The organism is Chondromyces crocatus, assembly GCF_001189295.1.
Classification (GTDB): Bacteria; Myxococcota_A; Polyangia; order Polyangiales; family Polyangiaceae; genus Chondromyces; species Chondromyces crocatus.
Genome location: NZ_CP012159.1, coordinates 7,668,014 through 7,725,684 on the forward strand (window position 1 = coordinate 7,668,014; position 57,671 = coordinate 7,725,684).

At 69.0% G+C, this 57,671-nt stretch carries 42 protein-coding genes (1 of these 42 cut by a window edge); 20 read left to right on the forward strand and 22 right to left on the reverse strand.

Annotation, left to right across the window (positions count from 1 at the left end; all coding sequences use genetic code 11):
* Window positions 1–81: 81 nt before the first annotated feature.
* The 4 genes from CMC5_RS47885 to CMC5_RS27475 form a co-directional block, all read right to left on the reverse strand.
* Window positions 82–2,079: a sigma 54-interacting transcriptional regulator gene (locus CMC5_RS47885; RefSeq protein ID WP_245677778.1), complete on the reverse strand. Its 1,998-nt coding sequence runs from the start codon at window positions 2,077–2,079 to the stop codon at window positions 82–84.
* 356 nt (window positions 2,080–2,435) lie between these two features.
* Complete coding sequence (locus CMC5_RS27465) at window positions 2,436–4,010, reverse strand: FAD-dependent oxidoreductase (protein WP_082362846.1); 1,575 nt, start codon at window positions 4,008–4,010, stop codon at window positions 2,436–2,438.
* Entirely contained in the window at window positions 4,007–4,528 is a 522-nt protein-coding gene (locus CMC5_RS27470) for a gluconate 2-dehydrogenase subunit 3 family protein (RefSeq protein WP_050433185.1), read from the reverse strand. The genes CMC5_RS27465 and CMC5_RS27470 overlap by 4 nt, the downstream gene beginning before the upstream one ends.
* Window positions 4,525–5,280 carry a FadR/GntR family transcriptional regulator gene (locus CMC5_RS27475; protein WP_050433186.1) on the reverse strand — a complete coding sequence of 252 codons (756 nt, stop codon included), beginning with the start codon at window positions 5,278–5,280 and terminating at the stop codon, window positions 4,525–4,527. The genes CMC5_RS27470 and CMC5_RS27475 overlap by 4 nt, the downstream gene beginning before the upstream one ends.
* A 333-nt stretch (window positions 5,281–5,613) precedes the next feature.
* On the opposite strand from CMC5_RS27475, the gene CMC5_RS27480 reads away from it, so the two are divergent.
* A complete protein-coding gene (locus CMC5_RS27480; protein ID WP_156338896.1) occupies window positions 5,614–7,008 on the forward strand; it encodes a hypothetical protein in 1,395 nt (464 codons plus the stop codon).
* A 64-nt stretch (window positions 7,009–7,072) separates the two neighbouring features.
* Here CMC5_RS27480 and rimI read toward each other — a convergent pair whose 3' ends face one another.
* From rimI to CMC5_RS27510, 6 genes are all read right to left on the reverse strand, one after another.
* A complete protein-coding gene (gene rimI, locus CMC5_RS27485) occupies window positions 7,073–7,588 on the reverse strand; it encodes a ribosomal protein S18-alanine N-acetyltransferase (protein WP_050433188.1) in 516 nt (171 codons plus the stop codon).
* Complete coding sequence (locus tag CMC5_RS27490; RefSeq protein WP_050433189.1) at window positions 7,585–8,763, reverse strand: vWA domain-containing protein; 1,179 nt, start codon at window positions 8,761–8,763, stop codon at window positions 7,585–7,587. The genes rimI and CMC5_RS27490 overlap by 4 nt, the downstream gene beginning before the upstream one ends.
* Window positions 8,764–8,775: 12 nt before the next feature.
* Window positions 8,776–11,091: an ATP-dependent DNA helicase gene (locus tag CMC5_RS27495; RefSeq protein WP_063796358.1), complete on the reverse strand. Its 2,316-nt coding sequence runs from the start codon at window positions 11,089–11,091 to the stop codon at window positions 8,776–8,778.
* Between the two features lie 19 nt (window positions 11,092–11,110).
* On the reverse strand, window positions 11,111–11,536 hold the full coding sequence (locus CMC5_RS27500) for a hypothetical protein (protein ID WP_050436159.1): 426 nt from the start codon (window positions 11,534–11,536) through the stop codon (window positions 11,111–11,113).
* Window positions 11,537–11,588: 52 nt separating this feature from the next.
* On the reverse strand, window positions 11,589–11,987 hold the full coding sequence (locus tag CMC5_RS27505; RefSeq protein ID WP_050433190.1) for a PilZ domain-containing protein: 399 nt from the start codon (window positions 11,985–11,987) through the stop codon (window positions 11,589–11,591).
* A 172-nt stretch (window positions 11,988–12,159) separates the two neighbouring features.
* Window positions 12,160–12,669 (reverse strand): hypothetical protein, encoded by a 510-nt coding sequence (locus tag CMC5_RS27510; protein WP_050433191.1) that lies wholly within the window; start codon window positions 12,667–12,669, stop codon window positions 12,160–12,162.
* Window positions 12,670–12,742: 73 nt separating this feature from the next.
* On the opposite strand from CMC5_RS27510, the gene CMC5_RS27515 reads away from it, so the two are divergent.
* The 5 genes from CMC5_RS27515 (at window position 12,743) to CMC5_RS27535 (ending at window position 19,585) form a co-directional block, all read left to right on the forward strand.
* Window positions 12,743–14,548, forward strand: a complete 1,806-nt coding sequence (locus tag CMC5_RS27515) for a peptidylprolyl isomerase (protein WP_050433192.1) — start codon at window positions 12,743–12,745, stop codon at window positions 14,546–14,548.
* Window positions 14,549–14,618: 70 nt separating this feature from the next.
* Window positions 14,619–15,902: a M16 family metallopeptidase gene (locus CMC5_RS27520; RefSeq protein WP_050433193.1), complete on the forward strand. Its 1,284-nt coding sequence runs from the start codon at window positions 14,619–14,621 to the stop codon at window positions 15,900–15,902.
* A gap of 387 nt (window positions 15,903–16,289) precedes the next feature.
* Window positions 16,290–17,942 carry an AAA family ATPase gene (locus CMC5_RS27525; protein ID WP_050433194.1) on the forward strand — a complete coding sequence of 551 codons (1,653 nt, stop codon included), beginning with the start codon at window positions 16,290–16,292 and terminating at the stop codon, window positions 17,940–17,942.
* On the forward strand, window positions 17,942–18,898 hold the full coding sequence (locus tag CMC5_RS27530; protein ID WP_156338898.1) for a hypothetical protein: 957 nt from the start codon (window positions 17,942–17,944) through the stop codon (window positions 18,896–18,898). Before CMC5_RS27525 ends, CMC5_RS27530 begins: the two co-directional genes overlap by 1 nt.
* Window positions 18,899–19,000: 102 nt before the next feature.
* Window positions 19,001–19,585 (forward strand): Uma2 family endonuclease, encoded by a 585-nt coding sequence (locus CMC5_RS27535; protein ID WP_050433196.1) that lies wholly within the window; start codon window positions 19,001–19,003, stop codon window positions 19,583–19,585.
* 480 nt (window positions 19,586–20,065) lie between these two features.
* Here CMC5_RS27535 and CMC5_RS45035 read toward each other — a convergent pair whose 3' ends face one another.
* From CMC5_RS45035 to CMC5_RS27555, 4 genes are all read right to left on the reverse strand, one after another.
* Complete coding sequence (locus CMC5_RS45035) at window positions 20,066–20,272, reverse strand: hypothetical protein (RefSeq protein ID WP_156338899.1); 207 nt, start codon at window positions 20,270–20,272, stop codon at window positions 20,066–20,068.
* 21 nt (window positions 20,273–20,293) lie between these two features.
* Window positions 20,294–20,875, reverse strand: a complete 582-nt coding sequence (locus CMC5_RS27545; protein ID WP_050433198.1) for a hypothetical protein — start codon at window positions 20,873–20,875, stop codon at window positions 20,294–20,296.
* A gap of 107 nt (window positions 20,876–20,982) precedes the next feature.
* The gene (locus CMC5_RS27550) at window positions 20,983–21,318 is read right to left on the reverse strand and encodes a hypothetical protein (RefSeq protein ID WP_050433199.1); all 336 of its coding nucleotides are present in this window, start codon (window positions 21,316–21,318) and stop codon (window positions 20,983–20,985) included.
* 394 nt (window positions 21,319–21,712) lie between these two features.
* A complete protein-coding gene (locus CMC5_RS27555; protein ID WP_050436160.1) occupies window positions 21,713–22,453 on the reverse strand; it encodes an SDR family oxidoreductase in 741 nt (246 codons plus the stop codon).
* 123 nt (window positions 22,454–22,576) lie between these two features.
* Between CMC5_RS27555 and CMC5_RS27560 the strand changes: the two genes are divergently transcribed.
* The 6 genes from CMC5_RS27560 (at window position 22,577) to CMC5_RS27585 (ending at window position 32,327) form a co-directional block, all read left to right on the forward strand.
* Window positions 22,577–23,341 carry a helix-turn-helix domain-containing protein gene (locus CMC5_RS27560; RefSeq protein ID WP_050433200.1) on the forward strand — a complete coding sequence of 255 codons (765 nt, stop codon included), beginning with the start codon at window positions 22,577–22,579 and terminating at the stop codon, window positions 23,339–23,341.
* Window positions 23,342–23,899: 558 nt separating this feature from the next.
* Entirely contained in the window at window positions 23,900–24,970 is a 1,071-nt protein-coding gene (locus CMC5_RS27565; protein ID WP_050433201.1) for an ArsR/SmtB family transcription factor, read from the forward strand.
* Window positions 24,967–26,283: an adenosylhomocysteinase gene (ahcY, locus tag CMC5_RS27570; protein WP_050433202.1), complete on the forward strand. Its 1,317-nt coding sequence runs from the start codon at window positions 24,967–24,969 to the stop codon at window positions 26,281–26,283. The genes CMC5_RS27565 and ahcY overlap by 4 nt, the downstream gene beginning before the upstream one ends.
* 267 nt (window positions 26,284–26,550) lie before the next feature.
* Window positions 26,551–28,770, forward strand: a complete 2,220-nt coding sequence (locus CMC5_RS27575) for a pyridoxal-dependent decarboxylase (protein WP_169796679.1) — start codon at window positions 26,551–26,553, stop codon at window positions 28,768–28,770.
* A 144-nt stretch (window positions 28,771–28,914) separates the two neighbouring features.
* Complete coding sequence (locus tag CMC5_RS48670; protein WP_050433204.1) at window positions 28,915–31,185, forward strand: bifunctional aldolase/short-chain dehydrogenase; 2,271 nt, start codon at window positions 28,915–28,917, stop codon at window positions 31,183–31,185.
* A gap of 236 nt (window positions 31,186–31,421) precedes the next feature.
* The gene (locus tag CMC5_RS27585; RefSeq protein WP_169796680.1) at window positions 31,422–32,327 is read left to right on the forward strand and encodes a TRAP transporter TatT component family protein; all 906 of its coding nucleotides are present in this window, start codon (window positions 31,422–31,424) and stop codon (window positions 32,325–32,327) included.
* 209 nt (window positions 32,328–32,536) lie between these two features.
* Here CMC5_RS27585 and CMC5_RS27590 read toward each other — a convergent pair whose 3' ends face one another.
* Both CMC5_RS27590 and CMC5_RS27595 read right to left on the reverse strand, forming a co-directional pair.
* Complete coding sequence (locus tag CMC5_RS27590) at window positions 32,537–34,255, reverse strand: TRAP transporter large permease subunit (protein WP_050433206.1); 1,719 nt, start codon at window positions 34,253–34,255, stop codon at window positions 32,537–32,539.
* Window positions 34,255–35,706 (reverse strand): TRAP transporter small permease subunit, encoded by a 1,452-nt coding sequence (locus tag CMC5_RS27595; protein WP_050433207.1) that lies wholly within the window; start codon window positions 35,704–35,706, stop codon window positions 34,255–34,257. Before CMC5_RS27595 ends, CMC5_RS27590 begins: the two co-directional genes overlap by 1 nt.
* A gap of 317 nt (window positions 35,707–36,023) precedes the next feature.
* Here CMC5_RS27595 and CMC5_RS27600 point away from each other — a divergent pair, with 317 nt between their 5' ends.
* From CMC5_RS27600 to CMC5_RS27625, 6 genes are all read left to right on the forward strand, one after another.
* The gene (locus CMC5_RS27600) at window positions 36,024–37,775 is read left to right on the forward strand and encodes a serine/threonine protein kinase (RefSeq protein WP_050433208.1); all 1,752 of its coding nucleotides are present in this window, start codon (window positions 36,024–36,026) and stop codon (window positions 37,773–37,775) included.
* Window positions 37,772–38,836: a PEGA domain-containing protein gene (locus CMC5_RS27605; protein ID WP_050433209.1), complete on the forward strand. Its 1,065-nt coding sequence runs from the start codon at window positions 37,772–37,774 to the stop codon at window positions 38,834–38,836. The genes CMC5_RS27600 and CMC5_RS27605 overlap by 4 nt, the downstream gene beginning before the upstream one ends.
* A 230-nt stretch (window positions 38,837–39,066) precedes the next feature.
* On the forward strand, window positions 39,067–39,621 hold the full coding sequence (locus tag CMC5_RS27610) for a hypothetical protein (protein WP_156338900.1): 555 nt from the start codon (window positions 39,067–39,069) through the stop codon (window positions 39,619–39,621).
* Window positions 39,618–41,366, forward strand: coding sequence for a serine/threonine-protein kinase (locus CMC5_RS27615; protein ID WP_050433211.1), 1,749 nt, complete (start codon window positions 39,618–39,620; stop codon window positions 41,364–41,366). Before CMC5_RS27610 ends, CMC5_RS27615 begins: the two co-directional genes overlap by 4 nt.
* On the forward strand, window positions 41,356–42,381 hold the full coding sequence (locus CMC5_RS46105; protein ID WP_050433212.1) for a hypothetical protein: 1,026 nt from the start codon (window positions 41,356–41,358) through the stop codon (window positions 42,379–42,381). The genes CMC5_RS27615 and CMC5_RS46105 overlap by 11 nt, the downstream gene beginning before the upstream one ends.
* Window positions 42,382–42,460: 79 nt before the next feature.
* Window positions 42,461–45,058 (forward strand): ATP-binding protein, encoded by a 2,598-nt coding sequence (locus tag CMC5_RS27625; protein ID WP_050433213.1) that lies wholly within the window; start codon window positions 42,461–42,463, stop codon window positions 45,056–45,058.
* Window positions 45,059–45,083: 25 nt separating this feature from the next.
* On the opposite strand, the gene CMC5_RS27630 is transcribed toward CMC5_RS27625, so the two are convergent.
* The 5 genes from CMC5_RS27630 to CMC5_RS27650 form a co-directional block, all read right to left on the reverse strand.
* Complete coding sequence (locus CMC5_RS27630; RefSeq protein ID WP_050433214.1) at window positions 45,084–46,706, reverse strand: ABC transporter substrate-binding protein; 1,623 nt, start codon at window positions 46,704–46,706, stop codon at window positions 45,084–45,086.
* 14 nt (window positions 46,707–46,720) lie between these two features.
* Window positions 46,721–47,866: an SO2930 family diheme c-type cytochrome gene (locus tag CMC5_RS27635; protein WP_050433215.1), complete on the reverse strand. Its 1,146-nt coding sequence runs from the start codon at window positions 47,864–47,866 to the stop codon at window positions 46,721–46,723.
* A complete protein-coding gene (locus tag CMC5_RS27640; protein WP_050433216.1) occupies window positions 47,844–49,157 on the reverse strand; it encodes a parallel beta-helix domain-containing protein in 1,314 nt (437 codons plus the stop codon). Before CMC5_RS27640 ends, CMC5_RS27635 begins: the two co-directional genes overlap by 23 nt.
* A gap of 117 nt (window positions 49,158–49,274) precedes the next feature.
* The gene (locus tag CMC5_RS27645) at window positions 49,275–50,735 is read right to left on the reverse strand and encodes an MATE family efflux transporter (RefSeq protein WP_050433217.1); all 1,461 of its coding nucleotides are present in this window, start codon (window positions 50,733–50,735) and stop codon (window positions 49,275–49,277) included.
* A 94-nt stretch (window positions 50,736–50,829) separates the two neighbouring features.
* Entirely contained in the window at window positions 50,830–53,694 is a 2,865-nt protein-coding gene (locus CMC5_RS27650) for a serine/threonine-protein kinase (RefSeq protein ID WP_050433218.1), read from the reverse strand.
* Between the two features lie 129 nt (window positions 53,695–53,823).
* Here CMC5_RS27650 and CMC5_RS27655 point away from each other — a divergent pair, with 129 nt between their 5' ends.
* Together CMC5_RS27655 and CMC5_RS27660 are read left to right on the forward strand one after the other, a co-directional pair.
* Complete coding sequence (locus CMC5_RS27655; protein WP_050433219.1) at window positions 53,824–54,327, forward strand: hypothetical protein; 504 nt, start codon at window positions 53,824–53,826, stop codon at window positions 54,325–54,327.
* A 350-nt stretch (window positions 54,328–54,677) separates the two neighbouring features.
* Entirely contained in the window at window positions 54,678–56,723 is a 2,046-nt protein-coding gene (locus tag CMC5_RS27660; RefSeq protein WP_082362851.1) for a DsbA family protein, read from the forward strand.
* A 198-nt stretch (window positions 56,724–56,921) separates the two neighbouring features.
* Here CMC5_RS27660 and CMC5_RS27665 read toward each other — a convergent pair whose 3' ends face one another.
* Window positions 56,922–57,671, reverse strand: partial view of a GspE/PulE/PilB domain-containing protein gene (locus tag CMC5_RS27665; protein WP_050433220.1) — the 3' portion only. Its footprint extends 2,004 nt past the window's final position; 750 of the gene's 2,754 nt are visible here — the last part of the coding sequence; the start codon falls outside the window, past its right edge; the stop codon is at window positions 56,922–56,924.

Sequence of the window (57,671 nt, forward strand, 5' to 3'; positions counted from 1 at the left end):
CCGGAAAAGCCGCGGCGCACATGCCTCGGGAGCAACTGTGCCAGCGTCTCCCACCCCCGTGCCCCCCCTTTGCGAGACGGATCACGTCGCGTCGCGAGTTCCTCCTTCGTCACCCGCGTGCTCCTCGGTGCTGGCTTGGACCTCGTCGGCTCCCTCCTGCGGCTCGGTCTCGCCCGCCTCTTGCGGCTCGGCCGCTTCCGGCGCCCCTTGCGCCTCCTGTCCTCCAACGTGCTCACCGTAAGCCTGGAGCTTGGAGTAGAGGCCACGTCGGCTGATGCCGAGCACCCGCGCCGCGCGTTGCTTGTTGCCGCGAACCGCCTCCAGCGTCAGCAGGATGAGCTGCCGCTCGGCGTCCGCCAGCCGTGTCCCCACGGGCAACCGGAGCACCAGCGGATGCTCCCCTGCATCACCACTCTCTCGGGTAGGCTCGTGCTCCCGCACGCCGCCCTCCGCTGTCCGCGGCACCTGTCCGAGGGGAGGGGTCGCGACCACCGGCATGGGAGTCGCGATCCGCGGCTCACCGACGAGGGTCGACGACACCGTCGTCACCGGACCCGCCGACGACAGCGTCGCCGGTTCTGCCCCGGCATCCAGGTGGGTGACCAGGGTCCCCGGTGTCCTCTGCGGGTCGAAGGTAGGCGCAGCCCATCCCGAGATGGTCCCATCTGCCGAGAGCGGCGCCGTCCCCGCGTTGATCGACGGGGGCGTGCCCCCCTCTGGAGCGCGACCTTGCGGCCACGCGGCGTTCACGTTCCACGAGCCGGGGCCCGCCTCCGAGCGCGGCGGAGCCTGACCAGGCCAGCTCGCGGCCACCCCGGAAGGTACCCCTGCCGTACTCGACGGCACGGGCGCTCGGCCTTGCGCCTCCGAGCGCGGCCCGTGTGCGTGGCCAGCCCGCCGCTCGATGCGGCCCTGACCGATCTGGACATCGTCCGCGCCCACGATCTCGCCTGGCGCGAACAGCGCCGTCTGCTCCATGACGTTACGCAACTCGCGCACGTTGCCGGGCCAATCGTGCTCCCCCAGCCGCTGGATCGCCGCCTCGCTGAGCCGACGCGCCGGCGTGCCGTAGCGACGCGCGAACTTCACCAGGTAGCGCTCGCCGATCGGATGCACGTCCTCACGCCGCTCCCGGAGCGGCGGCAAGGTGATCGTGAAGACGTTGAGCCGGTAGTACAGATCTTCTCGGAAGACGTTCTCGTCCACCAGGTCGAGCAGATCCTTGTTCGTCGCTGCGACCACCCGCACGTCGGCCTCGATCTCTTTGCGCCCACCGACCCGGGTGAAGCGGTAGGTCTCGAGCACGCGCAGCAAGCTGACCTGGACCGCCGAGTCCATCGTCCCCACCTCGTCGAGGAAGATGGTCCCGCCCGCGGCCGCTTCGAATTTTCCTTCTGCGGCAGAGAACGCCCCGGTGAACGATCCCTTCTCGTGGCCGAAGAGTTCGCTGCCGATCAGCTCACGCGGGATCGCCCCCGTGTGCACCGGCACGAACGGCCCGTTGCGGCGGCGGCTCCGGTTGTGGATCGCGCGCGCCACCAGCTCCTTGCCCGTCCCGCTCTCGCCGACGATCAGCACCGGCGCCATGGTCGCGCCGACACGCTCGATGCGCGCGAAGACATCGCGCATCTTCTGCGAGCCACCGATCATGCCCTCGAAGACGAGCTGACCGTCCTCCTCATCGCCGAGTGCCACCGGCACACCGTCCGAGCGCAAGAGCTCCCGAACGAGCGAGACCAGGCGCGCCGGATCCAGCGGCTTCTGCAGGTAGTCGGCAGCACCGAGCTTCAGAGCATCCACCGCGCTGGCGATCGAGCCCGACCCGGTGACCATCACCACAGCCGGCGGAGGTACCTTAGGCTCGGGCGCCTCGGGGTCGCGCGTGTTCAGGCGCCGCATCAGATCCACACCGGTCATGCCGGGGAGGTTCAGGTCCGTGACCAGCACGTCGGCTGGCGTCCGCTGATGCACCTCGAGTGCTTGCTCCCCGCTCGATGCAACCACCACCTCCAGCCCTTCGTGGCGAAGCACCGCCTCGAGGATGGCGGCCTGATCGGGCTCGTCCTCCACGAGAAGCACACGACCGGCGCTGTTCCCACGATGCGTGGGCCGCGTGGGGCTACGAGGAGTCGCCAGGTAACCTTCGTTCGGACCCAACATCATCTCTCCCTGATCCTGCTGATCCTGAGCCTGCGAGGTGGACCCGAACGGCGATTCGGGCCCAAGAAACGTACCGCCTAACTTGTAGCCTCCGTCCGCTCCTCATCAACTCAGGAGTTACCTCCATCTAGGAGCAAGGGGGCCCTCAACCAGCCGTCCTGGGGCCACGCAAACGACCCCGGAGCGCACCCGCCATCGACCCGCTCCAGGATGAACCCTCGAACGGCGTGGAGCAACGCGGGCGCCTCGCTCTCGCCACGCGACCGCGTGGTCGCTCACCAGCGCACGGCGATTCCGCGCGCGATCCTGTCGGCGAGCGCCATGCACGTCAGCATCGGGTTCACCGCCGGACTACCGGGAAACACACTCGTGTCGGCGACGTACACATTTTCCGTCTCGTGACACCGCCCCCACTCGTCCACCACGCCATCACGCGCCTGATGGGACATGCGCGCCGTCCCGAAGGCGTGGTTCCCCGCGGTGATGGTGTGCCGTGCGGTGAGCTTCATCTGCCGCAGGACCTCCGCCTCTTCCCGCGACTTCAGCAGATCGGGGACGCCGAACAGCCCGGGCATGACCGCCTCCGCCCCCGCCGCCCAGCAGATGTCGGAGAGATACCCCAGCCCGCGCTGCAGCCGCTCCACATCCCGCTGATCCAGGTCGAACCGGATGTCCGGCTCCAGGGTCCCCCGTCGCAGGCGCACGGACCCACGCGACCGCTCCGCAGCGATGATCACATCGAAGGGAGCCATCCGGTCGTAGGCCTGGAAGTAGCGCTGCAGCTCGTGCCCCAGCCCAGGAAAGCGTGCCGCGAGCACCGCGGGCGGCGACCAGAGCACCTCCAGCTTCAGCCCTTCCTCCAGGAAGTGCAGCGAGTGGTACCCCTGCGTCGCCCCCGCCCACGGATCGATCCGCTCCGGGAACACCGCCATCACTGCCAGCCCCGGGTGGAGTTGCAGCTCCCGCCCCACATAGCCGCTCGAGTTCCCCACCCCGCTCCGGAGCAGCAAGAGCGGTGTCGCCATGCACCCGGCCGCGAGCACCACGGTGTCGGCATGGATCGTCGCCATGTGCGTCTCCCGCCCCGTGAACGGCTCCACCACCCGGCCCCGCATTCCCACCGCGCGCCGCCCCTCCATGATCAACCGCTCCGCACGCACGCTCGAGAACACCCGCGCCCCCGCCCGGATCGCCGCAGGCACGTACGACACGTCCATCGATCGCTTCGCCCCGTGCCGGCAGCCCGTGAAGCACTCCGCCGACCCCTTGCATCCACGCACGTTCCGGAACGTCGGCTCGCTCGATAGACCGAGCGCATCACACCCCTGCTTGAACAGGAGGTTGCGCCGCCCCATCACCTCCTGCGCGGTCGGCTCCACGCCGAGGAACGCCTCGACCCGCTCGTAGTGGGGATCCAGCGCCTCGCGCGTGATCGACGACGTGCCCGACACCTCTCCCCACTTGTCGAACACCCACGCTGGCGAGCGCGCGCAGATCGCCGAGTTCATCACCGACCCCCCCCCGAGCGCGATGGCCTGCATCGTCGGGATGAACGTCTGCCCGCGCGTCGTCCGCATCCCGCCTTCGCGCAGCATGCGGGACATCGACTCGCCCGCCTCCTGCCGGAAGTCCTTCAGCCCGAAGGGCGGCCCCTCCTCGAGCAGGATCACGTCCCTGCCCGCCTCGGCGAGCTCCTTCGCCACCACCGCGCCGCTCGGCCCCGAGCCGACGACCAGCACCTCGCACCGCGCCCGCAGCTCACCTCGGTAATCCGCGAACACCTTCACACCGGCGTGCGGATCCATCGAAGGCCGCTCCGGTGCGCGTGCCTCCAGAGGGAGCGTCCTCATGCCCGCGCCTCCCCGATCTCGATCCCCGGGATCCCGATCGCGCGCTGCACCCCCGCGTGCGCGAAGTACCCCATGGTGAGCATCATCCGCAGCGACACGAACGCCACCCGCCGGAAGTAAATCGGGCTCCCCGCCATCCTCGCCAGCGCCGCCCGCTGCTCCTCGGGGGAGAGCCGCGTGAACCTCGCGCGTCGCGGCCCCCAGATCCACGGCCCGTGCTCCACCAGCCGGAAGAGCAGCCGGATCAACGTGCGCGACCCCCTCGGGGCCCGCACCAGGTAACCGTCCATGTAAGAGACCAGGCCCGCCTCCGTCCCCGAGACCGGGATCGGCCCGGCCGGCGGGAACAGCGCATCCGCGCAGGCCGAGATGATCGCCTGCTCCTTCGCCGACAGCACCCGCGTCCTCAAGCGGCTGCGCGGGTAACCCAGCGCCACCCCCTGCACTGCCAGCCCCAGCCCCATCATCCCCATCACCGTGATCACGATCCACGGAAGGAACTCCAACGCTTCGCTCATGGCGTACCCCCTTTCCTCTTTGCATCGTCTTCACCCAGCGCCCGCGCCATCGCCCCCAGAATCTCTGCGTCCACCCGGGCGAGCCATGCCTCCAGGTGGAGCTCCGCCGCCTCGGCCTCACGCGCCTCGATCAGTTCCAGCAGACGCCCCATCGTCGGCTCGAAATCGCTCGGCGGCAGCCCGACGGCAGGCGCCAGCATCGCCTGCAGCTCACGCATCGGCGCCCAGAACGAGTTCGCCAGCCACACCGCCGGCCAGATCCCGCTCGAGCACACGATGGCGCGGAACAGATCCAGCTCCATCAGCGCATGCCGCGCCGGATCCTTCTCCGAGGGGGCGCCCGCCAGGATCGAGCGCGCCTCCGCCATCGCGCCAGACGGCGCGTACCGCGCGGCCAGCCGCACCGCCTCCCGCGCGAGCATGGCGCGCAGCCGCAGAAGCTCCAGCGCCAGCGTCTCCACGGGCCGATCGAACCGCCCCGCCAACACGTAGGGAGGCAGCAGTGCCGGCGTCCCATCTCGCCGGAAGTCCAGCACCAGCGCCCCCGATCCCCGGCGACTCCTCACCACACCGAGGGCCGTCAAGTTTCGCAGTGCCTCCCGGATCGTGCTCCTCCCGCAACCCAGCTCTCCCGCCAGATCGGCCTCGGAGGGCAGCTTCAGCCCACTTGGATAAGTGCCTCCGACGATCCGGGCGAGGATGGCGTCCGTGACCCGCTGCAACTCCCCTGAAGGCGCCTGAACGAAGGACACCCCGATAGATTAGTCTGACAGGTTCAGTGCGCAACCAGCTTCGCACCGCTGCGTAACACGGAAACCCTTGCGCAAACGCGAAGACACTGGGCTAGGTTCGACGCGGCACCAGTGAGCGCCACCTCTTCTACGCCCCCTCCCGATTCCGCCCTTTCTTCAAGTTCCCAAGAGAGCGCGCTGGCGCCTTCCACCTCGGACGAGCGCGGAAGCTCGGAAAGCCCAGACGCCCACGACGCTCCTCCGTGGCTCTCGCCAAGAGCGCAGCTCGTCCTCGGCCTGCTGCTCCCCGTCCTGCTCACGCTCCTCTGCGCCGCGCGCGTCTGGTCGTTCACCGTGGACGACGCGTACATCTCCTACCGCTACGCGGAGAACCTCGCCCGGGGTGAAGGCCTGGTCTACAACCCGGGCGAACGGGTCGAGGGCTACACCAACTTCCTCTGGACCGTTCTCCTCGCTGGCGCGGCCACGCTCGGCCTCTCCGTCGATACAGCCGCCAAGATCCTCGGCGTCACCAGTGCGTGCGCCGCCCTGTGGCCGACCTACCTGCTCTCCCGGCGACTCCGGCCGTTCACCAACGTCCCCTGTCTTGCCACCTGGCTGCTCGCCACCAGCTTTCTCGTCACGGGGTACGCCGTCTTCGGCCTGGAAACGCCGCTGTTTCTCCTGCTCGTCGTCGGCGGGACCGAGATCTTCCTGCGCGAAGAAGACGCCGCTGCCGCAAGCTCAGCGCGCCGCTTGCCGCTCTCCGGGCTCGTCTTCGCCCTCGCGGCGCTCACCCGGCCCGAGGCGCCCCTCTTCCTCGGCATGCTGGTCCTCTGGCATCGCGACGCCCTCTTCACCCGGCGCAACCTGCTCCGCCTCCTCGCGTTCGCCCTCCCCGTCGTCGCCCATCTCGCGTTCCGCAAGGCCTACTACGGCGCCTGGGTCCCCAACACCCTCGCCGCGAAGACGGGCGACATCACCCAGCAGCTCCGCAGCGGCAGCGACTACCTTCGCAACTACCTCTCCCACGCCGGCCCAGCGATCTGGCTCGGCATCGGTTCGATCGCTGGCGCCCTCGTCCGCGGGCGACGCGACGCTCTGGCCATCGCATCCATCGCCATCCTGTTCGGCACCTACGTCCTCCTCGTCGGCGGCGACTGGATGCCCTACTTCCGCTTCCTCGCCCCCGCCGAGCCGTTCCTGTTCCTCCTCGTGGATGACGCCGCGCGCGCCCTCGCAGACCGACGCGAGCGCACCGCGCGCGTCGCCGTCCTCGGCTTCCTCTTCGTGGTCGCCCTCTGGCGCGCCGGCACGCTCAGCGCAGCCCAGGCCGGCATCCTCCGCAACGACAAGGGATTCTGGGACGATGCCGCCGGTCGCACCGCCCAGTGGTTCGTCGACAACACCGAACCCGGCCCCATCGCCGTCGCCGACATCGGCTACATCGGCTACCGCACCGGCTATCCCATCGTCGACATGCTCGGCCTGCTCAACACCGACGTGTCTCACCTGCCGGGCGGCTACACCCGCAAGACGGGAGCCGGCTACACCGACATCGTCTTCGGCAAGAACCCGCGCTACTTCGTGATCATCGCCTCGGGCACCGACTGCAAGAACCCCACGGTCCCCTCGTCGCGCGTCTCCACGAGCGATCCTCGCTTCCGCAAGGACTACCGCCTGCGCCACCCCATGCAGCTCCGCGGCGGCGCGGCGTGGTGCATCTACGAGAAGACGAAGTGGCCTTGAGCTGCCCTCACCCAGACCCAGGTTCGCGCCGAGGGAGCCCTGCGCCCCACCGAGAGCCGCCCCATCAGCAAGGGAACGGCACCTCGTCCTTCCCGGGAAGCAGCTCCCCCGTCGTCTGATCCAGCACGGCGATCATCTCGATCGCGTCTTCGCCATTGTCTCCGTAGTACCCGACGCGCACCGACAGCGTGTGGAACCCCAGCCCCCGGTAGAGCCACAGCGCCGCCGCGTTCGAGCGCCTCACCTCCAGCAGCAAGAGCCTCGCCTGGTGCTCCCGCGCGTAGGCGAACACCTCCTGCATCAGCAGCCGCGCCAGCCCCTGACGACGCGCCGCGGGCAGCGTCGCCACGTTCAGCACGTGGATCTCGTCCGCCACGTGCCACGCGATCACGAACGCCACCGCGTCCCCGCCACGCCGTGCCACCCAGCTCCGCGACCACGGTCGCGACAGCTCCTCCCGCACGGAGAACTGCGGATGATCGAACGCCGAGAGCGCCACCCCATCGACCTCGTCGAGCCCCCCCGACTCGGACGACAGCCGCGTCACCGAGACCTCGCCCCCGGCGGGGCTCGACGTCACTTCGCGGCCTCGGTCGGGCAACCCGACACGATCTGCACCTCGCGCACCTGACCGAGCTTCAGCGCCTCACACGCGTCTCCCGTCAGCTCCACCACGGTCGGCGAGGTCCACCTCCACCCGTTCTCCTCGCCGTAAGGAAGCACCTTCCCGTCGAGGTACACGTTCGTCATCCCCTCCTCCGGAGGCTCCGATTGCAGATCGAACGCGCACGAGATCACCCCGCCCGCGATCTCTGCCAGCACGCCGCCCAGCGAGCCCAGATCATCCACCTTGTAGTAGAACGGGCTCACGAACTGCGGCGCACCCCCAGCGACCGCGAGCTGATCCAGCACCCCGCCGTACACCTCGCTCCCGGGGATGCCGATCACGTAGACGGTGATCCCGCGCGCCGCGAGCGCCGACACCGCGGCCACGGCGTTCGCCCGGTCCACGCACCCCGACGGTCCTGCGAGCCCCTGAGGGCTACAGCAAGTCGAGCCGCAGGCCCCCTCCACATACGGGATGCAGTCGCTCGCCGAGCACGACGCCTCGTAGTTGCAGTTCGGCCCCCCGTCGGTCGCGAGCACCACGATCGTCCGCCCTTCCAGCGCAGCGAGCCCTGGCGTCAGCGCCTCCAGCGTCGCTGCGAGCGGTGTCCCGCCCAGCGGACTCACCGACAGCGCCCCCTCGAGCGCCCGCGTCGTCGGCCCCTTCCCTTGCCCCTTCACGTACGGGTCTCCGGGCCGGACCGCCAGGACCTCCCCCCCGACCCCGCAACCGTCCTCGCCGCCGCCTCCGATCGGGAACACCGCGCCACCGACGTTGATCAGCGACCCCAGCTGACGCACCAGGTTCACCGCGGCGCCTTGCACCCGCTGGTACCGGGTCGTTCCCGAGCCGGCCGACGTCGACATGCTCCCCGACGCATCGATCAGGAAGTAAATGTTCGACACCTCGCGCACCGGCTGGTGGATCTGGTTCCCGCAGTACCCCTCGGAGTCCAGCGGAGGCGGGCTCGTCCCCTCCCCCAGATCGATCCCATCACCGTCGGGCGGCTTGATCACCGTGCCCGGACGTGGACCCCCCAGCTCCTCCTCGGAGCAGGCTCCCAACCCGATGGTCAGCGCGAGCGCGCCCAGCCCCCCCAGCACCGCCCCGGCGATCCCACGCCTCCCGATCTCGCCCAGCGCGCCCATTCCCGGAGCGTATCACCGCACCTTCGGCGCGGCCCCCGCGAAAGGCAGCACGCCCTGGCGCTCCGCCTCGTCGAGCACTCCCTCGTCGCCGCGTCGCCCGGTGCGCCGCGCGGTGCTCGGCGTCGACGGCCCAGCTTCCCCTCGCCACCCCGCGCTCCGCTCCCGCGATCCCTCTGCGTCCCGCTCCCGCGATCCCCCCGCGTCCCGCATGCGCGCATCTCCCACGACCCCGAGCCGCTCCCAGAACGCGCGCACGTCCTCCAGCCGCTCGGTCCGCGGCGCAGGCGGCAGGCTGTCGAGCAGCACCCGCCCGTAGCCTCGCGTCCGCACCCGCCGATCGAGGATCGCCACCACCCCCTGATCGGTCCGCGTCCGGATCAGCCGACCGAACCCCTGCTTCAGCGTGATCGCCGCCTGCGGCACGCTGTACTCCAGGAACGGCGCCCGCCCTTGCGCCTCCAGCGCTGCACAGCGCGCCGCCACCACCGGGTCCGACGGCACCGCGAACGGCAGCTTCTCGATCACCACCAGCCGCAGCGCCTCCCCGGGCACGTCCACTCCCTCCCAGAAGCTCATCGTCGCCACCAGCACCGCGTCCCGCGCCGCCCTGAACCGCCGCAAGAGCGCCCCCTTCGGCGCCTCCCCTTGCACCAGCGGCGGCTCTGGCAGCCGCTCCCGCAGCGCGTGCGCGAACGCCGAGAGCGAGCGGTTCGACGTGCAGAGCACGAACGCTCCGCCCCCCGACATCGCCACCAGCGCGCACGTCCGCTCCACCGCGCGCGCGATGAACGCCCCGTCCGACACCTCCGGCAGATCCCGCGGCGTATAGAGCAGCGACGACCGCGCGTAGTCGAACGGCGACGGCACCTCCAGCTCCTCCACCGGCACCGTCACCCGATCGTCGAGCCCCATCCGCGCCCGCAGGAACTTGAACCGCCCGCTCGTGGTCCCTCCGCTCGTGGTCCCACCGCTCGCCGGTCCCCCGCTCCCCGCGCTCACCTCGCTCGATCCGAACCCCCCCGTGGTCAACGTCGCGCTCGTCAGCACCACCGACCCGATCCGCTCGAACACCTGATCCCGGAAGATCCAGCCGAGATCCACCGGCGAGGCCCCCACAGCGATGTCCGCCCGCGAGAGCGCCGCATCCCGCCCGGCCGCGCTCCGCCCACGCGCCTCGGCCCAGGTCACCTGGTTCGCCACCGGGTCCACGATCTTCGCCGCGTCTTCACGCATCTGCGTCGCCCGCTGCGACACGAGCCGCACCGCCTCGTCCGCGGTCACGTCGGCCGCGTAGTTCGCCAGCGCCTCCAGCCCATCGTCGAGCCGGTGGTAGGCGGCCAGCAGACTCCCCGTCCACACGTCGTGCGGCAGCGGGATCCTCCCCTCTCCGCGCACGTCCGCCACCACCGCCGTCTGCGCGAGCTCCCCGAAGAGGAGCTCCGACGACGCCCGCAGCGCCTGCGTCAGCGACGCCCCTTGCCCTCCACCGAACACCCGATCGGTGAGCCCGGCCGCGAGGAACGCCCGGTCCGCGTCCCGCAGCATCGCCTCCACCCGCGCCCGCGACAGCCGCACCCCGAAGAAGGATGTCGCGATCTCCTCGAGCTGGTGCGCCTCGTCGAAGATCACCGCGTCGTACGCCGGCAGCGCCCGCGCCCCTGCGAACCCCCGCTTCGCCGCCGCCATCTTCACCGCCAGGTCCGCGAAGAACAGGTGGTGGTTCACGATGAGCAGCCGCGCCTCCTCGGCCTCGCGCCGCATCGACGTGACGAAGCACGCCTCGTTGTACTCGCACGACGATCCCAGGCGCGTGTCGCTCGACGACGACACCTCCCGCCAGATCGGGTCCCCCTCGGCCAGCGAGACCAGCTCCGCCACGTCGCCCGTCTCGGTCTCCTTGGCCCAGGCCTCGATCAAGGGCAGCGCCCGCCGCACCTCCGAGCGCCCCGCCTCCGGGCTGTTGCGCAGCTCGTTGTACCGGCGCAGGCACAGGTAATTGCCGAGCCCCTTCACCAGCGCCGCCTGCGGGTTCAGCCCCAGGTTCTGCGCGATGAGCGGCAGATCCTTCGTGTAGATCTGGTCCTCCAGCGCCTTCGTCGCCGTCGAGACCACCACCTTCCGACCGCTCAGGATCGCGGGCACCAGGTACGCCAGCGTCTTGCCCGTCCCCGTCCCTGCCTCGCAGAGCAGCACACGATCCCCGGCCAGCGCGCGCTCCACGGCGCTCGCCATCGCGAGCTGCCCCTCGCGCTCCTCGTAGCGCTCCAACGCCGACGCGAGCGGCCCACCCGGGCCGAGCAGACCCGCCGAACGGCCCGACGCCATCATGTCCGAGGCTCCTCGCTGTTTACTGGGGCCCGGCGGACCGGTGAAGCGTCAGCGCGAACCTGATCTCGCTGATCGCCGCATCGATCGACTCGACCGGCTTCTCGAACTGCACCTCGTACCACGTGTCGATGGTGCGCTCACCGTCCCCGGGATCCCGCACCTCCCGCAGCGCGCTCTCCGTCTCGCGGAAGCCACGCGAGAGCGCTGCCTCCCCGAGCCTGCGGGCCCGCTCGAAGAGCTGGTCCTCGGGCACGCCGGGAAAATCGGTACGCTGGGCCCGCACCACGAAGCCGACCTTCGGCCCCTGGGCGTCCACGAAGATGCCAGAGTCCATCAGCAGGTTCTCCCGGACACGCTCTGCGATGTGAACCACATCGCCTCGGGTCCGGTAGACCTCGGCTCCAGCATCACGAAGGGCTCTCTTGATCTCCGCGGGCGTCGTCATCGTCCGTTCGGTTCGCGAACTCCCCCCACCTCCACTGTAGGACAAGTCCATCTCAGTTTTGAGACCGCCTCGTCAAGGTCCCACTCGTCGAGGTCCCCCCAGCGGCACGGCGACGGCTCGCCACGTCGTCGTTCGGTGGCTCGGGACCGTCCGCCAGCGCCGGAATGATGCTGGCAGGGTCCTCCACCTCATCGTCCACATCGAGATAAGCGATGCCGACGATGGCGCCGTCTGGCTCCTCCTGGATCCAGACGATGCGGCCTGGCCGGGGCTCGGCGGCGCCGACCCCGACGTGGATGACCGCGCCGAGCTCGAGCGACTCCTCTACGATGGCACGGATGCCCCCGTAGCTCTGGTTGAGGGTCCACCCATCGACCGCGCGGCCTTGAACGAGAAACCTCGCTCGCTCGCTGCTTTCGCGGCGAGCCGCTCGGCGCCGGGTGGCATGCATCCCGGGGATCGCCTGGGACGATGGTGGCGTGAGGGTTCTTCGTCGAATCACAGGTAAATCAACATAGCACCGCGCGTGCCCAGCCGCCCTCTCGGGGGGCACCCGGGAGCAAAAGCGCGACGCGCCACGGACGGGCGCGCTCGCTCTCATTGCTGTCTACGCCGCGGTTTTCTCAGTGATCGTGGGCGTGGTCGGGCTGGTGGCCGGACCCATCCGACGGCTCGTCGTACACCGTGACGGCTTCCAGGATGGAGAATTGCTCACGCTTGATGCCCACGCCCCGGTCGGAGAAGTGCAAATCGTTCTCCTCCAGGTTCGCCCGGACACGCGCGATGAAGAGGATGGGGTTGCCCTGCTGGGTGTAACCGAGCTGGACCAGGGTCGCCTTCGGCCACTTGCCGCCGTCGAACGTCAGCTCGCGGCGGAGGGTGTAGAACCCCTCCTTGGGCAGCTTCTGGAGGGTCTCGGCCCAGGTCAGCCCCCGGAACGTCAAGGGGGGCCCGTGAAAGTGCCAGCGGTTGTGGATGTTGTGATCGGGCGGGGTCACGGTGGGGAGGCCGCCGTCCGAGTGGTTGTGGAAAGAGACGATGATCCCGGCCGGGACCTTCTCCTCGTTCCCGGGCAGGGGCCGGGTGGTGAGGTACAGGCCGCAGTCAGGGAGCAGGGGCTTGGGTGACGCCATGGCTAGGCTCCTCCTAACCTCGCTCGGGAGCGCCGTAAAGACACGCCGACGCCCTCGTGCTAGCTAGCGTCCCGTGAACCGGCTCAGTCAGCTCATCACCGGAGCGGCGGTCATCGCCATCGCGCTGGTCTTCGTCGTCAATTTCGGCCCGCAGACGGGCGCGCAGGGTCCGAGCATCGAGATCTCCTGCGCCGTCGAGGTGCACGGCAACTGCATCAAGTCCACCGAGTTCTGGGCGGCCTACCGCTTGATCGCGCCTCGCAACGCGGACGCCGAGCGCTTGAAGCAGCTCGGCCTGCGCCAGCTCGCGGCCGATGGGCTCTACGAGCGGTGGCTGCTCAACGAAGACGCCAAGCGCCTCGGGATCACCGTCTCCGACGACGACATCAACCAGGAGCTCGTCGCCGGCAGGGCGCACGTGAGCTTGCCCGTCGACTCGCTCTCGTTCGAGCGCACGCGGCAGCTCACGTACATGCTCGGCCTGCCCGGCGACGGCGAGAACTTCCGCGTCCTCGACGTCCTCGATCGCAAGACGAAGAAGTTCGACAAGAAGCGGTACGAGCGCGACGTCCGCCTGATGACGAAGCTCAGCCCCTCCGACTTCCGCGACTTCCAGAAGCGGGAGCTGGTCGCGAGCCGGATGCGCGATCTGATCCGGGCGCGTGTGCGCGTGAGCGAGGACGAGGCTTACCAGACCTTCGCCCGCGAGCGTTCGACCCGCACCATCGACTACGTGCGCTTCGATCGCCGGTTCTACGCCGACCTGGTGGTCGACGCGTCCCCCACGGCGGTGCAGGCGTTCGCCGATCAGAACAAGGACGAACTCGACAAGGTGTGGGAAGCGCGGAAGTCGCAGTACCTGCCGGAGTGTCGGGTGGCGCGCCACGTGCTCGCCCGGGTGAAGTCGGGCGAGGAGGACGCCGAGGCCGAGAAGACCAAGGCGAAGGCGAAGATCGCCCGCGCCCAGGCCCTCCTGAAGGAGGGGGTGAGCTTCTCCGACGTGGCGAAGCGGCTCAGCGACGACACCAGCGCGTCGCGCGGTGGTGATCTGGGCTGCGTCTCGCGCGGCAAGATGGTGAAGCCGTTCGAGGACAAGCTCTTCGAGCTGAAGGTGGACGAGATCTCCGAGCCCGTGGAGAGCGAGTTCGGCTTCCACCTGATCCAGGTGACGCAGATCGCGTCCGGCGAGGACACCGAGAAGGTGGCCCGCGCGCAGCTCGCCCGTGAGCTGTTCCTGCAGCAGGAGGCGGATCGTCTGGCCGCAGAGGGTGCCAAGCAGGTGCTCGCCGCGACGTCCGGCGGCAAGCCGATCCAGGAGGCGCTCGACACCTACCTGGCGAACCTGACCGAGGCCGCCAAGGCAGCGAAGGGCGGCGACAAGAAGGGCCCGAAGCCCGCCGCGAAGCCGGAGACGAAGCCCGAGGCGAAGCCGGAAGGCGAGGCCGCCGCGGACGAGGTGAAGGAGAACGAGCAGTTCACGTTCGCGACGCACCCGCACCGGCCGTCGGTGGAGGCGAGCCTCCCGTTCGGCGCGAGCGGGACGGCGCTCCCCTCCGCACAGGACGGGGCCGGCACGACGCGGAAGATCTTCGAGCTGGCGAAGGTCGGCGATGTGCTGAAGGACATGGTGCAGCTCACCAACGGGTACGCGGTGGTGCAGCTCAAGGACATCACCGCCGTCACGGACGAGCAGTGGCAGAAGGACAAGGAGCTGTACCTGTCGGGGATGCGGACGGCGAAGCAGGCGGACGCCGTGCTCAACTACGTGCGACGTCTGAAGAGCACGCTGGGGAGCGAGGTGAAGTTCGATCGGCGTCTGACGACGGAGCCGAAGGGGAACGAGGGCGGCGAAGAGCCCCCCATGGGCGACATGGAGTGAGGCGCGGACCGGGAGGGCATCCCCGTTGCCCTCCCGGACGGCCCAGCAGTCCGCGACGCGAAGGACCGACATGCAGCACATGGACGTGAAGCTCTCGAACGGTCTGCCGGTGGTGCTGGTCCCCCAGCCGAACGTGCACCGCGCCGTGGCGTCGCTCTATCTCCGGGCCGGATCGCGGTTCGAGACGGAGCACACGAACGGTCTGTCGCACTTTCTGGAGCACATGGTGTTCCGGGGGACGGCCTCGCTGCCGACGGCACACGCGCAAGCGCTGGCCTTCGAGCGGCTCGGGGGGACGCTGTACGCCGCGACGCACGTGGATCACGGGGTGATGAGCGTGTCGGTGCCTCCGGTGACGTTGCCGTCGGTGCTGGAGCTTCTGGGTGAGGTGACGACGTCGCCGCGGTTCACGTCCATCGAGGTGGAGCGGGGGATCGTGCGCGAGGAGATCCTCGAAGATCTGGACGAGGACGGGCGCGACATCGACGCGGACAACAACGTGCGGGCGCTGATGTACGAGAAGCACCCGCTGGGCTTCACGATCACGGGGAAGAGCGAGGCGATCGATCGGTTCGACGAGGCGATGCTGCGGGCTCACCACGCGCGGCACTACACGGCGTCGAACGCAGTGCTGTGCGTGGCAGGTCGGATCGGGGACCCGGAGGAATGTCTGCGGGTGATCGAGCGGAGCTTCGGGTCGATGCTGCGCGGTGAGTCGGTGGTGGTGGAGCCGCCGCCTTCGGTGCAGAAGAAGGCGCGGTTCAAGTTCCTGGAGAACCAGTCGAGCCAGACGGAGCTGCGGATCGCGTTCCGGGGAGTGAGCGAGCACGACGCGATGGAGCCGGCGGTGGAGATGCTGCTGCGGGTGCTCGACGATGGGATGTCGACGCGGCTGTACGAGCGGATCTGCGATCGTCTGGGGCTCTGCTACGACGTGTCGGGGATGTTCGAGGCCTACGAGGACGACGGGGTGGTCGACATCGCGGCGGGGGTTCAGCACGATCGGGCGACGGTGGTGGTGCGGGAGGTGTTCGCACTGCTGCGGGAGCTGACGGAGGCGGGTCCGCGCGAGGAGGAACTGGCCAAGGCGCGGGATCGGCATCTGTGGTCGGTGGAGGCGATGAACGACGACGCGGAGTCGATGGCAGGCTTCTACGGGCTGACGGCGCTGTCGCGGGTGGCGCGGACGCCAGAGGAGCGGCATGCGGCGCTGGCGCGGGTGACGGTGGGGGATGTGCAAGCGGCGGCGCGGGCGATCTTCAGGCCGGAGCGGTTGAGTGTGGTGGCGGTGGGGCTGCTGCGGGCGTCGGAAGAGGCGAAGCTGGAGAAGGTCGTTCGGGGGTTCGCGGGCTGAGCACCTGAGGCCAGGCTGGAAGGATGGCTCGCGGAGCGCGGCGTGACGGCGGTTGGGGCTGGGGCCGCATGAGCCAACTGGACGCGGCGCGGGGAGGCATCGCGCGCACAGCGGCTGCCTGACCACCCCCGCCCATGCCGCTGTGCGCGCGATGCCTCCCCGCGCCGCTGCGTTGGGGTGATGGCGGGGACCGCGTTCCGCGGCACGCGGGAGGTCTGGCTGCGAGTGGTCCCCGACCGGGATCATTCGGTCGTGAAGGAAGCCTACCTGAGTACCAAGGCAAGCATTGCCGTGACACGACCTCAGGCGGGTCGGTTGCTGACGTCAGGCGGTGGTGGTAGCGCCAGTTGAGTCCAGCCCATCCTGGATCCTCGAGGAACCTGCGTGATGAGCGATAAGCAACCGCATGACACCGTGACTCCTGAAGCGCGGAAGCTCCTGAAGGGACTCATCCACGAGGTCGTCACGACTGCCCGCCTCCCGCTGCATATCTCGGTCAACGCCAAGAACGCGCCATGGATCATCGATGAGCTTCGCAGTTCAGGGCTGGTCGTGGACTGGAGAGATGGCACGCTGCTGCCGACTCTTCGCGCACTTCGTCTAATCGCAGATCATCCCTCGCGACGTCTCCTGGCTGCGACCAAGGGGGTGTTCAACGCTCTTCGTGAGTTTTACATCGAAGATGCAGCTCGAGCGCGATCCACGACCGAACTCGTCTCACGGGGGAACGTCCAAAACACCTTGGCTGTCAAGGCGCTCACGGTCTTGGTGGCGTCCACAAGCATTACGCAAGGCCTGTCTCTCGAAGGAAATACGGGCCGGGTCACCGGTGCCCAACCGTCGGATCGCATCCTCATCGACGATCCCTTTGCCCCCGAACCAATCGAGCCCCTCCCCTCGTTGGAGGGCCCCGTCTCCATCTTCTTCCGGGACTTCCACGGGCTTGCCAAGGTCACGTGGTCACCGGAGGGCGTGTGCCTCGTCGCTGGTCCCAACGGTTCGGGCAAGAGCACGTTGCTCGATGCCCTCGCCTTCCTTCGCGACGCCTTCGTACGCGGTGTACCGCATGCGGTCACCCAGCAGCGGGGAGCGACTGGCATCCGACGACTCGATGCCTCTGGCCCACCCGAGGTACTGCTCGGGATGAGCGTGGGCGATGTCTCCTGGGAGCTACGACTCACCGTGGAGGGCAGCTCGGTTGGAGCCGCTCCTGGCGAAGTCGTCAAGCGAGCGGAGCAGGTCCTGCTACGGCGCGCGGCACATTCAGACGTCTGGTATCTCGGGCGTGATCGCCGTTCCGCCGACACCGAAGGCCGCACCTGCCTGCGTGTCTCCTGGGAGGTACAGCAGTCTCCCGTGCTCGCGCCGCTGGTCAATGCGCTCCGCAGCTTCCAGGTCTACGGCCTGTATTCCCTGGAAGGCCTACGCAATGGCGGTACCGGAAGCGAAGGCGAAGAACGCCTGGATCCTTCGGGCAAGAACCTCTTCATCGTCCTCCGCAACTGGAAGGCCGCTCCCCGCCGCTTCGGCGACAAGTTCGCCTGGGTCCTCCGCCAAGCCAAGCTCGCGTTCCCCGGGCTCATCGACGACATCGAGTTCGACCCCCCGGTCGGCCAGATCGTCCCCACCCGCTTCTACAAGCCTGGCGTCCAGACCGCGCTCCCCATGCACCGCGCCCCCGACGGCTTGCTCGTGGGCCTCCTGCACCTCACCGCCGTCGCCAGCGCGCAGGAAGGCGCGGTGATCGCCATCGAGGAGATGGAGAACCAGCTCCACCCTCACGCCATCCGCAAGCTGCTCGCCGCCATGCGCGAGATCGCCGAGGAGCGTCGCCTCACCATCCTCCTCACCACCCACTCGCCGGTCCTCATGAACGAGTTCCGCGACCAGCCGGAGCAGTTCTACGTCCTGGAACCTGGCCGCGACGTACTCCCGGTCTCGCTCGACCAGCTCCACGATCCGGAGTGGCTCGCCCACTTCCAGCTCGGCGATCTCTACGATCGCCTGGAGTTCGGCGCCCCGCGTCCCCAGGGCGTGTGATGCGCGTCAAGCTCATCCCCACGGGCCGCTGTGAGCTGATCGGGTTGCCGGAGTGCCTCGGTCGCCTCTTCCCGGACCACACCTTCGAGGCAGTCCCCGCGCGCGTGGACCCCGACGGCACGCAGCTCCCGTTCGACGGCTTCACCTCGGGCCGACTCACGTCGACGCTCATGCCAGGCAACCTGCTCAGGCTCGTGCAGCAGCTCGCCTCCGAAGTCCACCCAGGTCGAGACGGCAACGCCGCCGATCTCGCCGTGCTGATCGACGATCTCGAACTCGAGAACATCGATCAACCTGGGCTGGTCGTCGAACGTGTCCGCAGCGCCGTGCGCCAGCACCTCGACCAGCTCGGGCAGCGGGAGAATGCGGCCAAGGTGGCTCACGTCCGGGAAGCGCTGCTGGAGCGGGCCTCCTTTCACCTCGCGTCGCCCATGATCGAGGCCTGGTTCTTTGGCGACCTGGAGGCGCTGAAGCACGCTGGCATCCCGGACGATCGACTTCCCCCGCAGCTCCGCGCCGGCATCGATCTCGAACATTTCGAGACCGATCACGAGGCCTTCTCTTCCGACGACGGCACCCACTGCACCGCGATGCATGCCAGCGCCCGCCGCGGTTCGCCACCACGGCCGCGCTGGATGTTGAAGGCCCGGCCCGACCTCCCCCACTACCAGCGCGAACGTCATCCCAAGGCGTACCTCACCTGGCTCTGCCGCAACGCTGAGGAAAAACGCTGCTGCTCGACCTACCGCGAGACCCACGAAGGAGCAGCCGCGCTCCGAGCCCTCCGCTGGGAGCAGGTCCTGCAAACCCCTGGACATGGTCGCTTCGCGCGGGCGCTCCTCCGCGATCTGGCGGACATCCTCGGCCCACCGACCGTGGCGCTCACGGACGGCGAGGAACACCCGCTGCTCTCACGCAGCAACGCCCCGATGGATCGTGTCCTGCGCAATCTCTGATGGCTCTCTGGGCTGCCTGGATGCAGCGACGGCCGAGCACAAGGCCCTGGAGAATCACGTCGTCACCTCCGGACCCAAGCGGGTGCGCTACCCTCCCCCCTGATGGGTGAGCCGCCAGGAAAGCGCTCCGCTCCTGCAACCCAGGCCGACCTCGACGCGGTCCCGGAAGGGATGACCGCCGAGCTCATCGCGGGTGAGCTGTACAGCTTCTCCCGGCCGGGTGGTCATCACGCCAAGGCAGAAGGGATCTTGCTGGCCGATCTCGGCTCGCCGTTCATGCGAGGCCGTGGTGGCCCCGGTGGCTGGTGGATCTTGCCGGAGCCGAAGCTGCAACTCCGTGCGGATTTCGTTTCTCCGGATCTCGCAGGGTGGCGCCGGGAACGCATGCCAGAGGTCCCCGGCACGGCGTTCTTCAGCCTGCCGCCCGACTGGATCTGCGAGGTGCTCTCGCCGTCGACGGCAAAGCATGACCGGGCGCGCAAGATGCCCCTCCATGCGGCGGCCGGCGTGACGTGGTTGTGGCTCCTCGACCCGCTGGCGCAGTTGCTCGAAGTGTTCCATCTGGGGTCGCGCAAGCTGTGGGAGCTGGAGCACGTGTTCGAGGGAGATGCCGTGGTACGCGCCGCTCCCTTCGAGGCGGTGGAGCTGGAGCTTGCGGCCTTGTGGATCCAGGAAGCTGGCGCGTAACCACCAGGCGACATACGGAGCACGGCTCGGCATCCCTTCGCGTCGCGATCGGCGCGGCCATCGCCATCCACGTCGTCGACCTCATCCACGAACGCTCGGCGCACGGTCAGCCGGTCCTCACTGCACCGGCTTCGAGGCAAGAGAACGGGTCGACAGCGGAGGTGGAATCGAGCTCGGGCACATCCGTGGTCGACTTCCTGGCCGTCGAGAAGGTCCGCCTCGAGCCCCTCTGACGATCCTGGCCGGGTTCGAGCGTCGGCACGATCATCAATCGCGACGTGGTGATCGGACAGACGGTTTCGTGACTCGCCTGCCCCAGGCTTCGAGGCGAGTCACCGGCATCCCGGACGAGCCATCCCCCTCCAGGACTTCCCACGGTCCCGCCCACGCCCCCGAAAAGGCAGAACCCGATGAAACCTCAGGACTTTTCAGGGCATGAGCGGCGTCCACGCGCTCTCTGGACTGCACCTCCGTCCCTCATCAGGAGCTTTCCGGCAGTGAGCAGATGCACATTACCGACCCATGACGGCTGACCGCCACGCGATTGCCGTTCGACGCCACGCGGTCGCCGTTCGACGCCACGCGGTCGCCGTTCGACGCCACGCGGTCGCCGTTCGACGCCACGCGGTCGCCGTTCGACGCCACGCGGTTGCCGTTCGACGCCACGCGGTTGCCGTTCGCTCCCACGTGAATGGCATTCCCGTTCAGTCAGATCACCAACGTTCCCGCGTCTGCGAGCACTCCGGATGATGAAGACGAAGCCACGATTGGACGGACGCAAGTTGGCATCACGCGGTCGACGCTCTCTGGCAGGAGGACTCCGTTCGCGTCCGATGTGAGCAAGGTTGCGCATCGCAGCTCCATGACAATGTAAGGAAAACACCATCTCGCGCTGCGCGATTCCCAGCTGTCTCCCGTGCCAAAATCGTTCGACGCTTCGTGAACCTCGTTCACTGGCACGCAGTCGCCGTTCGACGTCTCGTGATTCTCGTTCGACGCTTCGTGAACCTCGTTCACTGGCACGCGGTCGCCGTTCGACGCCTCGTGATTCCCGTTCACTGGCACGCGGTCGCCGTTCGACGCCTCGTGATTCCCGTTCACTGGCACGCGATCGCCGTTCGACGTCTCGTGATTCCCGTTCGCTGACACGAGATCGCCGTTCGACGCCTCGTGAGTCCCGTTCACTGGCACGAGGTCACCGTTCGATGCCGCGTGAAGCCGCTTCACGGATAGGTAAATCCCGTCTACTGGCACGGGATTGCCGTTCGACGCCTCGTGAACCTCGTTCACTGGCGCCTGGTGGGTGCTCTACGTCTCGGTCAGGGGTCAGGATGGACAGAGGGGTCGGAGGGCTCGCCCCTGTCCGCTGACGTGGAGCGCTCTCCACGGCGTGCGCGTCAGCGGTTGAGACGCACGACCCACCGGAGTTGATTGGTGGAGGTCGCCTCCGGGCTGTCGGGGCCATGCACGAGGCTCATCGTGGCCTCACCGGAGCGACGGCGCGCAATGCCGGCTTCCCACCCGGCCGCATAGAACCACGGCATGTGCTGACCGTGCTCTCCGCCGACCACGTTGTCGCGGCGCACGTCGACGTAGAAGACCAGCGAGCTGTCGCCGTCCCGATCTTCGTCACCCGCCTTCAGCGCGGCCTTGGCTTCCTTGTACCCTCGCTCGAACTCTTGAGCGAAGTCCGCGGTCGCTTGCTCCCATCTCGGCACTTCGAACGACTCCATGAGCCCTCCTTGATGTCGTGACGTCACCATGTGACGTGTCCACCGTCAACGTGTGGCTGTCGATCACGACATCGATCACGAGGCCCCTCACCGTTCTACAGGGTTCGCGCGTTCGAGCTTGGTTCGAGCCTCGAACGAGAGCGACTCATCCCTGACGAGTCATCGGGAGCGGAACTGCGGAGCGCTGGCGGGTCGTACACCCGACGCATCTCGCGAGGCGCAGTCTGAGCCGGCGACCGGAGGAAGGCAAGGATCCCGGCGGTTCACGTGCTCTCGCAACAGAAGCGCATCGGCACACCTGCGCACGCCTGCACGATCGCCTCTGGCGCGTGGACTCGACGAGCGCCATCACGGCTACAGCCGATCCGGCGCGGCCGCCTCTCGCCCGGCGCGCTCAGTCCTGAGCGGTCGGGCGCACGACGATCTCTCCGACGTCGACCTCGGGCGGCTGTTCGATCGCGAAAGCGATCGCACGCGCGATCGCCTCGGGGCTGACCGCGATCCGTGCGCGCTCCTGGAGCTGATGCCTCAGCGCTTCGCCGGGCACCGATGCGATGAAGTCGGTACGCACGAAGCCTGGCGAGACCACGGTCACACGGAGCGCGTCACCGGCCTCCTGCCGCAACGCCTCCGAGAGCGTGCGCACGGCGTTCTTGGTCGCAGCGTAGACCCCTTGGGTCGGGACGATGCGGATCCCCGAGACGGACGCCGTGTGCACGAAGTGGCCAGCGCCCTGCTTGCGAAACACGGGCAGCGCGGCCGCGATCCCGTACAGCACGCTCCGGAGGTTCACGTCGATCATCGTGTCCCAGTCGTCGACGCGCAGCTCGTCGAACGCAGACACGAGGCCGATGCCAGCGTTGCTGACCAGCACGTCGAGGCGCCCGAACCGCTCACAGGCAAAGGCGACGAAGCGGGACAGGTCGTCGCGCTGCCGGACATCGATCGTGCAGAAGGCCGCCTCGCCGCCACGCTCCGTGATCTGCCGCGTGAGCCGTTCGAGCGGCTCGGCTCCGCGCGCGCCGAGCACGACCTTCGCGCCACGGTCTGCGAGCCATCGCGCGGTGGCCTCGCCGATACCCCTGCTGGCACCCGTGATCGCGATCACCTTGCCCTCGATTCCCTCGGTGTTCATGTCGAGAGCATGGCGGGCCAGCGAGATGAAGCCTTGGTGGTTCTTGGCGGAAACCTCCGGGCTCACGGCGACACGCGCACGCCAGGGGTTCGCGGGTCGTGCGATGGACGGTTACGATCGGTCATGGCCCCGCGGATCGAGCCACTGCCTCTGGCAACGTCGCGCTTCTCTGCCGTGCGCTGGTCGATCGACGAGCTGCACGTCGGCGTGAAGGACGCACTCACGATCGCCCGCGTGGAGCAAGGGAGCTTCACGTGGTGGAGTCACGGGACCGTCTGGGAGGTCGAGCCCGGCGCGATCCTCGTCCAGAACCTGGGGGATGTGTGCCGCGACCTCGCCCGCGTCGAGCGCACGACGTGTCAGGTCATCACGTTCGATGCCCATCACGGTGAGTTCGACCAGGCACGCCGTCATCCGCCCCATCTCGGCGAAAGCGACATGCGCGGCGCTGCGTTTCATGCGCTTCATGACGCCGTACGCGATGGGGCCGACGCGCTCACGCTCGACGTCGTGGCCGCGGAGGCGCTGGCATCGTTCAACAGGCGGAAGGACGAGGTGGCGGTGCGCTGTCCACGGGCCGTGCGCCGCGCGGTGGCGCTCGTGCGCGAGCGCTATGCCGAGTCCCTCGGCCTCGACGAGATCGCGGCGCATGCAGGCACCGACAAGTACCATCTGTGTCGCGCCTTCCGCGCGCGGATCGGGCTGCCGCCGTACGCCTACCAGCTACGGCTGCGTGTCAGCCGTGCGAAGAATCTGCTGCGCGCCGGCATGCCGGCCGCTCACGTCGGCGCGAGCGTCGGGTTCTATGATCAGAGCCAGTTCACCCGGCATTTCCAGCGCATCGTGGGCACCTCGCCAGCCCGCTTCGCGCGAGCGCACGAGCGCTAGACACGCGGAGGGCCCCTTCCCCTGTTGCGCCGTCACCATGATCGCTGCTGGTGTTCACATTCTCCACGTCGTGTTAGACGCGGCGCATGCGTTTGCGGGTCCTCTCCTTGCTTGGTCTCGTCGGTCTCGCGGGGTGCGAGGCACTCGGTGCGCTCTCGGGCCAGGTGAAGACGCCGACCGAGACGCCCTGAAGCGCGACGCTCGATCCAGCCCTTCCCCTGGGAGCTCTCTGCCTTCACGCACCGTGCAAATGCTCGCGAAGCCACGTGGCTCGCAGCGGGGGACCGCAGGTGATGCTCACGATGGACGAGGCGGCCGGTCGCCCCCCATCACCGACCGGGGTCCGACGAGCGCTCAACACCAGTCCCGACGCGCAGGGTGGTGCCCAACCGCCCTCAGCAGACCAGCCCTCTCGCAACCCAGCCCTCAGCAACCCAGCCCTCTCCGCAAACCCACCCTCGGGACCTGGCTAGCTCACGAACCACCAGGTTCTGGAGTTCTCAGGCGGGGATTCTTATTGCACGCATCTGCATCAACGAATATGGATCAGGTGTTCCCGTGAGCCTCCATCCGGACTCCTCCCCCTCCACGGCCGACGCGGCGGCCCGCTGCGAGCTGTACAAGCTCCTCGCGGAGCCGGTGCGGCTGCGCCTCCTCGGACTCGCGGCGGCAGAGGAGCTGGCGGTGGGCGAGCTGGCCGAGCTGCTCCGGGAGGGGCAGCCCAAGGTGTCCAGACACGCGGCGGCGCTGCGGGAGGCTGGGCTCTTGCTCGCGCGGCGACAAGGGACCTGGACGCTGTTGCGGCTGGCGCCGGACGTACAGCGCGATCCCGTGGTGGACGATGCGGTCCGAGCGGGGACGCGTGCGTGCGAGGCGGACGGGACGATGGCGCGCATCGCGGATCTGCTCGCGGGGCGGGATCAGGAGACGCGGGACTTCTTCGCGCGAGGGGGCAGGCCGGTGCGCGCCGGGGCGCCGTCCGAGGTGGCGTCGTACATCGCCGCGCTCGCGCCGCTCATCCCGCACCGGCTGCTCGCGATCGACGCGGGGACGGGGGACGGGGCGCTGCTCGAGGTGCTCGGGCCCATCTTTCATCGGGTGGTCGCCATCGACCGCTCCGCGGCGCAGCTGGAGCTGGCCAGGGAGCGGGCACGCCGGCGGGAGCTGCACAACGTGGACCTGGTGTGCGACGAGCTCGATGGGCTCGGGGTGCGCAAGGCGATCGCGCGGGCGCTGGGGCAGTCGCCGAGCGCGTCGGCTGGGGCCGATGTGGTGTTCGCAGCGCGGATGCTCCACCACGCGCCACAACCGCTCCAGACGCTGCGTGCGCTGGCGCGGCTCGCCCGGGCGCCGAAGGCCGGAGAGCGCGGTGGGGCGGTGTGCGTGCTCGATTACGAGGCGCACGACGATCTCCTGCTGCGCGAGCAGGAGGCCGATGTATGGCTCGGCTTCGAACCGAAGCAGCTCCGGGAGCTCGCCTTGGAGGCGGGGCTCGTGGACATCGAGATGAGGCAGCTTCCGGCTGCATGGCAAGGCGAGGGGCCGGATCGGCACCTCACGTGGCAACTCCTGGTCGGCTTCCGTAGCGACGCCGCTCCACCAACGAACGAAGCATCGAGGACACCATGACGACGAAGACGCAGCTCCCCTACAAGGTCGCCGACATCTCTCTTGCCGACTGGGGTCGCAAGGAGATCCGCATCGCAGAGAAGGAGATGCCCGGGCTGATGGCGCTCCGGGCCGAGTACGGCGAGTCGAAGCCGCTCAAGGGCGCGCGCGTCGCAGGCTGCCTCCACATGACCATCCAGACCGCGGTGCTCATCGAGACGCTGCTCGCGCTCGGCGCCGAGGTGACCTGGACGAGCTGCAACATCTACTCGACGCAGGATCACGCGGCGGCGGCGATCGCGGCGGCGGGCGTGCCCGTGTACGCCTGGAAGGGCGAGACGCTCGAGGAGTACGACTGGTGCCTGGAGCAGCAGCTCCTCGCGTTCAAGGACGGCAAGGGGCCGAACATGATCCTCGACGACGGCGGGGATCTGACGATCTACATCCACGAGAAGCACCCGGAGCTGTTCAGCGGCAACGACCCGATCCGTGGCCTCTCGGAGGAGACGACGACCGGCGTGCACCGGCTCTACGAGATGCACAAGGCCGGCAAGCTCAAGGTGCCCGCGATCAACGTCAACGACTCGGTCACGAAGAGCAAGTTCGACAACCTGTACGGCTGCCGTGAGTCGCTCGGCGACGGGATCAAGCGCGCGACGGACGTGATGTTCGCCGGCAAGGTCGCCGTGGTGTGTGGCTACGGCGACGTGGGCAAGGGCAGCGCGCAGGCGCTCCGCAGCCTCGGCGCGCGCGTGATCATCACCGAGATCGACCCCATCTGCGCGCTGCAGGCGGCGATGGAGGGCTACGAGGTGAAGCGGCTGGAGACGGCCGCGCCGCTCGCCGACATCATCGTCACGGCGACGGGCTGCAAGGACGTCGTGCGCCCCGAGCACCTCAAGGTGATGAAGGACGAGGCGATCCTCTGCAACATCGGGCACTTCGACTGCGAGATCGATCTCGCCTGGCTGGAGAACAACCCGGAGATCCGCGAGGAGAACATCAAGCCGCAGGTCGACCACTTCATCTTCCCCGACGGGCGCCGGCTGATCGTGCTGGCCCGTGGGCGGCTGGTGAACCTGGGCTGCGCGACGGGTCACCCCTCGTTCGTGATGAGCGCGTCGTTCTCGAACCAGGTGCTGGCGCAGATCGCGCTCTGGACCGAGAAGTTCCCGCTCGGCGTCCACATCCTCCCCAAGAAGCTCGACGAGAAGGTCGCGGCGCTGCACCTTGCCAAGCTCGGCGTGGAGCTGACCAAGCTCAGCGAGGAGCAGGCGACGTACCTGAACATGTCGGTCGACGGGCCCTACAAGCCCGAGAACTACCGCTACTGATCTCCCTCCCCCGCGTGTGATGTCAGGGCGCCCCTCGGCGCCCTCGACGCCACGCCCCCCCGCACCTCCCTCCCCTCCCCTTGGCCGCTGTCAGGTGAGGTGGCGTCGATCCCTCGTCCGCTGTCTTCGCCACGCGCAGCGTCAAGACCGCCCAGACAGGAATCAAGTTTTCCAGGACACATTTTCTGGAGAACGAAGAGAATGTCGGGCGGTGAGGCGCCTCTCATGGAGCGGGGCGTCCTCGCGATGGACGAAGGAGATGCCCTCATGCTGACGCGCGTTCACAAGAAGCCTGGTTTCGTCACGGTTCGACGGCACGGTCCTCGGACCGTCAACGTCGGCAAGTACAGCAGCGTCCCCGACATCGGCGCCGCGCCCATCGACGAACCTGCAGCCTGGTTCCTCGGTCCGCGCGCGGAGAACAGCGAGGTGCTCACGACCTTAACCAAGGACGTGCTGGAGCACATCGGCGCGTACCGACGCGGCTACCTGCCCGAAGATCCCATCATCATCACGCCGGAGATGCAGGCGACGAGCTCCTACACCACGGCCGTGGCGGAGATGAGCACGAGCTTCAAGGAGGTGCTGGGGTACTTCGCCGAGCGCGCGACGCCGTTCTTCTCGCTGCGCTACCAGGCGCACATGACCGGGGACAACCCGATGCCCGCCCTCGCGGGCTACTTCCTCGGCATGCTGCACAACCCGAACAACGTGACCATCCAGGCGTCGACCACGACCACGCTGCTCGAGCTGCTGGCGATGCGCGATCTCTGCCACATGGTCGGCTGGTCGACGGAGAACGACGATCAAGCGTGGTCACACATCACGGCCGATGGCTCGATCGCCAACAACGAGGCGGTGTGGACGGCGCGCGAGGTGAAGTTCTTGCCCTTCGCCATCGTCAAGGCGCTGCAGAAGGAGCCGAGCCTCGCAGGCGCGAAGGATGTGGAGGTGACGCTGACCAGCGGCACGAAGAAGCGCCTGGATCAGACGACCAACTGGGAGCGGTTCAACATCCGACGCGACGAGATCCTCGCGCTGCCGGGCCGGATGGCGGCGAAGCTGGGCAAGCAGCCGTACGAGGTGTGGTCGGTCGTGGTGAACTACGACGTCAACGCCGTGGGCGTGTGGGGGATGCTGGACGCCTTCGAGGGGCTCGGCGGCGCGCCCACGCTGTTCACGCCGTCGACGCGGCACTACTCGTGGCCGAAGGCGGCCGCGGTGAACGGGTTCGGCACGGAGCGGGACGTCACGATGATGGTCGATGCCGATGGGCGCATGTCGATCGACGAGCTGACGAAGGGTCTCGACACGGCGCTGTCGAAGAAGATCCCCGTGCTCCTGGTCGTGGCGGTGAATGGCAGCACCGAGGAGAGCGCCATCGACGATCTGACGAAGATTCTCGCGGTGCGCGAGGACTACCGCAAGAAGGGGCTGGAGTTCGACATCCACGTGGACGCGGCGTGGGGTGGCTACTTCATGACGGTGGTCCGCAAGGATTTCGGCAGCGTGGTCACGCCGGCCGATCTGGAGAACCCGTTCATCGAGGACACGCGGAAGGTGCCGATGAGCGACTACTCCATCGAGCAGTTCAAGGCGGTGCGCGAGGTGGACTCGGTGACGATCGATCCGCACAAGTCGGGCTACATCCAGTACACCGCCGGCTCGATCCTCTACCGGAACAAGGAGGTGCTCAACCTGGTGACCTTCACCGGTGCGTACATCGGCGCGGCCACGGAGCCGACGGTGGGCATGTTCGGGCTGGAGGGCTCGAAGGCGGGCGCGACGGCGGCGTCGGTGTTCTTCGCGCACCGCTGCATCCGCCCGTCGGAGCGTGGCTACGGCCGGATCTTGACCTTCGCGCTGCAGAACACGCGCCGGCTGTACACGGATCTGCTCTTCCTGTCCCGGCCCGAGGACAGCTTCGTCTGTACGCCGCTCCCTCGGATCCCGGCGGAGCGCAGCGGTGCGAGCGCGGCCGAGCAAGAGAAGCAGCTCGCGTTCATCAAGGAGACGATCTGGGGGAAGACGATCGAGGAGATCGAGGCGAATCCCGAGGCCCTCGCGCTCTTCCGCGAGCTGGGGCCGGACCAGAACATCCTGGATTACGGCTTCAATCCGCGCGTCGACGGGAAGGTGAACACGGATCCGGAGGCGTACAACCAGCTGATGCAGGGGGTCTACGACGCCTTCCACATCCACTACGACAAGGAAGGGTTGGCCGACAACATCCACAACTACAAGCTGCTCTTGAGCTACACGATCTTCAAACGGCACGAGTACGGCGATGCCTTCATGGACACCTTCGCCAAGCGCCTCGGGCTCGAAGGTCGCCCCGAGGAGCTGTACTGCCTGCGCTCGGTGATCATGGATCCGTATGCGCTGAACCTGAACAGCGCGTTCACCCAGCAGCTCGTCGACATCTTGCGTGACAAGGTGAACGAGCTGGCGAGACGCACGTCGCGCTCGGCCTCACCCAGCGCCTGACCCGGCCACCCGAGGCACCGCCCCGCGCCGCGACGCGCCGCGACGCCGTCGAAGCACGGGCGCGGTGGCCCTGGTCCGTGGCCAACGGGGCGGGCTCTTCGGTGGGCTTCCGGCCTCACCGGGGCTGCGGTAGGCCTCTGGGCGATGGACTCCCGCTACGATCCTGCCGAAGCACGCCGCGCCCTCGACCGCTACGCGAAGGAGCACGGGGAGGACGTCGCCCTCCGCGTGTACACGTCGCGCTTGCTGGGCGCCGAGTCGTCGCTGGTGCTCCACGGCGGCGGGAACACCAGCGTCAAGACGAGGAAGGTCGATCTGCTCGGGGACGAGGTGGAGGTCGTCTGCGTGAAGGGCAGCGGCTGGGATCTCGCGACGATCGAGCCAGGGGGCTTCCCGGCGTGTCGGCTCGCGCCGCTGCGCCGCGGGGCGGAGCGGCCCGCGATGACGGACGAGGAGATGGTGGCGCTCTTGCGAAGCCAGATGCTCGATCCGTCGGGGCCGACGCCCTCGGTGGAGGCGTTGCTGCATGCGTACCTGCCGGCGCGCTTCGTGGACCACACGCATGCGGACGCGGTGCTGGCGGCGATGGACCAGGAAGACAGCGCGTCGATCGCGCAGGAGATCTGGGGAGACGGGGTGCTGCTCGTGCCGTACGTGATGCCGGGCTTCGTGCTGGCGCGGCGGGTGGTGGAGCTGCTCGGGCCGTGGGTCGCGGCGGGCAAGCTGCCGGAGGTGATGGTGCTCGACAAGCACGGGATCTTCACCTGGGGGGAGACGGCGGAGGAGAGCTACACGCGGATGATCGAGGCGGTGACGAAGGCGGAGCACTACCTCGCGACGCGCGGGGCGGCGCTGCGGCCGGTGACGGCTGGGAGCTCCAGCAAGGTCCCCTTCCCCGCGGCGCTGTCGACGCCGCCCGGGGCGCCAGGGTCCTCGAGGGCGACGGGGGGAATCACCGAGAAGCCGCCGGTGCCCGCGGTCGCGCCGACGCTCCCGCCAGGAGGTCCAGGGGCGACGCAGGGGTCGACGTCGGCGCCCACGGTCCGCGCTGGCTCGAAGGCGGCGTACGTCCCTCCGCGCGAGGAGGATGTGGCGCACCTCGCGGCGGTGGTGCGGGGCGCGTTCGCACGGGCGTCAGGGAAGCCGTGGGTGTGTGCGTTCCGGTCGACGCCGGGGCTCCTGGCGTTCGCGGCGCGGGACGACGTGCGCGAGGTGTCGCAGATCGGCTGTGCGACGCCGGATCACGTGATCCGGACGAAGGCGAAACCGATGCTGCTCGACGGGGTGGAGCCGGTGCACCCGGAGCAGACGCGCGCGCTGGTGGAGCGAGGGCTCGCGGCGTACGCGGAGGCGTACCAGGGGTACTTCCAGCGGGCGTGCAGCGCGCGGGGGGTGTCGCGGCAGGCGCTGGATCCGCTGCCGCGGGTGCTGCTGGTGCCAGGGTACGGGGTGCTCAGCGTGGCCGGGTCACACGCGGAGGCGGAGATCGCGGCCGACATCTACGAGCACACGGCGGCGGTGATCGAGGCGGCGCAGGCGCTGGGCAGCTACCGGCCGGTGTCGGAGCTGGATCTGTTCGACGTCGAGTACTGGAGCCTGGAGCAGGCGAAGCTGAAGGTCGGGGCGAAGGCCGCAGGGCCGCTGTCGCGGCGGGTGGCGCTGATCACGGGCGCGGCGTCGGGGATCGGGCTGAGCACGGCGCAGCTGTTCCTGGAGGCGGGGGCGCACGTGGCGGTGACCGACTTCGACGAGCGGTCGCTGTCGGAGGCGGCAGGCCCGCTCGCCGCGAAGCACAAGGGGCGCGTGCTCGCGCTCGACTGCAACGTGCTCGACGAGGGGAGCGTGCGCCGGGCGTTCACGCGCACCGCGGCGCATTTCGGCGGGGTCGACGTGGTGGTCTCGAACGCGGGGCGGGCGTTCACGGGGGCGCTGCACACGGCGAGCGGCGACGAGGCGCTCGCGGCGTCGCTGGAGCTGAACCTGGTCGGGCACCAGCGGGTGGCGCGGGCCGCGGCAGAGCTGTTCCTGCAGCAAGGCGCGGGCGGGGCGCTGCTGTTCAATGCGTCGAAGAGCGCGTTCAACCCGGGGCCCGACTTCGGTCCCTACGCGGTGGCCAAGGCGGCGGTGCTGGCGCTGATGCGGCAGTACGCGGTGGATCTCGGGCCGTCGGGCATCCGGTCGAGCGCGGTCAATGCGGATCGGATCCGCACGGGGATCTTCGAGCTGGGGCTGCTCGAAGCCCGCGCGCGCGCTCGCGGGGTCTCGGTCGACGAGTACTTCAAGGCGAACCTGCTCCAGCGGGAGACCACGGGCGAGGACGTGGCCCGCGCCTTCCTCTACCTGGCGACGGCCGAGGCGACGACGGGCTGTGTGATCACGGTCGATGGAGGTAACGCGGCGGCATTCCCCCGGTGAAGGGCGGGTTGCCACGGGCGCTGGCGTTCCGAGCGACGCGCGCGGCGATTTCGCGCGGCTGACGCGCTCTGGGCGGGGCAGCGCGGGTTCTCGACGCGGTGCATCGCGGCCCCAGGCCAGCCGCTCACCACGCCGTGCGCAGGAATGGCGCGGGCGCCCCGCCTGGCAGGTTGGAGTTGGCGAGGGCGTCGTGTAGACAATCGGCCATGCGCGTCCGCTCGGCAAGGCTCCTGTCCGTGTTCACGACGACCGTGTTGCTCTCCCTGGGGAGCGCTGGATGCATCAAGCAAGCGCTCATGGACGGGCAGATCGAGGCCACGCGCAAGGGCGCGGCGGCGATCGACACGCTCGGGGACTACGAGGTGGCGCGCACGATCGCCTTCAACGGGCTGGGGCAGTTCGAGGGGATGCGCTACCTGGCGCCCGAGAACGAGGACGCGCTGTTCATGCTCACGAAGAACTGGGGCGGGGCGACCTACGGGTTCATCGAGGACGAGCTGGAGCAGGCCGAGGACGCGGACGGCTCCGAGAGCGAGGCGTACGCCTACCAGCAGTCCCGCGCGCGCGGAGGCTACGATCGGGCGATCTTCTACGGGATCAAGCTGCTGGAGCGCCGGCACCCGGGCTTCGAGGCAGCGCGCAAGAACGACGACACCATCCGAGCGTGGCTCCAGGGCTTCGACGACGCGGAGCGGGATGTGGAGGCGCTCTTCTGGACGGGCTACGCGTGGCTGTCGAAGATCAACGTGGCGAAGGAAGACCCGGCCCTGGTCGGAGAGTTGTTCATCGGTGCGGCGATCATGGAGCGCGCAGTGCAGCTCGACGAGACATACATGCACGGGAGCGGGCACGTGGCGCTCGGCGCCTACCACGCTCGGAACGCGATGGCCGAGCTGGACGAGGCGAAGAAGCACTTCGACCGGGCGCTGGAGATCAACGGCGGCAAGCACCTGTTCACGCAGCTCAACTACGCGACGAAGTACTACTGCATGAAGGGCGATCAGCAGAACTACGAGAAGCTGCTGAAAGAGGTGATCGCGGCGAACGATCCGCTCCCGGCGCAGCGGCTGCAAAACACGATCGCGAAGCGGCGCGCGAAGCGATTCATGAAAAAGAGCCGCCTCGACGCTTGCGGGTTCTGAGTTCGCGCGGACGTCACCAGCCTCCAGCCATCATCAACCCACGTCGAGGGGCGGCCGTGTGCGAAGCGCAGCGGCTGCAGCGACCCGCAGGTGTGCGGGCTCCAGCCGCCATGGCGCTCGTTCATGAGGAAGTGACGCGGAGAGGGTCGAGCGCCAGAGGGCGCTGCCCGTGCAGGTGAGCGCTGCGCCCGCTCCCACGGGCGCGTGGCTCACTTCATCATCTCTTTGAACAGGTCGTCGAGATCGCCCGACGGGGCCGCACCTTCGGCGCCGGCGTCCTTGTCAGTACCTGCGTCCGGCGTGGCAGGCGCGTCGCCCATCATCTGCCGGAACAGGTCGTCGTCCGTGGTGCCGCCAGCGGCTGGCGTGGCAGGCGCGTCGCCCATCATCTGCCGGAACAGGTCGTCTTCGCCGCTGCCTGCGCCAGGCTCGGCCGAAGGCGCGCCTGCCGGGTCCGGGTTGGCTGCGGGCTCGGAGGTGGCGTCGAGGTACGGGTTCTGGGTGCCGTCCTCTCCGAACTTCGCGCGATCGGCGGCGGTGCAGGGCAGCGGGTTGGAGCGGTCCTCCTGGACGCACTGGAGGAGCCAGGCGGCGCGCGGGGGCTCGCGGTTCTTCTCGGCCTCGACGTAGGCCCGGTCGATGTCCGCGTCGACGAGCACGGTGGCGATCTTGGGGATGTACATCACCAGGAACAGGCCGAGCGCGAGGATGCCGGTGAACGGGAGGACGACGCGGTAGAGCGAGACGAGAGGGCGCTCGAAGCGGAAGCTGGAGATGAAGAGGTTCATCCCGAGCGGGGGGGCGACGTAGGCGATCTCCAGGTTGAGGAGGAACATCATCGCCAGGTGGAAGGGGTGCAGCCCGAACTTGGCAGCGAAGGGCAAGATCAGGGGGACGGCGACGAGGATGGCGCTGAAGCCCTCCATGAGCATGCCGAGGATGAGCAGGAAGACGTTGAGGACCAGCAGGAACTGCCAGGTCTCCGTCAGGCCGAGCTGGAGCATGAACTCCAGGACGCGCGCCGGGATCTGCTGATCGACGACGAAGTTGATCAGCGCGTTGGCCATCGTGAGGATGAGGATCAGCGCGCCAGCGAGGGCCATGGAGGCCTTGGCGACGCGGGGGATGTCCTTGCGGAGGCTGAGGTCTTTGTGGATGAAGACCTCGACCACGAGGATGTACACGGCAGTGAGGGCGGCGCTCTCGTCCAGGGAGGTGAGGCCGGTGCCGAGGCCGCCGAGGATGAGGATGGGGGCGCCGAGTTCCCACTTGAGGAGCCAGATCGCCTCGGCCATGCGGACGAGGCTGGGGCGCTCACGGGGGACCTTGTACTTCACGCCGATGTAGGCGGCGTGGAAGCCGAGCATGACCATGATCATCACGCCCGGGATGAGGCCGGCCTTGAACGCAGCGGTGAAGTCGATGCCGGCGACGAGGGCGTAGATGAGGATCGGCAGCGAGGGCGGTAGGAGCAGGCCGAGGGAGCCGCCGGTGGTGACGAGGCCGAGGGCGTAGCTGTCCGGGTAGCCCTGCTTGCGGAGGGCGGGATAGAGGAGGCCGCCGATGGCGACGATGGTGACGCCGCTGCCGCCGGTGAGGGTGGTGAAGAAGGCGCTGGCGACGATGCACACCATCGCGAGACCGCCCGGGAGCCAGCCGAAGAAGGCCGACGAGGCGCGTACGATGCGATCGGGGGCCTTCGACTCGGCCATCATGTAGCCGACGAAGGTGAAGAGCGGGATGGTCACCAGGATCGGGGATCCGGCGAACCGCTCGTCCATGACGTTGGGCGCGATGAAGCGCAGGAAGCGGAGCTGGGGGTTGTCGTGGGTGAGCCAGAGCAGCTCGCTCGACCCGCCCATGATGGCGAAGAGCGGGGTGCCGAGGAGGCCGAGAAGAAGGACGACGAGGACGAGGAGCGTACCCATCACGCCCTCCCTTCGGCGCGCTCGCCGTGGCCGCCGGTGTCGAGGGGGTCGCCGTCCTGATCCGCGCGGCGGAGATCCTCACGGTGGGCTTCGTCGGGATCCACGGAGATGTGGCCGCTCAGGACGAGCAGGATACGGAGGAGGAAGCGCAGGCCGATCATGAGCAGGCCGAAGGGGAAGACGAGGCTGAGCGTGTGGACGAGGAGGCCGCGGGTGCTCTCGCCGTCCGGGGAGATGACGAGGGGGATGTGGGGTGGCGCGTCGTCGGGGACCTTGAAGTTGTCGAGCGGGGGCTCGGGGTAGTGCTCGGCGTAGCCAGCACCGTCGAGCCAGCCGTTCCACTCGGTGGGGGTCATCCACTCGTACGGGTTGCCCGCGATGACGCGCGGGCCGCTGCGGAGATCGAGGGCGACCTGCTTGCGGGCGAGGAAGAGGTGCTGGCCGACGTGGTGGGTGACGCGTTCGATCTTGGCGGCCGGGGGGTCGTCGGCGCGGGCGCCGAACGACTCGATGGCGATGTGATCGAAGAAGCCCCAGACGGCGGCGAAGCAGACGGCGGCCGCGGCGAGGTTGTTCAGCACGGCGGCAGGGACGCGGAGCTTGACCGGGAGGGCGCGGAAGAGGAGGTCGACGTGGATGTGCTTGCCAGCGCTGGTGGCAAGGGAGCCGCCGAGAAGGGCGAGCCAGAGGGTGAGCCGGGTGCCGACGCCGCGCAGGCCGCCCATGAGGGTGAGGGTGGAGCCCTCCTGGAGCCAGGCCTTGACGTTGTCGAAGTACTGGGTGCCGAAGCTGCGCCAGAGGGGCGCGACGGCGATGCCGGCGATGAAGGCGACGATGGTCGCGCCGCGGCGGGCGTTGAGGGTGAGGGTGCGGCTCGCAGTCCAGGCGGCGGTGCCGAGGAGGCTGGCGCCGACGATGGCGCGGAAGACGACGCCGGCAGCGTCGTCGCTGCTGGGGGGTGCGGCGAGGCCGGTGAGGAAGACCCAGGAGATGAGGGCGAGGATCAGCGAGAGGAGGACGATGGTGAGGAGTCCGGTCTCGAAGCGGGTCCACGCACGCTCGAAGCGGGCGAGAGGCTCGGCCCAGGCCGCGCCACGCGGTGGCGTTCGGCGAGGTGGAGGCGGGGGTGGTGAAGATGCGGACGTGCCACCAGCCGCTGGCGTTGCCGGAGGCGGTGGGCTGGAAGCCGAGGGCGTAGCGGCCGCTGGTGGTTCGGACGCTGCCGTCGAAGACTCGGACGCTGCCGTCGAAGACTCGGACGCTGCCTTCGGAGGTTCGGAAGTGGCCGTCGACGTCTCGGGGGACGTCGTCGAAGCCTCGGGGGGTGACGCGTCGGTGGATGCCGTTCGGGCGGCGTCTCGCTCGTCCTCGGCGTGCCGCGCGCTCGGGGGTGGCGGCGTCGAGCCGACGTGGTCACTGCGCTCTCGCCGATCGGGATCCTGCTCCGCCATGGGTGGTTGGCGACAGTAAACGAAAAGATGGGGGCGCCACCAGAACGCAAGGAGGCGAGGATCGGCGAGAAAAACCTGGGGAACAGCGACTGGGTGCCCGTAATGCAAGCTACCCGTGATCCTGGATTCGACGCCGTGAGCGTGCGGGTGGACGCGCCGCAAACCAGGGATGCCAGGGGGAGATGCGCGTCATGCCGCAGCGCGGCGCGAGGCCAGGAGGCGCTCTTGTTCAGGGTGACCGTGGTCTGTAGGATGATGCCGGGCCTGCCTCGACCTGCGGAGCGTCGGTATGAGCAAGCCGGAACGGGGCGCGTAGGGTGCAAGGCGCACGAAGCAACAACATCCTCGGGAAATACCGGCTGATCGCCGAGCTGGGGAGCGGGGGGATGGCCGAGGTGTTCCTCGCCGTCGCCCAGGGGCCTGGGGGCTTCAACAAGCTGACGGTGATCAAGCAGATCCGGCCGCAGCTCGCCGAGGATCCGGAGTTCCTGGCGATGTTCCTCGACGAGGCCCGGCTCGCGGCGCGCTTGAACCACCCGAACGTGGTGCAGACCAACGAGGTGGGTCACGACGGGAGCCGGTACTTCATCGCGATGGAGTACCTGGAGGGCCAGCCGCTCAACCGCCTCACCGGGCGGCTGGGGCGCGACCGGGTGCCGCTGGGTGCGCACCTGCGGGTGCTGGCCGACGCGCTGGCAGGGCTGCACTACGCGCACGATCTCACCGACTATGACGGGACGCCGATGGACGTGGTCCACCGCGACGTCACGCCGCACAACCTGTTCGTCACCTACGACGGGCAGGTGAAGGTGGTGGACTTCGGCATCGCCAAGGCGATGGACTCGTCGGCCGAGACGCGGACCGGGGTGCTGAAGGGGAAGATCGCGTACATGGCGCCAGAGCAGGCCCGCGGTGAGCGGGTGGATCGGCGCGCGGACGTGTTCGCGGTGGGGGTGATGCTGTGGGAAGCGGCGGTGGGGAAGCGGCTGTGGACGGGGATCCCGGACATGGCCATCCTGGCGCGCATCGTGAACGGCGAGATCCCCACGCCGCGCTCGCAGCGGCCGGAGCTGCCGCCGGAGCTGGAGGCGATCATCCTGCGGGCCATGGCGCACCGAAAGGAAGACCGCCACCGCACGGCGGGTGAGCTCCAGGCCGACATCGAGAACTTCCTGGAGTCGTTCCCGGATCGATCGAGCACGCGCGATCTGGGGCGGGCGCTGGCGCAGCGCTTCGAGGAGGAGCGCTCGAAGATCCGGTCGCTGGTGGAGGCGCAGCTCCGTGACGCGCGGTCGATGCCCACGGACGAGTACCGGGCGGTGGATCTGCCGCGGCTGGGTCGGCACAGCATGACGCCCCCGTCGATGGGTGGACAGGGGACCGGGACCGGGACCGGAAGCGAAGGAGATTACGGCTCGTGGCGTAGCTACCGGCAACCTGGTTCGCTGACGGTGGCGACCTCGGCCAGCGCGGCGATGGCGATGCCCACGGCCCGGCCGAAGGGGCTCCTGCTGGCGCTGGCGGCAGCGGGTGGCGCCGGGCTGGCGGCAGGGGTGTGGCTCCTGGCGCGCCACGGGGCCTCGCACGCGACGACGGAAACGCCTGCGGCGATCGTCGCGCCCGCGGCGCAAGCGACCGGCGGGCAGGCGGCCAACCCTTCGCTCCCTGGCGTGCCAGGAGAGGTGGATCTGAAGGTGACGGCGAGGCCCGCGGAGGCGCGGTTCTTCCTCGACGACGTGCTGCTCCCGGGCAACCCGGTCTCGCGCCGGGTGCCGCGGGACGGCTCGAAGCACCGGCTGCGGGCGGAGGCTGCGGGCTACAAGACCGAGACGCGAGAGCTCAGCTTCGATAAGGACTTCGACATCGAGCTGGCGCTGGAGCGGGAGTCTGGCGGGGAGCGCGCCGCGCTCACCCAGCCAGCCGGGCGGGGTGCTGCGGCCGCCGCGAAGCCAGCGGCGACGCCACCTCCTCCCGAGCCGCCTCCCCCCGAAGAAGAGCCTGCGATGAGGCGTGGCGGCACGAAGCCGGTACGTCAGCTCGACACCACGAACCCGTTCATGACTCCATGATGCTCAGGACCCACCGTTCGCGCACGATCCGCACTGGCCTGCACGCGGTGCTGCTCTGCCTGGCCCTCCCGCTCGTGACGCCGACGAGCGCGATGGCGCAGGGAGCCACCGTGGCACAGCCCACCAAGGCGATGAAGGACGAGGCCGCGACGCGCTTCAAGAAGGGCCTCGAGCTCTTCAAGGAGGCCGACTACGTCGCAGCGCTCGTCGAGTTCCGCCGCGCCTACGAGCTCGTGCCGAGCTGGCAGGTGCTCTACAACATCGGTCAGGTCCAGTACCAGCTGCAGGACTACGCCAACTCGCTCCAGTCGCTGGAGCGCTACCTCGCCGAGGGCGGGCGGCAGGTGCCCGCCACGCGCCGGAGCGAGGTGGAGAACGATCTCCAGACGCTGAAGGGTCGGATCGCGTTCGTGGAGATCACGGTGAACGTGCCCGACGCGGAGATCGTCGTGGATGACACGCTGGTGGGCACGTCGCCGCTCGGCAAGGCGCTCACGGTGAACGCAGGGCGACGTCGCGTCGGCGTGTCACGCGAGGGCTACCAGCCGCAGACCCGCGTGGTCGAGGTGGCGAGCGGCGACACGGCGAAGGCGAGCTTCGAGCTGCTCGAGCGCGGGGCCGCGACACCGGCGACGCCAGCGCCAGGTGCGGACAGCGAGGGCGATGGCGATGCCTCCAGCGGGCGCGCGCGAGCCACCGCCCAGGTCGACGGGAACTCCAGCTCGCGGGTCCCGTGGATCGGGTGGGGGATCACGGGCGGTCTGGCCGCTGGCGCGGCGGTGTTCGGGGTGCTGGCGCTGGGTGCGTCGAGCGATCTCCAGGACCTGCGCGGGACGCGCGGGGTGTCGGCGGCCGACCTGAGCGCGGCGAGCAGCAAGGCGACCACGATGTCGGTGGTGACGGACGCGCTCGCTGGTGCGGCGCTCATCGCTGGCGGTGTCTCGCTCTACTTCACCCTGCGGACGCCTCCCTCGGACAGTGCCGGGAACGCACGAGCGAGCAGTCCGGGGTTGCAGCTCGGGATCAGTCCGCGCGGCGCGCAGCTCGTCGGCTCCTTCTAGATCTCCAGGGCCGCGCGCTCCGCTGCCCCACGCGCCCGCGGGCATGTGCCGTCAGGGTCGCATGGAGCCCCGCGGCGCGTGGGATTCTCGCGCGAGATGCGCGCGAAGCCGCAGGAAAGGCCACGCACCACGTGGCTCTCCGCCTCGGGCGCGTGTCACCGTGATTCCGTTCGGCAAGGACGCTCCACCTGGCCCGCCCCGTGCAGCCAGCCCAACAGGGGCGACGAGCCGTGAGATTCCTTGCCGCAGTGACAGGGACGAAGGGAGCACAGAAGCTGGCGCTGCTCGCGATGGCAGCGCTCGGAGGCTGTGCACAGCTTCTGGATCTGGACTGGGAGCCGCTGGAGGCACCCGTCACCACCGACACGGGTCAAGGAGGACAGTTCGAGGACGGTAGCTCCGGTGCGCTGGGCGGGGTACCGAGCGCCACGGGCAGCGGAGGTGCAGGTGGCGCTGGTCTGGAAGGCGGCGGGCCTGCGAATGTCGGAGGTCACGGGGGCGCAGGCGAGGCCGGTAGCAGCACGGCTTCCACGACGAGCAGCACCAGCGGCACCGGGGGGGGCACGACGAGCGGTGGGGGCCCGGACGCCGGGACACCTCCACCCGGCACGTGCAGGGACGGGATCCAGAACGGAACGGAGACGGACGTGGACTGCGGCGGTCTGTACTGCGAGCGCTGTCGTGAAGGGCAGCACTGCCGCGAGAACTACGACTGCAAGAAGGGCGTCTGCGCTGGCGGGGTCTGCCACAAGGACGCTTTCAACAGCCACGCAGGTGGGCTGTGAGCGGCAACGCGACCGCGCGGCTCGGCGCCTGGCCGACGCCGACCGAGCCCGAGAGCGGGGCCTATGGATCGCCCGGGAGCGACAAGACGGAGCGGTCTCCCGACTCGCCCCAGAAGGTGGGCCCGGCGCGGGGAATTCCGGCTCCGGGCGAGTGGATCGCCGGTCGTTACCGGGTCGAGCACGTGCTCGCGCGCGGGGGGATGGGCGTCGTGGTGGAGGCGGAGCACGCGCTGCTCGGCAAGCGGGTGGCCGTGAAGCTGCTCCTCCAGGACGTGGCGGCCGACAAGAACGCGCTGCAGCGGTTCCTGGACGAGGCGCGGATCGCGGCGCAGCTGCCCGGGGACCACATCGCGCGGGCGCTCGATTTCGGGCGCACCGACGCGGGCGATGCGTACCTGGTGATGGAGCTGCTCGTGGGGCGGGATCTGGAGGCCGAGCTGCGGCGAAGGCGTCGGCTGCCGCTGCAGGAGGCGGTCGACTACATCCTGCAAGCGTGCGAGGGGGTGGCCGAGGCGCACACGCTCGGGCTGGTACACCGCGATCTGAAGCCGGCAAACCTGTTCCTCACGCGGCGCCGGGATGGGTCGGCGCTGATCAAGGTGCTGGACTTCGGGATCTCCAAGCGAACGCTCGGGGGTGCGCCGCTCACGCTCACGAACCGGAGCGCGGCGTGCGGGACGCCGGCGTACATGGCCCCGGAGCAGATGATGCCGGTCGCGCCGGTCGATGCGCGGTGCGATCAGCATGCGCTCGCCGTGGTGCTGTTCGAGCTGATCACCGGGCGCCGTGTGTTCTCCGCGGACAACCTGGGGCTTCTCGCGGTGCAGATCCTCGACGAGCCGGCACCGCGGCTCTCGGTGGCGTTTCCGGGTGTGCCAGCAGGGCTGGACGTGGCGATCGCGCGGGCGCTCGCGAAGTCGCCCGCAGAGCGCTTCCCCGATCTGGCCGGGTTCGCGCAGGCCATCGCGCCGTTCGGTGGGCCAGGAGCCGATGCGTCGGCGAGGAACGTGGCGCAGGTGCTGGAAGGCGCAGCGTCGAGCCGGAACGTCGTCGCGACGGGGCCCGGCTGGAACCGGGCGGGAGGTACGAACACACTGCCTGTGTCGAGCGGTGGCAAGGGGCTGCGGCGCGCGGTGGTGCTCTCGGGGGGTCGCGGCGATGTGGTGCCCACGCCGGGGGGGGTGCTGGCGCAAGAGGCGCCCACGCCCAGGGTCCGGCGAGGGCAGGGGCTGCAGCGGAGCTCCACGGGGGCAGCCGTGGTGATGCTGGTGACGGGAGCCCTTTTGATCGCGCTGATCGCGGGGCTGAAGTCGATGAGCGCGGGGCCCACGCCCCCTTCGGCCACGGCGGCGACGGGCCTCGCACGCGCGGTCCGGCGCGCGGGTGCGCTTCAGAAAGCGACGACGACGTCGGCCGCGCGGCTCTCCACGACGGCGGTTTCCGACGACAGGGGCTCGTCGGTACTTCACGAGGAGCAGCGTCAGGAGGAGCAGCGTCACGAGAATCAGCGTGAGGAGTCCGCGCGCACGGCGACGGCTGAAGCGCGTCAGGCAGCTCGGCGCGCTCGTGTGGCACCGCCCGGGGGCACGCCGGCGCACGCAGGGCTCAAGGGTCAGCGGGCAGCGGGAGCGTCGTTCCCCGCTCCGGCAGCCACCTCGCAAGGTCATGGCTCGACGGGGGCGGAGTCCCCGGCGGCACGGCAAGGAACACCGCAGAGCGCTCGGGAGGTGTTTGGTGACAGGTGACTCCCGACGCTCCTTCTCGCTCGGCATCACCCTCGCCCTCATGCTGTCGGGGATGAGCGCGGCGGCGGCCGAGCCCCCCCGCGGTCAGGCGCGCGAAGAGAGAGACACCCGGTCCGCGGCCGCCGTCTCCCGCGCGGAGGACCTCTTCGCCGAGGGACGGACGCTCTACGACGCAGGGCTGTTCCAGGAGGCCTGCGCGAAGCTCGCCGAGAGCCAGGAACTCGATCCTCGCGTCGGGACCGAGGGGTTGCTCGCGTCCTGTCGCGAGCAGGAAGGGAAGCTCGCGACGGCGTACCGTGGGTATCTGTCCACCGAGCAGCGGGCGCTTCTGTCAGGGGATCCGCGCGGTCAGTTCGCCGCGGAGCGCGCCTCGGCGCTCGCTCCTCGGGTGCCGAAGCTGACGATCCGGGTGGTCGATCCAGCGCCGGGGCTCCAGGTGACGCTGAACGGCGATCGCGTCCCGACGAGCGCGCTGAGCGCAAAGACATTGCTCGATCCAGGAACGGCGGTGATCGAGGCCACGGCGCCGGGTCGGAAGCCGTTCTCGGCCACGGTGCAGATGACGTCCGGAGAGCACAAGGTCGTCGCCATCCCGGCCCTCGCGCCGCGGCAGGTGGCGGCACAGCCAGGGCCGGTGGCGGAGAAGCGAGGCTCGACCGGGACGAGCCCGCGCAAGCTGGTGGGCTGGACGGTCGGTGCCATCGGGCTCGCCGGAATCGGTGTCGGGACCGGCCTGGGCGTGCTCGCGTTCACGCAGCGCTCCGCGTCGAACGAGTACTGCGGCCCGTCCAATCGCTGCGCGCCCGAGGGCGGCGCGCTCCGCGACGAGGCGCGCGTCACGGCCAATGTGGCCACCGCCTCGTTCGCCGCCGGGCTCGCTGGTGTCGGGGTCGGCGCGCTGCTCGTGCTGCTCCCTGAGCCGCGCACCGAGCGTTCCACCGGGAGCTTCCGCCCACAGCTCGTGCCCGTCGCAGGGCCGACCAGCGGCGGCGCGGTGCTGCGCGGTCGCTTCTGACCGGCGCTCCCTCGCTCCTGGCTCCTCTGGTAGGCTGGCCATCTTCGACGGATCCATCATCATCGAGGGTGGAGGGGCGATGAGCGAAGACGAGGTGCTGCGACGGCAGCTCGAGGAGGCGCGACGGGAGGTGGCGCGGCTCCAGGACGAGCTCTCGCGGCTGCGCGAGGCGTCGTCATCACCCGGCTCCGAAGCGCCGACGGAGGGGGGGCCCGCGCTGCTCGGCGCCATGATGCAGACGAGCATCGCGGCGATCACCGTGCTCGACACGAAGGGGCGCCTCGTCTTCGCCAATGGTCGGGCCAAGGAGATCCTCGGCGCCACGCCGGAGGAGCTCCTGCACCGCACGTACGACTCGCCGTCATGGCGGTGCGGGACGCTCGACGGGAGCCCGTGGCGCGACGAGATGTCGCCCTTCGTCCAGGTGATGCGCAGCGGGAAGAGCGTGTTCGATGTGCGGCATGCCATCGAGCTGCCCGATGGTCGCCACAAGCTGCTCTCCATCAACGGGGCGCCGCTCTGTGACGCGCGAGGGGACGTCACGGGGGTGGTGTTCTCGATCAACGACATCACCCGCCGCGTGCGGATGGAGCAGGCGCTCCAGCACATCGTGCAGAGCACCGCGTCGACGGGGTATGCGTACATCGAGTCGCTCGTGCGCGCGCTCGCGGAGACGCTCGAGGTGCGGTGCGCGTACGTGGTCGAGCTGGTCGAGCCAGGGAGAGACCGTGTGCGCCATGTGGCGGCGTGGCTCGATGGGGCGCCAGCGAGCGGCTTCGACTTCCCGCTGGCCGGGCGCCCCTGCGCCGAGGTGGTGGAGCCCCGGCTCCGGTTCCACCGCAGCGGCGTCGCGGCGCTCTTTCCTCGAGACGAGCGGCTCACGGCCCTGTCCATGGAGAGCTACCTGGGGGTCCCGCTGCTCTCGTCATCCCAGCAGGTGCTGGGGGTGATGGCGCTGCTCGACAGCAAGCCCCTCGACGAGTCGCTGCGGCCAGAGACGATGCTCCAGCTCTTCGCCGACAAGGTCGCGGCCGAGATGGAGCGCAAGCGCGTCGAGGACGAGGTGCGCCGCAGCGATACGCGCTTGCGTGAGGCCGCGCGCGTCGCGAGCCTGGGGATCTGGGAGTGGGATCTCACCACGAACGTCGTGCAGTGGTCCGAGGAAATGTGCGCGATCCATGGGCTCTCGCCGTCGGCGCTCACGGGACAGGCGAACGACTACCTGGAGCGCATCCACCCCGAAGATCGCCCCGAGCAGCTCCGGCTGCTCCGGGAGCTGCTCGAAGCCGCGACGAGCGAAGCCCAGAGCGCGAGCTGGGGCGATGGGCAGGAGATCACGCCGGGGGGCACGGCGGAGTTCAGGGTCGTACGGCCCGACGGGGCCACGCGGACGGTGGCGGGACACGCGATGCTGACCCTCGGCCCGGATGGCAAGCCGCAGCGGCTGCTGGGGACGCTGCTCGACCTCACCGAGCAGAAGCAAGCCGAGGAGGAGCGGGCACAGCTCCGAGCGCAGCTCGTGCAGGCGCAGAAGATGGAGAGCATCGGGCGGCTCGCGGGAGGCGTGGCCCATGATTTCAACAACCTGCTCACGGCCATCCTCTGCTGCGCGGAACTCGGGCTGCAGCAAGGGCGCTGCGACGACCGCGCTCGGGAGTATTTCCAGCAGATCACCGAGGCGGCCGGTCGAGGGGCCCGGCTGACGGGGCAGCTGCTCGCGTTCGCACGGAAGCAGGTGCTGGAGCCGCGGGTGCTCGATCTCAACGAGCTGGTCGAGCACGCGATCGAGATGCTGCGCCGCTTGATCGGGGAGGACGTCGAGATCGTGTGGCTCCCGGCGCGGCGGGTCGGTCGGGTGAAGGGTGATCCGGGGCAGCTCGAGCAGATGCTGGTGAACCTCGTGGTCAACGCGCGGGACGCGATACCGAGCGGTGGCAAGGTGACCATCGAGACGGCCGACGTGACGCTCTCCGACGACTACGCGCGGCGTCGCGCCGAGGTCGATCCCGGCGACTACGTGATGCTGACGGTGACCGATACGGGGACGGGGATCGCCCCGGAGCTGCTCTCGATGATCTTCGAGCCGTTCTTCACCACGAAGGAGGCCGGCAAGGGGACAGGGCTTGGGCTGTCCACGTGCTACGGGATCGCGAAGCAGCACCGGGGGCACATCGCGGTCTACAGCGAGCCGGAGCGCGGGGCGTCGTTCCGTGTCTATCTCCCGCGGGTCGAGCAGACCATGACGGCGCCCGAGGCCCGCTCCGACGTCGCGCGTGAGGTGGCGGGGACCGAGACCGTCCTCGTCGTGGAGGACTACGGCCCCGTGCGGGTCATGGTGCGGTCACTGTTCGGAGACCTGGGCTACAACGTGCTGGTCGCGACCGACGGCGAGGAGGCGCTGCGGGTGGCGCGGGCGCACGCGGGGCAGATCCACATCCTGGTCACCGACGTGATCATGCCCCGGATGGGCGGGAAGGAGCTCGCCGCCACGCTGGTCGAGGAGCGCCCTGGCCTCCGCGTCCTCTACACGTCGGGGTACACCGAGAACGCGATCGTGCACCACGGCATGCTCAAGCCCGGCATCGCCTTCATCCCCAAGCCCTACCGGCCATCGGAGCTGGCAGAGCGGGTTCGCTCCCTGCTCGACGACCCGGGGGCTGTGCGGCGGGGCTCCTGAGCGACCCCTCTCGGCGCAGGCGGCGTCAGTCGCACACGGCGCCGATGGTGCCGGTGAGGCTGCCCGAGGTGGCGGAGAGGTACATGCCGGAAAAGACGTTGCTCTGGGCCACGCCGTTCGCATTGGCGGGCATGCACCAGATCTGGATGTCCGAGGGGGCCTCGCCCGTCTCGACGTTGAAGTCGAGGGGCCCGGAAGCACCGTTGAAATCGATGGATTCGCCGCGCCCGAGCAAGCTGAAGGTGGTGCTGAGCGAATCGACGCCAGCGTTCACCAGCTGGCCGGGTGGGACCATCTTTGCGAGGCCGCTCGCCAGCTCGTGGCCGGTGGGCTGGGCTGCGCCGCTGGCGACGGTGCTGTAGGCGAGGAGGTAGGCCGCGTCGTACGCGCCAGCCGCACCGAAGACGTCAGGGCTCGTGCCGTCCTGGAACTGGGTGTTGTACGCGCCACGGAAGACGTTGAAGCGCGGGTTGGTCGTCCCGGGGATCGTCCCGGTGATCCGTCGCCGGAGCTGGGCATCGTCCTTGACGACGGAGCTCCAGAGCTGGGGGATCACCCCGCCGTCCGACAGCACATAGCGTGGCCTGTAGGAGACGCTCTGCCATCCGGCCTCGATCGGCGCCATCACATCGAGGACGCTCTCGCGCGTGCCGAAGGCGAAGATGATGTGCGGCTCCATGTCGAGCATGGCCTGGATGGCCGCCGCATACTTCGGCGGGTTCTGGGCAGCGTTGTCGGGATCGCCATAGTCGAAGCGCTGGTAGAAGCCGTTGTTCGAGACAGCGAGCGCGGGAGCGTCGTTGAGCTGGAGAGCAATCTCCACGGCCCTTCCCAGCCCGCTCCCGTAGGCGTCTCCCTTGTGCACGATGGCGAACCGCAGTTTGTCGCCCGCCTGCATCGAGAGCTGCTGGCGCACCGAGTCCTGGATGGTCTGCGCATAGAGGGTGAGCGCTTCGGCCTGGTAGATGTCGGAGGGGGCCGTGCGCCAGACGAGGCCGTCGTCGGCCAGATCGGTGATGGCCACGCTCGTGGACGAGGGCGAGATCACCAGTGTCCCTCCCGGGATGGTGGCCTCGGTGGCCATCTTGATGGTGATGCCGCTGAAGGCAGCCCCGACGATCGCAGGGACCCCGAGCGAGACGAGGTGCTTGGCAGCGGTGACGGCCGTATCGGCGTCGCTGTCGTCGTTGCATCCCACGAAGGCGAGAGGGCGACGCGCCGACTTCCCGGGGGCGGGCGGGAGACCATTGGCCGTCTGCCCGATCTCCCTCAGCGCGAGCCGCACGGCGTTGGTGATCAGTCGCCCCTTCTCCGCGGCCTCTCCCTCCGTCGGCACCACGACGCCGAACAGGATGGCGTCCTCTTTTGCGTAGTCTCCCTCGACGACCGTGCACTCAGGAGAGCGCATGTCGATGCACACGCCGTCCGCCACCTTGCAGGCGTGGTAGGGACCGAGCTGCTCCACGCACTGCTGGTGGGTGGAGCAGGCCGGCTCGGAGCACACTTTCTCGGCCGAGCACACCGTGCCAGGAAAGCTCGAGCAGTCTGAATCGGTCGAGCACTGCTCCGCGCTGCGATCGATGATGAACGTGCAGGAAGGCAGCGAAAGCCCGAGGGCGAGCGCGATGATCCTGCTTCCGAGCTTCATGGCACGTGTTCCCTTCATGGCATCACTCCGCACCCTGGCGGATCCATGGCCGCTATCCACGCGCTGGTCAGCGCGATGCCCGCCTGATCGGGCATGCGGTTGGTCAGCTCGGGCATCTTGATCTCCGGATTCGTGGAGCTCATCCGGAATATCATGATGCTGTTCTCGGGGTGACCTGGCTCGATGTCGTACGTGTGCCCCCCGGTCCCCGCCCCCGCCGCGACGGAGATCTTGCAGATGCCGTTCTGGAGGGGTGTACGCTCCCACTCCAGAAGTACCAGCCCGCTGGGACCTCCAGCGCCACCAGGTCGGTGGCAATGGGAGCAGTTGGCGTGCAGGTACGCTCGGGCACGATCGTCGAGGGGCTCATTCCCCTTCGGGTCGGCGAAGGCAGGGAGGGACGCGGGGGGCGGGAGGTCCCCGGCGAAGAGCCCCTGCTCGGCGAAGAACTCGAGCTGGTTCCGCGTCCCCTCTGGCGTGCCCACGTCGTGGTTGAGCTGTGGCGTGATCAGGCCGAGTAGCACGACATTCTCGTCGCGTTGGTGGCAGCTCTTGCACTGGTTGGTGTTGGGGACGACATACTGGGTCTGACCCGCGACGCCCTGCTCGTCGACGTACGCGATGTCGACGCGGCCCCCCGCGACGTGTCGCTTCGCTTCGGTCTGCTCGTCATTCCAGAGGTAGGTGTGGGGAACCCAGCCGTCCTCGCCCAGGATGAGCAGGCGGGTCTCGACGATGCGGGCAGGCCCCTCGGGCGCGCGCTGGTCCAGCGAGAAGAAGAAGGTCTTGATGATGATCGTTCCCAGGGGGAACTCCCAGTCTTCAACCTCTCTCAGCTCGATGCGCTCGCCCTCGGGCAGGACGATGAACCGCCCCTTCTCGGCGTGATCGGCCCACAGGGGCGAGAGCACGTCGTAAGGGACGACGCCCGCCCTGGGCTGCAGCTCCGCCATGTTCCCTTCGAAGAAGCCATACTCCGAGAGGGTGTCGTAGGGGATCTCTCCCGTGGGCTCAGGCTCGGTCTCGGTGGTGGTCGTGGTGGTCGTGGTGGTCGTGGTGCCCGACGTCGACGGTCCACTCTCCTCGCCACCGCAGGTCATCGAGGCGAGCGCGAGCCCAAGGGCGAGCGTGATGCGCTCAGTCGATCGGGAGAGGCTCATAGGTGCACGCCACCTCGTCGAGATCCGTGCTCGAAACGGGGAAGTCGTTGCAGTAGTTGAAGTTCAGGTAGCTCGACGTCTCGCTCGAGACGCAGTTGGTGAGGTGCCCGTCGTCGACCGCTGCCGCATCGATGCACCCGTCCCAGAGGACGTTCGGGATGGGCCTGGTGACCGTCACCGAGGCGATGAGCGGCGCAGGGTCCTGACCATTGTCGGTATAGGTATTGTCGTGCACGTAGTTCCCCTGGGGGAACTTGTCGTACTGGGGATCGTTCGGCATCCCGAAGAGGATGTTGAGGTAGCTGACCACCAGCACGGCGGCGGAGCGGTTGCCGCTCAGGGTGTTGCCATGGATCTCGTTGTCGTCCGACGCGAGGATCATGATGCCGATGCCAGGCGGGACCTTGGCCACGGTGGTCCCTGGAACGCCGAAGTTGTCGAGGTTGTTGTTCTCGACGCGGTTCTCGAAGACGTTCACGCGCTTGCCGTCGAGCACCGGCAGCCCGGGGAGGTTGAACACGAGGATGCCGGCGGTGTTGTCGTGCGCGTAGTTGTTTCGAACGAGCGCGTCCGTCGAGTTCTCGATCTCGATGCCGGCGACGTTGCCGAAGGCCTCGGAGTCGACGACGCGGATCCGCTCGGACTGGCCGACGTAGATGCCAGCGTCACGCGCCCCCTTCACCACGCAGTTCTCGATGACGACGTCGGTCGAGCTGACGGGATAGAGGCCATACGCGCCGTTCTCCACGGCCGCATCGGCGTCCCACCGCACGGCGACGTTACGGAACGTGATCCCGGCGACACCGTTCGCGCGAATGCCGTCGCCTGGCGGGTTGATGACGGCGAGAGACTCGACGGTCACCTGATTGGACTGGATCAAGACGCCATTGGCGCCCACGTCCTGCTCCGTGAAATCGAGGACGGTCTCGTCGCGCCCTGCCCCCTTCAGCGTGACTCCCTGAACCGAGAGGCTCAGCTCATTGGTGAACGCGAACTTCCCGGCGCTGAAGCAGACGGTGCTGTCGACCTCCGCCATGATCAGCGCGGTCTGGACGGCGGCCTCGTCATCCACGCCTGCGCGAAGCAAGACGTCACACCCCGGCGGGAGAGCCGACTCGCCACCTTCGCCCCCCGAGCCGCCCGTGCCTCCAGCGCCACCGCTGCTGGTGTCACCGCCCGAGCCCCCCGCCCCATCGTCGCCGCAAGCTGCACCGATGACGCCGAGCGACGCGAGGAGAAGGGCCGCGCCCGCGGCCCGAGTACACCCGTAAAACAGCCTTCTCGTTTGCATCCAGACAAGCTACCGGACGTCTCGGCAGACTGTCCATCGCGAGCACCCGCGCCGCGCGGCTCGACGTCCCAGGTCGGCGCCGCCCTCGCAGGACGAGCGGCGCGTCCGTCGGCTCGACTAGGTGGACGCCGGGTCCAGGCGGATGTTCTTCCAGTCTCCCGAGCGGAATTTCCAGGCCATGATCGCCGCGAGCAGAACGACATAGAGCACGGCGGCCGCCCAGATGCCAATGAGGCCGAAGCCCAGGGTGATCCCGAAAAGCCAGGCCAGAGGGACGAGGCAGGCGAAATGGAGAACCAGCTCCACCACCATCACGAAGACGGTGTTCCCGGCCCCGAAGAGCGCCTGGGTGAGGATCATCGCGACGGCGACGATGGGGGTGCAGACGCCCATGACCTGCATCGGGCGGAGCGCGGCCTGCTGCACGAGCTCGCTGCCGCTGACCACCGAGAGGATCTGCTGCGCGAAGACGGCCTCGAGCAGACCGACGACGCCGAAGATGACCAGACCGAGGCGCGCGCTGGTCCAGCCGAAGCGGGCCGCCTTCTCCGGATCGTTCTCGCCGAGTGACTGCGCCACCAGGGTCGCCGTCGAGGTACCGAAGGCGAGGCAGGCGGTGAAGGTGAGCTTGAGGACGCCGACGATCACGGTGGTCGCCGCGCTGTAGACGGGCTCGGAGCGGCCTCCAGGGCACAGCGGTGACACCGCCCCGGCGGGGGCAATGCTGTCGAGCTGGCTGGCGATCGCATAGAAGAGCGCGAACCCCGTCATGATGGCGATGGTGGCGACGCCGCTAGGAATGGAGAGCTTGAGGATCGACCAGGTGAGGGAGCGATTCCGCCTGGACCACTGGAACGGTCGGTAGAGCTTCCGGTACTCGGGCAAGAGGGCGTAGGCGACCATGATCGCCAGACCCACGTAGGTGGAGACGACCCCCGCGATGCCAGCCCCGGCAATGCCGAGCTTCGGGATGCCGAGCGAGGGGTTGCCGAAGATGAGCAGCAGGCACAGCGCGATGTTGAGGGTGTTCATCACGACGGCCGACACCAGGTGGATGTGGGTCTTGCCGATACCGTCGAAGAACGCCTTCAGCGCGAAGGTCGCTGCCATGGAAGTGACCCCGAGCAACCGCCACTGCAGGTACTCGTGCGCCGCCTGGCGGGCCCCCTCCACCTTGATGATGGCCCCCAGCAAGAACGGCATCAGGAGATAGCCGAGCGCCGAGAAAGCGACGCCCGCCACCGTGGCGAAGAGCAGCGCGTTGAGCAGGACGGCGCCCGCGTCCTCGAAGCGCTTCTCGGCGTACCTGCGGCCAGAGAATGCCTGGGTGCCCACCGAGATCGCGCTCAGCGAGCCACCGAAGAGCCAGAGGATGATCAGCGACGGGAGGAGCGCTGCCTGCGCATTGGAAGATTCGGGGCAGGGCAGGCGCGCAAAGAAGACGATGTCGACCTCGTTGACGACGCTCTGGGTGAGCATCGCGGCGACGGTCGGCAGCGCCAGCCGCAGGATCGCGCGCCTGGGTGGGCCAGCGGTGACTGCGTTGGATCCCGGCGCAGGAAGGGTGATCTGGGCCATCTGAGCCGGGCGGTATACAACGTGGCGGCAAGATGGTCCACGCGGGGGTGGGCGCCGCTCGGGCGCTGCATCGCCCCCTCGTCGTGCAGTGCGCTCAGTCGGCCTTGGCCCGGCGGGACTTCCGCTTGCGACGGCGCTTGGCTTCCTCCTGCGAGGCCCCGTCGTCGGCGTCGGTCGCGCGCTCGGGAGCGACTTTCTTCACCATGTCCTCGGTGGGGTCCGCGGACGCTCGGAGCGCAGCGGTCTGCTGGGGCTCTCGCTTGGTCGTCGCCTCCGTGGCGGAGGGCGCTTCCTCGGGGGCGCTCCCCTTGTCGCTCCGGTCGGCGCTTGCCTTCTTCGATGTCGCCGCCTTCGATGTGGCTGCCGTGGCCGCACCAGCATCCGCGCTCCGCGACGCGGGCTGAGCATTGCGCTCGGCCCTGGAGGCTCCCCTCGGTCGGCTCTTCGGCGCAGGAGGAGGCGTCGGCGGTCCCTGCAGGGCGACCGCCGCCGGGTGCGCTTCGACGAGATCGACCGAGGGTGTCGCGCGCTCAGCCAGCGCGGCGGGAGAGCTGGGCCCCTCCCCCGATGGTGTCTTCGCCTCGGCGGTAACAGGCGTCCCGGCCTGCGTCTCGACGGAGGCGGTCTCGCTCACGGTCGCGCGCTCCGCTTCCTGCGCCGATCCGGTGTCGTGAGGGAAGACCACGGCGGGCTGCGCGCGCCAGGGGAGGAAGGAAGCCGCGCGGGCGCCGAGGTCCACGACGTTGCTGCCTTTGCCCGAGAAGGCGAGCGCCGCGAGCGCCACCGCAGCGGTGAGCACCAGCGATCCCGCCACACGCCGCCGCGTGCGCTGACGCGCGGGCGTGGCGAGCGCGGCTTCCAGGGCCGAGCGCATCTCCGCGGCGCTCGAGAACCTCACGCTGGGGTGCCGCGCCAGCGCACGCATCACCAGCTCATCGACGTGCCTCGGGATCTGGCGCTCGGGAGCGACCTCCCGCACACGCTCCGGGCTCCCTCGGGTCTTCGCCTCCAGGAGCGCGACCGTGCTCGAGGCGACGAACGGCAGCTTCCCGGTGATCATCTCGAAGAGCATGCAGCCGAGCGCATAGAGGTCGGCGCGGCCATCGACACGGCCCGTCGAGGCCTGCTCCGGGGCCATGTACTCGGGCGTCCCGACGACGGCGACCGCGGAGCGAACCGGGGTGAGGCCGGGCTCGGCGGCGTCGTCAGGGCCGGTGGCGAGTCCGAAATCCAGGAGCTTCACGCGGAGTCCCCCGAGCGTGGCCGCGGCGCCCTGGCCCGACACCGCGGAGGCGCCACCCTCGATCGCCCGCAGGAGGAAGACATTGCCAGGCTTGAGATCACGGTGCACGACCCCTTCGGCGTGGACGCGCTCGAGGGTCGAGAGGACGGGGAGCGCCATCGCGAAGGCTTCGCGCCAGTCCATCACGCGCTCACGCGAGAGCCTGGTCTCCAGCGACTCTCCTTCGCAGAGGTCCATACCGCAGAAAAGCCGTCCGTCCGTCGCGACGCCGAAGTCGTGGACCTTGACGAGGCCATCGTGGGCGAGCGCGGAGAGGACCCTCGCTTCACGTCGGAAGCGGGCGGCGATCTCCTGAGAGCCCGCGTGCTCCGCGAGCATCACTTTGAGGGCCAGGCGACGCCCGAGATCCACGTGCTCCGCCTCGTACACGACGCTGAAGGCCCCCCGTCCGACCTCGCGCAGGAGCTGGTAACGCGTCCCGGGCAACGACCCGGGCGCCTCGAACGCCTCTGCGCCCGCGCGGTGCCCGCCGGCAGCACGCTCTCGTCCCTTCATCGGCTCTCGAGGCACCTCCTCCGCCTCCGCGGAGGCCTGCGATGTCTCGGGCGCGACCGGCGGTCGACCCCCCGATTCGACAGGGCGATGACGCCCCAGCCCACGGGCGCGCGCATCGGCAAGATGCTCGGAGAACTCGCGCCGAGCGCGCCCGGGCTCACCAGGGAAGAGAGCGTGCATGAAGTGCGCGGCACGCGCCCGGATCCCTCGCTCTCCACTCGGCAGGGGCTCGGCGACGGCCAGCAGGGCGGCGAGATCACGGGCGGCCTCTCGGCTGGAGCCGTAACGCTCTTCGCGCTGGAAGGAAGTCAGCCGCGCGATGAGGCCATCGAGCTCCACGGGCGCGCCCGTCGACGCGCTGATCGGCGGTGGACTGGTCCGATTCTGGGCGACCGCGGCCAGGTGCGCCTGGGCATCCCCTTGAAGGAAACGCCGCCCTGCGCAGAGTTCCCACAGGATGATGCCCAGCGCATAGAGGTCGACGCGAGCGTCACCAGGGTCGCCGTTGGCGACCTCGGGGGCGACGTAGCCCGGCTTGGCGAAGACCACTCCCGCCACGGTGTGGCAGCGGCGGTTCTGTCCGCGCGCCGTCCCGAAGTCGATGATCTTCACGTCGCCCGCGAAGCCGACCATCACGTTCTGCGGCGACAGGTCGCGGTGCACGATGGCCAGCGCGCGACCTGCGGCGTCCTTGCGCTCGTGAACGTGAGCGAGCCCCTCGGCGATCAGCGTCGCGATCGCCACAGCTTCGGACCACCCGATCTGATGTCCGACCTGAGCCGCCCGGGCGCGTACGTCACCGAGGCTCCTCCCCTCGACGTGCTCCACGACGACGAAGGGCTCTCCGCTCTCCTCGTCGATGTCGGCTTCCAAGATCTGAGCAACGCCCGAGTGCTGGAGTTGAGCCTGGACGCGTGCTTCGTCGAGGAATCGAGCGATGAAGCTCGGATCTGCCGCATGCTCACGGCGGATCACCTTCACGACCACCGGCCGCTCAGCGCCTTCGAATCCGGCCGTGGAGGCCAGGAAGACCTCTCCCATGCCTCCCCTCGCCAGGCGTCGCAGGAGGAGATACCGGCCAAAACGGCGCGGCAGCTCCTCGCTGTTGAAGGGGCGTTGAGGCGCGTTCGAGCTGGTCGCAATCGGCTGGGCGGTCGCCATTGAGGCTACCTGTAAAGATGTAGGACAACGTGGGCCAAGTTCAGGGCGCACGTCACCTGGGAGCTGGGAAGCATCCCTCCTACCTGTGTTGCTCCCTTCGCAGCCCTGGGTTAGAAAGGGTCAGCACTCATGGTGAGGTATCCCGTAAAGCGCCTCTTCGCCTTGCTGGCGTTCGCGCTTGGGCTCTGCCTTCCGCTCCGTGCATCGGCGGCGATTCTCCAGGCGTGTGAACACGACGCGGAGACCCGTGTCGTCGCCCAGGAAGCGGTCCACAGCTCCGCGTGTGACGGCGTGTCGACCCATGGGGACGACGCCGGCGCGCTGAACGCGGCGCCGCTCTGCGATCCAGAGGGCGCTTCCGTGGTGGCCCCACCGCGCATCTACCCGATCGCGGACGCTCGCATCGATGCCGCGTCGGCTTGCGGAGATACGGACACCCTCCCCACGATCGGACTCCGCTCCAGCGACCCTGCCCCGCTCGGGGAGCTCGCGGCGGCGCCTGCGTGGGCCGTACTCGTCCCTGATTTGACACTCCCCCTCCCGACCATCGAGGGGCTCGCCGTCGCCTCGACGCCGGTCGCCACCGAGCCCAGGCCGGGGTTCGGTCCCGGCATCTATCATCCCCCCCGTTGATACCGGGCTCGTTCAGGCGTCCAGAGAAGCGCCTGACCGGGTCCTGAGGTTGGTCTGCGGACGTCCCCCCGTCGGAGCCACGGCTTCGATGCAACGAGGTGGCCGTCCGTGAGCCTACCTCCTGCTGCAACGGGCTGGATCTGACGCGCAACGCTGGCCGTGGGCCACATGCCAGCTCCACGAGTGAGAGCTGGTGGCGGCGATGCATGAAGCACCGCCGTGGCTACCGACTGCGGAACGAGCGCCAGATCGAGGAGTGAAACGAAGACTTACCCCGCGACGGCACGCCGCTCCGGGGCAGCAGAGGTCCGGACTGGTCCGGGCATTCTGCATGGAGAGGAACGAGAATCATGAACAAAGGTACAGCCATCGTCGGCTTCCTTCTCTGCTTCATCGCAGGGATGGGGCTGATGTACAGCGTCGACCGGAGCGCTGGCCGCACGGCCAGCATCACGGCCGAGGCTTACGCGGACGGCGAGCCGTGGAGCGACGACGAGGGCTTCCCGGCCGTCTCGTCGAAGGACCCCATGTGGGGTTCGCGGACGGCGCCCGTGACCATGGTCGTCTTCAGCGACTTCGAGTGCCCCTTCTGCGCTCGCGTCGAGACGACGATCACCCAGCTCAAGGAGAAGTACGGCGCCGACAAGCTCCGTATCCTCTGGAAGAGCAACCCGCTGCCGTTCCACAAGAACGCACGCCCGGCGTCGGTCGCCGCAGAGACGGTGTTCCGGCTCGGTGGGTCGAAGGCGTTCTGGAAGTTCCACGGTCGCGCCTTCGAGAACTTCAAGGGTGGTCTGACCCCCGAGAACTTCGAGGCGTGGGCCGCCGAGGCTGGCGTGGATCGCGCCAAGTTCAAGGCTGCCTACGACAAGCAGGAGTTCGCCTCGAAGATCGATGCGGACATGGCCATCGGCAAGACGGCCGGCGTGACCGGGACCCCTGCCGCCTTCATCAACGGCGTGTTCCTCAGCGGCGCGCAGCCGATCGACAAGTTCAGCGCCGTCATCGACGAGCAGCTCAAGGCGGCGCAGACCGCGGCCGCCTCCGGCACCAAGCCCGACAAGGTCTACGTCAAGGTCTCGCAGGAGAACAAGGCGAAGGCGCCGCCCCCCAAGGAGCGGCAGCAGAAGCCCGAGCAGGACGACACGACCGTCTGGAAGGTGCCCGTCGGTGACTCGCCCGCGAAGGGTCCCGAGACGGCGCTCGTCACCATCGTGGAGTGGTCCGACTTCCAGTGCCCGTTCTGCGGCAAGGTCGTCCCCACCCTCGACGAGATCATCAAGACCTACGGCGACAAGGTCCGCTTCGTATGGAAGGACAACCCCCTTCCCTTCCATCAGCGCGCAGAGCCCGCCGCCGAGCTGGCCCGCGAGGCACGCGCTCAGAAGGGCGACAAGGGCTTCTGGGCCGCCTACGACCTGCTCTGGAAGAACAACCAGAAGCTCAGCGACGAGGACCTCCTCGGCTACGCCAAGGAGCTCGGGCTCGACGTCGACAAGGTGAAGGTCGCCATCGCCGAGAAGAAGTACGGCGCCAGCATCCAGGCCGATCAGGATCTCGCCGATGACCTGCAGGCCTCCGGCACGCCTCACTTCTTCATCAACGGCCGCCGCCTCGTCGGCGCGCAGCCGCTCGAGAAGTTCAAGGCGCTCATCGACGAGGAGATGAAGAAGTCCGAAGCGCTCCTCGCCAAGGGCGTCTCGCCGAAGGACCTCTACAACCAGATCATCAAGGACGGGAAGACGCCGCCGCCGCCCGAGCGCAAGGAAGTGGCTGCACCGGGGCCGAGCAACGCCTGGAAGGGCGGCGACAAGGCCAAGGTCGTGATGCAGGTCTTCTCCGACTTCGAGTGCCCCTTCTGCAAGCGGGTCGAGGACACGGTCACGCAGGTCGAGAAGACCTACGGCGACAAGATCAAGATCGTGTGGCGTCACCGCCCGCTGCCGATGCACAAGAACGCGCCGCTCGCCTCCGAGGCGGCTCAGGAGGCGTTCGCTCAGAAGGGCAACGCGGGCTTCTGGGCCTACCATGGCCTCCTCTTCAAGAACGCCGGCGCAGGCCCGGACGTCCTGGCGCGCCCTGCCCTCGAGAAGTACGCGGAAGAGGCAGGTCTCGACCTCGCCAAGTTCAAGGCGGCGCTCGACGGCAACACGCAGAAGGCCGTCGTCGACGCCGACAATGCGGTCGCCGAGAAGGCTGGCATCAGCGGGACGCCGGCGTTCGTGATCAACGGCTACTTCATCAGCGGCGCGCAGCCGTTCTCGAAGTTCAAGAAGATCATCGACACGGCGCTGCGTGAAGCTGGCGACGCTCCCCCCAAGGGTGGCGCGGTCAAGCTCGAGGCCCCCAAGAAGCCTCTCGCTCCCAAGCCCTCCCAGGGCGACGGCGCCTACTGACCTCCCCCAGGGCGCCCGACACCCGCGTTCCACGCAGGAGGGTCGGGCGCCCTCCGCTCTTCACGACACGACGCTCCGGGCACCTCGCGCTGCTCCAATGCACGGGGCAGGGCCGGCGCCCCGACCGAGAGCACGAGCCCACCGCATCCAGCGCACGAGCCCACCGCATCCAGCGCACGAGCCGGAGCGGTCAGCGCGCTACATCCGGAAGCCTTGCGCGCGCTCGTCGTGCGGGATCACCTTGAGCGCCCTCGCTGCAGCTTCCGCCAGGAAAGCGTGGGAGTTGCTCAGCATGACCTGGAGCGCAGGGACGAGCTCGCGCGCGCGGATCGCTGCCGCCGTCTCGATGGCCATCAGCTTCCGCGGGAGGGACTCGTCCATGTCGAGGAGGATGTACTCGAGCCCTTGGAGAATGGGGGCGCCAGGTGCGGCGGCCCGGCGGGCACCGTTGGCCGTGGGTGGCATCCACGAGGAGCCAGGGGTGTTCGAGGCCCCCCCGTCATGGACCAGGGCCGCGGCAGCGCGACGCGCGACGCGTCGGATCGCGGCGTCTTCGTCGAACAGTCGGGGCAGCAAGGCATTCGCAGCTTCGGGATAGCGCAGCTCTCCGAGCACGTGTGTGGCCCAGAACCGTATGTCCGGGTCCGGAGACGTCGCGCACGCCGTCATGATGGGCAAGGAAGGGCGCCGAAGGGCGACGACGAGCGTCAGCAGCGGGCCACACTCCGACGCCGGCGGCAGCCTGCTCAGCTCTTCTTGAGCACGCGCTCCGGCCAGCAGCTCACGGATGCGATGATCCACGCGGAGCGGACCCGGGAACCGCCTGGAGACCTCCTCCGCGGCCGCCTCGCCATCGCGGACCAGCTCGGCAAAGGCGCGCGGAGCGTCATCGCCATCCTCGATGACGGCTTGCACCAGCGCCGCACGATCATGCCCCGGGACGTCGTT

Excerpts from the sequence above, each read along its gene's own strand:
- CMC5_RS27465 (WP_082362846.1), bottom strand. The coding sequence starts at position 4,010 with ATGAGGACGCTCCCTCTGGAGGCACGCGCACCGGAGCGGCCTTCGATG.
- CMC5_RS27470 (WP_050433185.1), bottom strand. The coding sequence starts at position 4,528 with ATGAGCGAAGCGTTGGAGTTCCTTCCGTGGATCGTGATCACGGTGATG.
- CMC5_RS27490 (WP_050433189.1), bottom strand. The coding sequence starts at position 8,763 with ATGGGCGCGCTGGGCGAGATCGGGAGGCGTGGGATCGCCGGGGCGGTG.
- CMC5_RS27495 (WP_063796358.1), bottom strand. The coding sequence starts at position 11,091 with ATGATGGCGTCGGGCCGTTCGGCGGGTCTGCTCGGCCCGGGTGGGCCG.
- CMC5_RS27500 (WP_050436159.1), bottom strand. The coding sequence starts at position 11,536 with ATGACGACGCCCGCGGAGATCAAGAGAGCCCTTCGTGATGCTGGAGCC.
- CMC5_RS27505 (WP_050433190.1), bottom strand. The coding sequence starts at position 11,987 with ATGCATGCCACCCGGCGCCGAGCGGCTCGCCGCGAAAGCAGCGAGCGA.
- CMC5_RS27510 (WP_050433191.1), bottom strand. The coding sequence starts at position 12,669 with ATGGCGTCACCCAAGCCCCTGCTCCCTGACTGCGGCCTGTACCTCACC.
- CMC5_RS27520 (WP_050433193.1), top strand. The coding sequence starts at position 14,619 with ATGCAGCACATGGACGTGAAGCTCTCGAACGGTCTGCCGGTGGTGCTG.
- CMC5_RS27525 (WP_050433194.1), top strand. The coding sequence starts at position 16,290 with ATGAGCGATAAGCAACCGCATGACACCGTGACTCCTGAAGCGCGGAAG.
- CMC5_RS27530 (WP_156338898.1), top strand. The coding sequence starts at position 17,942 with ATGCGCGTCAAGCTCATCCCCACGGGCCGCTGTGAGCTGATCGGGTTG.
- CMC5_RS27535 (WP_050433196.1), top strand. The coding sequence starts at position 19,001 with ATGGGTGAGCCGCCAGGAAAGCGCTCCGCTCCTGCAACCCAGGCCGAC.
- CMC5_RS27550 (WP_050433199.1), bottom strand. The coding sequence starts at position 21,318 with ATGGAGTCGTTCGAAGTGCCGAGATGGGAGCAAGCGACCGCGGACTTC.
- CMC5_RS27555 (WP_050436160.1), bottom strand. The coding sequence starts at position 22,453 with ATGAACACCGAGGGAATCGAGGGCAAGGTGATCGCGATCACGGGTGCC.
- CMC5_RS27560 (WP_050433200.1), top strand. The coding sequence starts at position 22,577 with ATGGCCCCGCGGATCGAGCCACTGCCTCTGGCAACGTCGCGCTTCTCT.
- ahcY (WP_050433202.1), top strand. The coding sequence starts at position 24,967 with ATGACGACGAAGACGCAGCTCCCCTACAAGGTCGCCGACATCTCTCTT.
- CMC5_RS27575 (WP_169796679.1), top strand. The coding sequence starts at position 26,551 with ATGCTGACGCGCGTTCACAAGAAGCCTGGTTTCGTCACGGTTCGACGG.
- CMC5_RS48670 (WP_050433204.1), top strand. The coding sequence starts at position 28,915 with ATGGACTCCCGCTACGATCCTGCCGAAGCACGCCGCGCCCTCGACCGC.
- CMC5_RS27590 (WP_050433206.1), bottom strand. The coding sequence starts at position 34,255 with ATGGGTACGCTCCTCGTCCTCGTCGTCCTTCTTCTCGGCCTCCTCGGC.
- CMC5_RS27595 (WP_050433207.1), bottom strand. The coding sequence starts at position 35,706 with ATGGCGGAGCAGGATCCCGATCGGCGAGAGCGCAGTGACCACGTCGGC.
- CMC5_RS27605 (WP_050433209.1), top strand. The coding sequence starts at position 37,772 with ATGATGCTCAGGACCCACCGTTCGCGCACGATCCGCACTGGCCTGCAC.
- CMC5_RS27625 (WP_050433213.1), top strand. The coding sequence starts at position 42,461 with ATGAGCGAAGACGAGGTGCTGCGACGGCAGCTCGAGGAGGCGCGACGG.
- CMC5_RS27630 (WP_050433214.1), bottom strand. The coding sequence starts at position 46,706 with ATGAAGCTCGGAAGCAGGATCATCGCGCTCGCCCTCGGGCTTTCGCTG.
- CMC5_RS27635 (WP_050433215.1), bottom strand. The coding sequence starts at position 47,866 with ATGAGCCTCTCCCGATCGACTGAGCGCATCACGCTCGCCCTTGGGCTC.
- CMC5_RS27640 (WP_050433216.1), bottom strand. The coding sequence starts at position 49,157 with ATGCAAACGAGAAGGCTGTTTTACGGGTGTACTCGGGCCGCGGGCGCG.
- CMC5_RS27645 (WP_050433217.1), bottom strand. The coding sequence starts at position 50,735 with ATGGCCCAGATCACCCTTCCTGCGCCGGGATCCAACGCAGTCACCGCT.
- CMC5_RS27650 (WP_050433218.1), bottom strand. The coding sequence starts at position 53,694 with ATGGCGACCGCCCAGCCGATTGCGACCAGCTCGAACGCGCCTCAACGC.
- CMC5_RS27655 (WP_050433219.1), top strand. The coding sequence starts at position 53,824 with ATGGTGAGGTATCCCGTAAAGCGCCTCTTCGCCTTGCTGGCGTTCGCG.
- CMC5_RS27660 (WP_082362851.1), top strand. The coding sequence starts at position 54,678 with ATGAACAAAGGTACAGCCATCGTCGGCTTCCTTCTCTGCTTCATCGCA.